A 55611-nucleotide genomic window follows, 5' to 3' on the forward strand; every position below is an offset into this window, starting at 1 on the left:
CATCGGGCGAGCGGCCTCAGAGAGCGCTTCTTTGCGGGTCAGTCCGAGGTCCGCGAGACGGGCGTCATCCAGACGGGCAAGGGCACGGCGCTGGCGGGAGACGGCCATAGCCATCCGCAGGCGTGCCACGAGGGAACGAGAAGGCTGTGCGCCGGTGGTCCGGGGCAAGCCGTGAAGCGGTGCAAAAATCGAGGAGGACATCGGCGTTCCTTTCTATATCGTTGTGTGAGTCGCTTTAGTAATCATTTTTCTTGATCCTTATTGCGCGAGATGGGTAATAAGTGAAATGAATGATTGTTCGAAAAAACATCAAGGATGGTGATGTGGCTAGAAATCTTGACCTGACGGCCCTGCGCTCTTTCGTCACTGTCGCTGATACAGGCGGTGTGACCCGTGCCGCAGGCGCGCTGAACCTGACACAGTCCGCGGTGTCGATGCAGTTGAAGCGTCTGGAAGAGAGTCTGGACACCAAGCTCCTTGACCGGAGCGCCCGAAAGATCGCGCTCACTGCCGCAGGGGAACAACTTTTGTCCTATGCGCGGCGGATGCTGGAGTTGAATGACGAGGTCTACAATCGCCTGACCGCCACGGAATACGAGGGCGAGATCGTGCTCGGCGTGCCTCATGACATTGTCTACCCGTCGATTCCTCTGGTGCTGCAACATTTCCACGCCGACTATCCGCGTATGCGGGTGAACCTTGTGTCCTCCTTCACGACGCAGCTCAAGGAGCAATTCGCGCGCGGTGAGTGTGATATGATCCTGACCACCGAGGATGATCTGGATCCGGCAGGGGAAACATTGATCGAACTGCCGCTGGTCTGGATCGGCGCGCCCAACGGGGTGGCGTGGCGTCAGCGTCCGCTGCGGCTGGCTTTCGAGCATCGCTGCATCTTCCGCAAAGGTGTGCAACAGGCGCTTGATCGGGTCGGTATCCCGTGGGAGGTCTCCGTTGAAAGCGACCAGACCCGCACCATCGAGGCCTCGGTCTCGGCCGACCTGGCGGTGCATGTGATGCTGGAAGACACGGCGCCACCTTACTCGGAGCCGATCCAGCACGGCGGTGCCCTTCCCGAACTCGCGAGCAAGAGGATCAATCTCTATTGCTCAGATATGGTTAAGGGCGAAGCTGCCGAGCGCCTGCGCGATCTTCTGCGTCAATCCTACCGCAGCCATAAAGGCTCCCGCATGGCGGCCCAGTAGGGCTGCAAAACGGCTGCGATGACCTGATCTCCGGCCAGATTTCAGACCGGAGTGCCGCCAGCCTCCGGCGGTGAGCCTCACGTGGCCTCTGTCGGGCAGGCGCGTGTGGTGCTGAATATCTGTTTACTTTCCATGCAAACTTGCCGATCATTCCGGCGATGGTTCTCTGCCGCCCCGCGCGTCAGAGATGAAATGGGAACACGGTCCGGCTTTTCCGAAAGCTTATTCCGTGGCTGCCCCCGCAACTGTAGGTGGTTGCCGTTTTCGAGATACCACTGGCCTCGGGCTGGGAAGGTGAAAACGGGTAAATGCCACGAGCCAGGATACCTGCCATCATCACCGGTGAAAGCCACTATAGCTAACGGCGCACGGCGGGTGCGCAAAGGAGTGCAAATATGCATATTGAACACGGCGTCGTGGATGGCGCAAAAATCGTCCTGAGCTACGCAACAGCGGTCGGGGGCTTCGGTCTCGCGGGCAAAATGGCCCTTGATACGGTGCGGGGCGACGGTGGCGTGGCGGCTCTTGCCTTGCGCAGCGCGATTGCCACGGCGCTTGTCTTTTGTTTCTTCGAGGTTCTGCCGCATTATCCGGTTGGCGTCTCCGAGGTTCATTTTATCCTCGGCTCGACGCTTTATCTTTTGTTCGGGGGCGGGGCTGCGTCGATCGGACTGGCCTTGGGGCTTCTTGTGCAGGGGCTGTTTTTCGCGCCCTTCGATCTGCCGCAATACGGTATGAATGTCACAACGCTTCTGGTTCCGCTCTGGGGCATCGGTCAGCTGGCGAAGCGGATTATTCCGGCGAAAACCGCTTATGTCGATCTGAAATACACGCAGGCGCTTGCGCTTTCGACCGCTTATCAGGGCGGTGTTGTGGCGTGGGTCGCGTTTTGGGCGTTCTACGGGCAAGGGTTCGGTGCCGAGAATCTGAACTCCGTGTTCACTTTCGGGGCCGCCTATATGTTGGTGGTTCTGCTTGAGCCGATTGCGGATCTGTTGGTTTTGGGCGCGGCCAAGGCGCTCAAGGCGTCTTCTGGCACGCCGTTGCTTTATAATCGGCTGTTTGAGGCGACTGTTTAACTGGATAGCCCGGCTCGTAATAGAGCCGGGCTTTTTCGCGTCTTCTATGTTGGCTTTGCGACGAATGCCATGCGCAGGTCGGTCAGGGTTCCAATATCACCTTCCCAGTGGCCTTGCGCGTCCGCAAAAGATCCAGCCCCTCTTCGAACTGCTCTAGGGGCAGACGATGCGAGATATGCGGTTTGATTTTCCCCTCGGCGGCCCAGTCAAACAGTGTCGCCAGAGATGCGCGCAGCGGGGCAGGGTTGAACTTGAGGTAGGCCCCCCAATAAAATCCGATCGCGGTGATGTTTTTCACCAGCATATGGTTGGGTTTCAGGTTTGGCAGGTTGCCTCCCGCAAAGCCGATCAGAAGGATGCGCCCGTCTGGGTTGGTGGCGCGAAAGCAGGCTTCGAACAAAGGCTCGCCCACGGCATCGTAGACCACATCCGCCCCACCGAGAGACTTGATCCGCTCACGGATGTCGGGGGCACTGGCGTCGATCAGGTGGTCTGCGCCAGCTTTTTGGGCGATGGCGAGTTTCTCGTCGCCCCGCGCAATCGCGATGACTTCTGCCCCCATGAGCTTGCCGATTTCTACTGCCGTGAGGCCGACACCGCCCGCAGCGCCCGTCACCACAAGTCGTTCGCCCGCTTGCAGCCGTGCCTTATAGGAGAGTGCCAGATGTGATGTGCCGTAAGCGATTTGTAGCGCGGCGGCCTCGGCATATCCCAATCCGTCCGGGATCGGGATGCAGCGGCTGGTGGGGAAGTTCCCACCACTGGCCAGTCCACCTTGGCCCGCAAAAACAGCAACCCTCTGGCCTCTGCTTAGTCCAGTGACATTCGGCCCCAATGCGGTGATCTGGCCTGCCAGTTCCAGCCCCAATGTAAAGGGAGGCTTCGGCGTGTCCTGATATTTGCCCGTGCACATGAGCGTGTCCGCGAAATTGAGCGCGCCCGCGTGGATGGCGACAGCAACCTCGCCCTCTTCGGGGGAGGGCAGAGAGAGGTCTTCAAGCGTGGCAGGGCTGTCAAAGGCATGAACACGGCAGGCGCGAATTTTTCGGGCGAGTGTATGTGGGGCGTTCGAAGGAGATGTGTGTGTCATGCCGGAAATTGTGGCGGCTTGTCTTCGTTCTGTCTATGTGGAAACGTATCTTTCCAGAAGCAAAGCGTGCAGAATCGTCGATCATTTGTTGCGGTTCGGAGCGAATGTTTAAGTGCGTTGAGGGGCAAATAGTCCTTGAGGTTGAGTTCTGAATTTTTGCAAAATGCAACAAATGATCAAAAAACGCGCTTACAGTTAGCGCTAACCATGGAGGAGGGTGAAGTTTTTTGGCATAATTTTGCCAAAATTTTAACGAATTGTTGATTGAATACATGGATTTATAAAATCTAGCTTAATCCCTGCCAAAAAAGACAGGTTGAGGGATAATGCCTAAATAGGAACTGTGCTATGCACGCATAGGTTATTGTGCAGTAAGATTACGAAGGAGCGGCCATTATTATGAAGCATCCAGTGGATGTCCACGTCGGTAAGCGTATCCGTCACCGGCGGTGGATGGTTGGCATGACGCAGCAGCAACTTGCAGAAAAAGTCGGGATCAAGTTTCAGCAAATCCAGAAATACGAAACCGGCATGAACCGGGTTTCCGCGTCCCGTCTTTGGGACATCGCTGAATCGCTCTCCGTGCCTGTTGCGTTTTTCTTCGAAGGGATGGAGCCGTCTGTCTCCGATCACATGGTTACGCAATCCGAAGGCGGCAATGTGCCCGCAGATATTCTGGCGGATAAAGAGGCTCTGGAACTTGTGCGGTCCTATTATGCGATCCCCGAGAACCAGCGCCGCCGTCTGTTTGAACTGGCCCGCGTATTGTCCGACGCAGCTTGACCTCTCGCGTCACCGGTAAGGTGGCGAGATTGCGTATGGATAGATATGAAATATGTGTGACCCCTGTGCCCATGGCGCAGGGGTTTCTTTATGGGCGCTGCGGGAAAATACAGCGGGGATAGGGGGCTATCCTTGACCTCGTCTGGGGAAGGGGCTACCGCGAAAGAGAAGCCTTTGCGTGTTTCGCGAAACATATGCCTCGCAGGTTTTCGCGCGATGCCATGCAACCTATTGACGACGTGAGTTTTTCGCAATCAATCTGTGTCTCAAGGCCCTCGCGCACCTACCGCGCACCTTTCTGGCCTCGAGACGCTCAACAGGAGCCCGCCCATGAATCCCGCTATGAATTCAGAATCCGCAAACGGCCTCTCCGATCAGGACCGTGCCTCGATCATCGCCACGGCTGAGGCCGCAGCGCAGGCTGCGCGGGAGATCACTCTGCGCTATTTTCGCGGCCTTGCGCTCGACACAGAATCCAAACGGGATGCGGATTTCGATCCGGTGACGGTCGCGGATCGCGGCTCTGAACAGGCGATGCGGCAGGTGATTTCGGAAATGCGCCCGCAGGATGCGATCCAAGGCGAGGAATTTCCTCCGAAATCCGGCACATCCGGTCTGACATGGGTTCTGGACCCGATTGACGGCACGCGCGGGTTTATCTCCGGCACGCCGACATGGGGGGTGCTGATTGCCCTGCGTGACGAGACTTCGGCGCTCTACGGTATCATTGACCAGCCCTATATCGGGGAGCGTTTCACCGGAGGTCTGGGCACAGCACAATTGAGCGGCCCACATGGCGAGAGGGCGCTTGCGGTGCGTAGCGGCGTGGCACTTGAAGATGCGGTGATCTTTTCGACCTTCCCTGAGGTTGGCTCCGATGTCGAGGGCAAGGCGTTTCACGATCTTGCCGCACGGTGCAAGCTCACCCGCTACGGCATGGATTGCTACGCCTATGCGCTTTTGGCAGCAGGGCAGATTGATCTGGTGGTTGAAGCGGGGTTGCAGGGCTATGACGTTCTCGCCCCCATCGCCGTGATCGAAGCGGCTGGCGGGATCGTCACGGATTGGCAAGGCGGTCCGGTGCTCGACGGCGGTCGTGTGCTCGCGGCAGCCAGCAAAGAGTTGCATCAGGCGGCATTGGCGATACTCTCGCAGTATTGAACCTGCCGGGGTGTTCCGGTCGGATGAGCCTGAGGACGCCCCCATGCACCGTTGTTTCCTGATCCGAAATGCCGATGTGATCCTGACGATGGATGACGACCGTCAGGAAATCAAAAGCGGCGACATACTGGTTCGTAACGGGGTGATCACAGCGGTTGGGCAGGGGCTGTATGATGACGATGCGCAGATCGTTGATGCGCAAGGCTGTCTTGTGACGCCGAGCCTCGTTAATACGCATCATCACCTCTATCAGACACTCACCCGCGCCGTGCCGGGTGCGCAGGATGCGCTGTTGTTCGGTTGGCTCAAGACACTGTATCCGATCTGGGCCGGTTTCGGGCCGGAGCATATGCGCATCTCGGCGCTAGTGGGCTTGGCTGAACTGGCCCTGTCGGGCTGTTCGACCACTTCGGACCATCTCTATCTCTACCCGAATGGTGCGCGGCTCGACGACACAATCGAGGCGGCGCAGGCCATCGGGATGCGGCTTCACGCGACGCGCGGATCCATGTCCATCGGAGAAAGCGCGGGAGGCTTGCCGCCCGACAGTCTTGTGGAGCGCGAGGAGGATATTCTCAACGATTGCATCCGTGTGATTGACGCTTTCCACGATTCGAACCCCGGCGCGATGATCCGCGTGGGCGTTGCGCCATGTTCGCCGTTTTCCGTCTCCCGCGAGTTGATGCGCGACTCAGCGATCCTTGCCCGCGACAAGGGCGTGATGATGCACACCCATCTGGCGGAGAATGACGAGGATATTGCCTATAGTCTCGAAAAATTCGGGATGCGGCCCGGTCAGTATGCCGAAGAACTTGGCTGGACTGGTCCAGATGTCTGGCACGCTCATTGCGTGAAGCTCGACGTGGATGAGGTGGCGCTGTTCGCCAGAACCGGCACGGGTGTGGCCCATTGCCCCTGTTCCAATTGCCGACTCGGTTCGGGCATCGCGCCAGTGCGGGGAATGCGCGATGCGGGCGTCCATGTGGGGCTCGGCGTGGATGGCTCTGCCTCTAATGACACCGGAAATCTGGTCGTTGAGGCGCGCACGGCGCTGCTGTTGCAGCGTGTCTCCTTGGGGGCTGATAAAATGAGCCCGCGCGAAATGTTGGAAATCGCGACGCGCGGCGGCGCTGAGGTGCTGGGGCGCGATGACATCGGTCGTCTGGAGGCTGGAAAACGTGCGGATATTGCGCTTTGGGACATGTCGGATATTGAGGCCGCCGGGAGCTGGGATCCGGCGGCGCTTTTGCTGGCCGGCCCGACGCGCGTCAGGGATTTGTTCATTGAAGGACGTCATGTGGTGGCCGACAGTCGGGTGACGACCATAGATATGGGAATGACGATCGAAACGCAGACACGCCTTGCCAAAGCCTTGATTGAGAAGGTCTGAGCACATGGGAAATATTGGAGGCAGAATGCGGATGCGAAATCTTGTGAGTGTGGCGGCGCTCTTGGCCCTTGGGGCATGCGCACCGGAAACCGGCGTCGGGTTTGGCGAGTTGAGCCCCGTGACCACGGCTGCGACAGCCGCCCCCACAGCGATGGAGGAAGAGGCGCAAATCATCGCGTTGATCAATGCAGAACGTGCAAAGCAGGGCCTTATGGCGTTGAGCTACAATGGCAAACTTGCGACTGCGGCACAGCGCCATGCGGATGATATGGCGGCGAAAGGGTATTTCTCGCACACAAGCAAGTCGGGCGCGACGGTCGGGGATCGCGTGCGTGCGGCGGGGTATCCCTATTGTTTCGTCTCCGAAAATCTCTCGGGCGGCTATCCGGTGGCGCAGCAAGCGGTGCAAGGCTGGATGGCCTCTTCAGGGCATCGCAAGAATATCCTCTCCACAAAGGTCAGTGACATCGGTGTGGGCGTTGCGTCCGGCGGTTTGCGTGTCGCTGTCTTTGCCAGCCCTTGCCGGTAAGGCGTTGATGGGCGGCCCTCAAGATCCGGCGCGCTCTCCCATCACATAAGAGGTGATCACCGCCCGATCGTCGCCCATCATGATGGTCGGGAAAATCTCTTCCCAGACTGTCTCCGCCGTGATTGCGCGCTGGGCGATGGCGGGGGTCGAGGCCAGATCAATTACGGCGAAGTCCGCCTCCATTCCCGCTGCAATGCTGCCGATCCTGTCTTCCATCCGCAAGGCCTCTGCCGAGCCACGAGTGGCCAGCCACAAAAGCTGTGCGGGATGCAGTGCTGTGTGACGCAACTGGCCGATCTCGTAGGCGGCGGCCATCGTGCGCAGCATCGAGAAACTCGACCCGCCGCCGGTGTCCGTGGCCAGTCCCACGCGCAGGGCATCGGCTTTGCGCGGCCCCATGTCGAACAACCCCGACCCGATGAATGTGTTGGAGGTCGGGCAATGGATGAGCGAACAGTCATTGGCCTGTAGATGCGCGATCTCGCGCGGCTCCAGATGGATCGCATGGCCGAATAGTGCCCCTTCGCGCACAAGGCCGAAACGTTCGTAAGTGTCGAGATAGTCCCGTGCGTCAGGGTAGAGCCCTTTGACCCACTCGATCTCGTCGGTCTGCTCCGAGAGATGCGTTTGCATAAGACAGGTTGGATACTCGCTCCAAAGCTGTCCCAAAGCGTCGAGCTGTTCCGGTGTGGAGGTCGGTGAAAAGCGCGGCGTGATCGCATAGGTGGCGCGCCCCGTGCCATGCCAGCGCTCGATCAGAGCCTTGCTCTCGTCATAGGCGGCTTTGGCCGTGTCGCGCAAAAAGTCGGGTGTGGTCTCTGGGCGGTCCATACAGGTCTTGCCTGCAACAATACGCATGTTCCGCTGTGCGGCGGCCTCGAACAGCGCCTCCACAGAACCGGGGTGGATGGTGCAAAAGGAAGTGACTGTGGTGGTGCCATTGGCCAGCAAAAGGTCGAGATAGCGCCCTGCAATCTCGTCGGCATAGGCGCGGTTCGCGAATTTGGCCTCTTCTGGGAAGGTATAGGTGTTGAGCCAGTCGATCAGCCGCTTGCCCCAACTCGCGATCATTGCGGTCTGGGGATAATGGGCATGAGCGTCGATAAAACCGGGCAGAATCAGCGCAGACCCGTGATCAATGAGCGTCGCCTCGGGATGTTTGGCGCGCAGTGTGTCACGCGGGCCGACAGAGACAACCTTGCCGTCGCGCACAAGAATCGCGGCCTGCGGGAGGACTTGCACGGCTTCCTCGGCGGGAATGTCGAAAGGATCTCCCTGATAGGTTACGACCTGTCCTGCAATCAGCTTGTCCATTTGAATCCTTTTGGTAAACGCTTGGGCGCAATGTCAGTTTAGGCGCGGTTTCGGAGGAGGTAAATCAATCTTGCCCCTGTTTCTCGCGGAGAAGCTGACATATGGTTTCGGGAAACACGAACGGGCAAAATATGGTCGAAGACGATACGCATATCGAGGACGGTGCCGATCACGATGACGGCTATGCGTTGAGTGCAAAAGCGCTCAGCGCCATTCTTTATGCGGTCGACACCGGAGATCGGGACAAGCTCATCGAGCTGATGGAACCGCTGCATGCGGCAGACATCGCCGATTTGCTCGAACAGGTGAATGCCTTTGACCGGCGGCGGCTGATTCTTCTGTATGGCGAAGAGTTCGACGGCGAGATTCTCTCGGAGCTGGACGAAGGCATCCGCGAAGAGGTCATCCATGTGATCCGGCCCGATGTTCTGGCCGATGCTGTGCGCGACATGGAATCCGACGATGTGGTCGATCTGGTCGAGGACCTTGAAGACGACGCGCAGGAGGCGATTCTTGCCTCTCTGGAAGATGCGGATCGTGTCGCGGTCGAGAAATCGCTGTCCTATCCGGAGTTCTCTGCCGGTCGTTTGATGCAGCGCGAAGTGGTGATGGGGCCGGAACACTGGACGGTGGGACAGGCGATTGACTACATGCGCAAATCCGAAACCTTGCCGGATGATTTCTACCACATGGTGTTGATCGACCCGAAAATGCGGGCTGTGGGCCATGTGACCTTGGGCAAAATCCTCGGTGCGCCGCGCAAGCAACCGCTTGTCGAACTTCTGGAACCGGGGTTTCGCACCTTTCGCGTGGACGAGAGCGAGGCGGATGTCGCCTATGCGTTTAACCAGTATCACATGATCTCCGCGCCTGTGGTGGATGAAAACGACCGTGTCGTCGGGGTGATCACCATTGATGACGCGATGAACGTGTTGGACGAGGAACACGAAGAGGACATCATGCGCCTTGCCGGTGTGGGCGAAGGCTCTCTGGCCGACCGTGTGTCGGATACGGTCCGGCAGCGGTTCCCGTGGTTGGCGGTGAACCTTGTGACTGCCATTCTCGCCTCTCTGGTGATCGCGCAATTCGAAGACACGATTGCGCAATTTGTGGCTCTGGCCGTGTTGATGCCCATCGTGGCCTCGATGGGCGGCAATGCAGGCACTCAGGCGCTGACCGTGGCCGTGCGCGCCATTGCCACACGCGATTTGACGGGGGCGAACGTCTGGCGGGTGATCCGGCGGGAGATTTTGGTGGGGCTGGCCAACGGGCTGGTCTTTGCCGTGATCATGGGCGCTGTTGGCGTGCTCTGGTTCAGTTCCCCGGCGCTGGGCGTGGTGATCGGGGCCTCTATGGTGATCAATCTGGTGATCGCGGGACTAGCGGGCATCGGCATCCCTGTGGTGCTGGACCGGCTGGGCGTCGATCCGGCTCTGGCCTCCGGCGCCTTTGTCACGACCGTGACCGATGTTGTCGGCTTTTTTGCCTTTCTGGCCCTTGCGGGCGTGGTGCTCCTGTGAACGGGGCGGTCCTGTCCAAAACGGCGCTGCGGGCACAGGCCAAGGTCGCACGCGAAGAAGCCCATGCGCAAAGTCTGGCGCAAGGCGGGGCGGCGGCCCGTCAGGCGGTGCAGCTTTTGCTGGGGTTCTTGCAGCCCCATGTGGGGCAGGTGATCGCGGGCTATATGCCTTTGGGCAGCGAGCTTGATCCCCGTCCGGCCATGACAGAGTTGAGCATGCACGGTCCGGTTGCGGTGCCGGTGGTCGAGGCCAAGGCGCAGCCGCTGCGGTTCGATCTGTGGTCCCCTGAGGCGGAGATGAAACCCGGTGCCTTCGGAGCCGCCATTCCGAAAATCTCCCAACCTGTCGTGCCGGAGGTGGTGATCGTGCCCATGCTGGCTTTCAACCGTGTGGGGCACCGGCTTGGTTATGGTGGCGGGTTTTATGACCGCACATTGGCCAAGCTGCGCGCTGGCGGGCCGGTGTTTGCCGTAGGCTTGGCCTATGCGGGGCAGGAAGCGCATGATGAGCTGCCGGTGGAGCCGACCGATGCGCCGCTGGATGCTATTGTTACCGAACGCGAAGTGCTGACCTTCTGAACAGAACATCGCGTTTTGCGGCTCTGGCCATCGGTTCAGGCGGCAATCCTCCGGATTTTCGAGTATTTGGGGCACAAAGGAAACAGGCCGACTTGCGTGCGGGCGTGAGCGGCCCTATGGCTATGCCCCATGAAAATTCTGTTTCTCGGAGATATTGTCGGTAGCGCCGGGCGCAAGGCCGTCATGGAGCGCATACCGAAGTTGCGCAAGGACTGGGGCCTCGATTTTGTCGTGGTCAATGGTGAAAATGCGACCAATGGCATGGGGCTTTCGGCCGATCATGCCAAGGCGCTGCTGGAGGCGGAGGTCGATTGTCTGACGCTGGGGGATCATTCCTTTGACCAGCGGGACATGATGCAGTTCTGTGAGCGCGACATCCGGATCATCCGCCCGATCAACTTTGCCAAGACCGCACCGGGCCGTGGTGTGCGGATCTTCGAAGACGCACGCGGGCGGCGTATTCTTGTGGCGCAGGTTCTGGGGCAGGTGTTTATGAAACGCGCCTTTGATGACCCGTTCTCGGCGTTGGATCAGGTCTTTATGACCCACAAGCTCGGCGGGGCCATTCAGGCGGCCTTGATCGACGTGCATTGCGAGGCCACTTCGGAGAAAATGGCGATGGGTCATTTCTGTGATGGCAAGGCCTCCGTCGTCGTCGGCACTCATACCCATGTCTGCACGGGGGATGCGCAAATCCTGCCGGGAGGTACGGCCTATCTCACGGATGCGGGGATGTGCGGCGATTACAATTCGGTCATTGGCATGAATAAGGCCGAACCCTTGCGCCGCTTTGTGACAGGGATGGCCAGTGGCCGGTTTGAACCCGCGAAAGGCGAGGTGACGCTTTCGGGGGTTTATGTCGAGACCGATGACAAGACCGGTCTGGCGGCGCGGGTGAAACAGATCCGTGTGGGCGGGCGGCTTGAGCAAAGCACGCCCTGACAGCCGACTTTGACTATATTTTGAACAGTTGCACAGAAGCCTTTGGGACTCAGGGCATTTTGCGGCTTGTTCTCCCTATGGCTGACAGTTCATATTGCCTGTGACCGAAACTACAACGTGAGGCACGATGGAACTTTTTCAGTTCAGCCCGATGACCGAGGCGGTGATCGCTCTGGTGGTCGTTGGGTTTATGTTCGTGCTTTTTATGCGGGAGGTTTTCCCGACCGAAGTCGTCGCCATCACCGGTGCTGCCTTGATGATGGTTCTGGGCATTCTGCCCTATGATGCCGCACTTTCCGTTCTGTCTAATCCGGCCCCATGGACCATTGCAGCCATGTTCATTGTCATGGGCGCGATGGTGCGCACTGGCGGGCTTGAGTGGTTCACGCGACAAGCGGGAAGCTATGCCGAGACACATCCTTCGGTCGCCATCGGGATGCTGCTTTTGGTGGTGGTGGTGCTTTCGGCCTTCGTGGCGAATACGCCGGTGGTTGTGGTGATGATCCCCGTGTTCATACAGCTTTCGGGAAAACTTGGAGTATCGCCTTCCAAGCTGCTGATTCCCCTGAGCTATTCGGCCATCATGGGGGGCACGATCACGCTTTTGGGCACCTCCACAAACCTCTTGGTTGACGGGGTGGCCCGTGCGCAGGGGCTGGAACCGTTCTCGATTTTCGAGGTCTCCCTTCTGGGCCTTGCGGTGACGGCTTGGGGCATGATTTATCTGCTGATCTTCGGGCGTCATCTCCTGCCGGAGCGTGACAGTCTGGCGGCGATGCTCTCTTCAGGGCGCTCGAAAATGAAGTTTTTCACCGAAGCCGTGATCCCGCCGGAAAGCAACCTGATCGGGCGCGAAGTCACGGGGGTGCAGCTTTTCAAACGGGACGGTGTGCGGCTTATCGACGTGATCCGCGGCGATAAATCCTACCGGCACGAGCTTGAAGGGCTGACGCTGGAGGTGGGGGACCGGATTGTTCTGCGTTCGAAAATCACCGAACTTCTCAGTTTGCAGCGGGATAAATCCCTCAAGCGGGTCGATCAGGTGTCGACGGTCGAGACCACGACGATGGAGGTTCTGATCACGCCGGGCTGCAAGATGGTCGGGCGCTCGCTCGCCTCCATGCGTCTGCGCCGTCGTTACGGGGTCTATGTTCTGGCCGTCCATCGCCGCAACCAGAACCTCGGTCACAAGATGCAGGATCTCGTGGTGCGTGTGGGTGATACGCTTTTGCTGGAAGGGGCGCCCGCAGATATTCAGCGCCTCGCAGCCGATATGGATATGGGCGATGTGTCCAAGCCCACCGAGCGCGCCTATCATCGCTCCCATGCGCCGATTGCGCTGGTCGCGATGTTCTCCATCGTGGTGCTGGCAGCCTTGGGGGTTGCGCCCATCCTGATGCTTTCGGTGATCTCTGTGGCAGTTGTCCTCGTCACGCGCTGTATCGACGCGGAGGAAGCCTTTTCCTTTGTGGAAGGGCGGTTGCTGGCGCTGATTTTTGCCATGTTGGCTGTGGGGGCGGCCCTGGATGCCTCCGGGGCGGTCGAGCTGATCGTGACGGCGGTTGCACCTGTGTTGGATGGTTTGCCGGTGTTTTTCGTGGTCTGGGCGATTTTTCTGATGACCTCGATCCTGACCGAGCTTGTCTCGAACAATGCGGTGGCGGTGGTGATCACACCGATTGCCATTGGACTGGCCGAGACGATGGGGTTGGACCCGCGCGGGTTGGTCGTGGCCGTGATGATTGCGGCATCTGCGTCTTTCGCGACTCCTATCGGCTATCAGACCAACACGATGGTTTATGGTCCCGGCGGCTATAAATTCACCGATTATATGAAAATCGGTATTCCGTTGAACCTGTCCATCGGGCTGTTGTCCGCGGCGCTGATCCCGATTTTGTGGCCGATGTGAGGGCGTTTGAGGTCGAAATGAGTATTTGGACCATCAGAAAGACGCTTGCAAAGATGCGTGGCAGCCTTGCAGGTCAGGGGCACGCTGCTTTATAGAGACCCGACAGCACAGATTATCGTATTTTCGGAGGCGCCACACATGGCAGGCCATTCTAAATGGGCAAATATCCAGCACCGCAAAGGGCGTCAGGACGCCGTGCGCTCGAAGCTCTTTTCGAAACTCGCCAAGGAGATCACCGTGGCGGCGAAAATGGGCGACCCGGATCCTGAGAAAAACCCGCGTCTGCGTTTGGCCGTGAAAACGGCAAAGACGCAATCCGTGCCCAAGGACGTGATTGATCGCGCGATCAAGAAGGCACTTGGCGGGGATGCGGAGAATTATGACGAAATCCGCTACGAAGGCTACGGTCCTGAAGGGATCGCCTTTATCGTGGAAACCATGACCGACAATGTGAACCGGACGGCGTCCAACGTGCGTTCGCTTTTCACGAAGGCGGGCGGCAATCTGGGGACTTCCGGCTCCGTGTCGTTCATGTTCGATCGCGTGGGCGAGATTACTTATGATGCCTCTGTTGGCGATGCGGATACGGTGATGATGGCCGCGATTGAGGCCGGTGCCGAGGATGTCGAAAGCGACGAAGAGGGGCACTGGATCTATTGCGCCGATACCGATCTGGCGGCTGTGTCCGATGCTCTTGAGGCGGAATTGGGTGAGTCCAAGGAAAGCAAGCTGATCTGGAAGCCGCAGAACCGCACCGAGGTTGATCTTGAGACCGCGCAAAAGCTGATGCGTCTGGTTGAGGCTCTGGAAGATGACGATGATGTGCAAAGCGTCACCGCCAATTTTGATGTTCCAGAAGATGTGGCGGCCCAGCTTTAAGTCTTCCGTAGTGTGATTTTGAGAAACCCGCCTTTTGGGCGGGTTTTTTATTGGATAAGGTAGGCTTTGGCTGCCTCTTTCACGGCTTCGGTCACATCTGCGAGATGTGCGGCGCTGAGGCGTGAGACATGCCAGTATAGCGGGATGTCCAGAGGATCGGGGGAGAGGGGGACAAGCCGTCCGGCGCTCAGGTGGGGTTCTAGTAGCCTGTGCGGATTGAGCCCCCAGCCCAGCCCGGCCAAAGCGGCGTCGACGAAACCATGTGTCGAAGGGATACGATGGGTCGGCAGGGGCACGCGTTGTTCCGTGCGGGCGGTGATCCAGATGTCCGGCAATCGGTCCTTTTCATCATAAATCATCGAGGGCGCGCAGGAGAGGGCATCTGGGGTCAACCCATCAGGGAAATGCCGCGCGACGAAGGCAGGGGTGGCGACCGCGAGATAGCGGAGCTTGCCGAGCGGGTGCAGGTCACAGCCTGAAACCGGCGTGTCACGCGAGGAGACCGCCGCCATTACTTTTCCGCGTTTCAGCCAGTTGGCGGAATGGTCCTGATCGTCGATCTGAAGCTGGAACAACAGGCCCTCAATCGGGGCCATGGCGGCACAGAACCATGTGGCGAGACTGTCGGCATTCACCGCCAGAGGGACATGTATGGGGGCGGCCTTGTCACTCTGACCAAGGTCTTGCGCGAGCTGACGTTCCATCAGGCCGATCTCTTCCATATGGCGTGCGAGTCGCCGACCGGTTTCGGTGCCAGTGCAAGGTGTGCCGCGCAGCACCAAGACCGTGCCGAGACGATCTTCAAGTCCTTTGATCCGCTGCGATACGGCGGAAGGCGTGACCGAGAGCCGGTTTGCGGCGGCTTCGAACGAGCCAGCGTGCAGCACGGCGGCAAGGGCAGTGAGGGCCGGATAGTCTGAAGAGTTAAGCATATCTAATCTAGTCATAGAAAGATTAATTTGTCTAATCATCTTGTTGGCGATAGCTCGGGGGCAACGCAAAGGAGAGACGTATGACCATGCCCCCCGACATGACGCAGGCCGCACTCACCGGATTTTTCACCGGTCTGAGCCTGATTGTTGCCATCGGCGCACAGAACGCCTTTGTGCTGCGGCAAGGGATCAGGCGTGCGCATGTCCTACCTGTGGTGCTGATTTGCGCGGTATCGGATGCGGTGCTGATCGCGACGGGCGTCTTTGCCTCTGCGCGTGTGTCTGCAGCCTTCCCGCCGATCCTGCCGTTGATGCGCTGGGGCGGGGCGGCGTTTCTTTTGGTCTATGGAGCGAAGGCGGCGCTTTCGGCGTGGCGCGGTGGCGGGCATCTGGAGGCGGCGCAAGGGCAGGAGCAGCGATTGCTTCCTGTGATGGGGCTGACGCTGGCGCTGACATGGCTCAACCCGCATGTTTACCTTGATACAGTGGTCCTGTTGGGCGCAGTGTCTGCCCGTTTTCCCGAGGCACAAACCGAGTTTGCTCTGGGAGCCATGTGTGCTTCCACGATCTTCTTTTTCTCACTGGGCTTCGGGGCACGGTTTCTGGGGCCGCTCTTTGCCCGTGAACTGTCCTGGCGGGTGCTCGACGCAGGGATCGCAGTGGTGATGTGGTCCATCGCGCTAAGCCTCTTGGGAGCATTTTGACGCTTCAGGCGGGTTTCTTGCGGGTTTCGCGCCATGTGATGAACGAGATCGCACCGATGATCATCGCGCCGCCCAGCATGACGAAGGGATCAATGGCCTCCCCGAAAAGCAGGTAGCCGAAGGTCACCGACCAGATCAACTGAACGAAGACCACAGGTTGCACCACGGATTGCGGAGCGCAGGCAAAGGCGCGGGTCATGGAATAATGGCCCAGTGTCGCAAAGGCGGCGGTGAGAAAGAGCAGAAGCAGTTCATGGAGTGTCGGTGTCTCCCAGTGCAAAAGCGCGAAGGGCGCGATCACTATGGGCACGCTCACGGACATGAGGAACACGACAACGGAGGCCGGAAGCTCTTTCACCAGCCGGTTGGCGATGAGATAGGACCCGGCGAAAGCCATCGCCGAGAGCACCATGGCGAGATGGCCGGGGTCAATCTCCCGAAATCCGGGGCGCAAGATCACCAGCCCGCCGAAAAAGGCCACGACCAGCGCGGAAATGCGGGGTAGGGCGATTTTCTCTCCAAACAGGATCACCGCGCCGATGGTGATGTAGATCGGGTTCATGAAGTTGAGCGATGTCACCTCGCCCATCGGAATACGGGTCATGGCGAAGAACCAGCAGGTCATGGCCACGGAATGGAAAACGGCACGCCCGAAGGTCAGTTTCCAGATGCGCGGGGTGAAGCGGACCTGACGCAGGGCTCCGAGAGCAGGGATGAGGAACACCAGCCCGAGCGCGAATCGCAGGAAAGCGCTTTGCAGGACGGGAAGACCGGTGCCGACATATTTAACCAGCACGTTGACCATGACGAAACAGAGCGTCATGAACAGCATCCAAAGGATGCCTTTCACCGGATTTATCAGGGGTTTGTCCTGAGGTTTTGAGGGCTGTGGTGTGCGCATGGCGGGAGACTGTCCGTTCTTTTGAGGATTGGCAATGCGTGCAAAGCGCATGCCGCTACCCGCAATTTTGCACTTGGCCGACAGGGGCAATTTTTCTGGCATGGTTTTGCCTAAAAACTGATCATATTTGATCCTCGTCAAAGCGGGTGCAAGGGGTCTCCGTCCAGACTAAGTGACGAAAAAAAGACGCATAAGAGGAGACACGCAATGACCAACACACCGCACCAAGTGGCCGCCGATTTTCCGGAGCTTGCTGACAAAATTAGTGAGCTGAAAAACTCCGACCCGCATTTTGCGCGTCTTCTGGAAAAATATGACGACGTGAACGATGAGGTGCATGTCGCCGAAACCGATGTGAAGCCGATGGACGATCTTGCAGTTGCCGAATTGCGCAAGAAACGGATGCTGCTAAAAGACGAGATTTATGCCGCTTTGACGGCCGCTGCCTCATAGGGGTTTGTCACATATCATGACCGGGAGGGCGCGTTAACCGATGGTTACGCGCCCTCTTGCGTTGTGAGAACAAATCATGCACATAAAGTGTGTGAGGTTGGGTAAAATACCATATGTTGCGGCGCTTTGGGTCGTAATCGGGGCTGGGGTGGCTCTGTATCCGTTTCAGACGGCGGAGGCCGTGCATAAAGGGCACGCGGATTCTGTGCATCTGTTGGAGCTTGCGCCGATTGCCCAGAAACCCGATCTGAAAGCCAAACCACAAAGCGGGGCCATTGTGGCCGGACGAGACGGGGCGCTTCGAATCGTGGATGGGGATACGCTGGCTATTGGCGAGGTGAAGATTCGTCTCCACGGCATCGATGCGCCGGAAATGTCGCAAAGCTGTAGTGATATGCGTGGCAAAAGCTGGGCCTGTGGCGCGTGGTCGAAAGCCGTTCTGGAGCGTCTGGCTGCGGGAGACATCGCTTGCGACCCCAAGGATCGCGACCGCTATGGCCGTGTGGTCGCGGTCTGCCATGGGGCTTCGGGCGATCTCAATGCTGAAATGGTGCGCGTGGGTGCGGCCTATGCCTATGAGACATACGCCCTTGATTATGTCCTGCAAGAAGAGGAGGCGCGCGCTGGCGGGCGTGGCCTGTGGCGGGCAGGGAGCCAGTCCCCGTCAGAATTCCGCACCGACCATCGCACAACGCTCGCGCCGGAAACCCCGCCCTCGGACTGTGCGATCAAGGGCAACATCTCCAGTTCCGGCAAGATTTATCACCTTCCGGGCGGGCTGTGGTATACGCGCACACGGATCAATGTAGGATCGGGCGAGCGCTGGTTCTGCTCCGAAGACGAGGCCCGCGCCGCCGGTTGGCGCAAAGCGCAGGGATAATTTTGCAAAGCCTCTTGCAAGGCCGAAATTTTTCCCCTAAATGAGCCAGACCGGGTCGTTAGCTCAGTTGGTAGAGCGCTTCGTTTACACCGAAGATGTCGGGAGTTCGAGCCTCTCACGACCCACCATTTTTCCTTACGATTAAATTTTATTGTGATTTGTGTCTGGTTAGATATTCGACCCCGTGCACTGGTCATTGAAGGCAACCGTGAGCGGTATGGATGAGATTTCTTATTTTGCCTTAATCTCTGCATAGCTCGCTATATCTTCGGCATAAAGCTCTTTGATGAGGTTGCGTTCAAGGTCGCTAATGTCAAGCACGCGCTTGCGTGCGTCCGTGCTGTGGGCTTGTTCATTTTGTAGTCCCTGATAGCGGCCGAATGCCTTGTGACATACTTTTGCGAGAAACGGCTCCAATTGATCGACTGTGCCCACATCATACTCTGAAAGAGGACCCGGGATCATATCCATTTGAGGCAAATAATGCGCGTTTTTATAAAAGTCATTATTCCGCAATCCTGTGAGGAATTGTTCAAGGGTTGGGACCGTGGTCTCGTCGCCAGCATAGCGATGCTTTTGAATAAACGCAGGATGGTGGCCTTTGTCTCTCCATGCGGAAACGACACGCTCAACCGGATCCCGCAAGACAACAAACTTATAGGACTGTTCGAACTCCCGTGTACTAGGCAGGCGATTGAAGAGTGTTTTGAGCCAAGCTGTGCTTACATTCTCAAGCCCGTTGGTGCTGGAGTTTGCTAAAGTGCGAACGATTGTAGTGTTGGCACATTTGGGCAGGCGCGCATAATAGAGGTTATACTTGGGAAAGTAGCAAATCCTTGAGAGCATGGCCTTGCGCGCACGTGGTGGCATAAGTTTGGTGACGGGATAGGCGTCGAGTGAACGATAGCGTGCTTTAATCGCAAGGTTACGGAGGTTTCGCTTTGCCATCTCTTTGAATGGCGGCTTCCCTTGAGGATTGGAATGCGTTTGCTCCACGGTCGTCTCCTATCTGATGTCGTCGTCCTTGTGCCGTGAGCGGTCTTCGGGGTCAAGCTGGGCAGCGTGTCACGTTAAAGTCATCTCGGTAGTCAGGAAATATGTTTCGTGAACTACATTCAGCGGCCCCGCACAACGCTTTGGCAAACGTGCTAACCCAAGTCAGATTTCAACACTCACGCGCTCTGACAAGTTGCGGCGGGAGGTTTCGGCCAGAAGCGCGATTGTGAGTAGCGCAATCGTCCCGACAAGCGGCAGTATCCAGGCCATCCAAACGGCATCCGGCTGCGCGATCATGAGTGCCTGACAGGCGAGGGCGAGGACCGTGCCCGCCGCGAAGATCAGAAGTCCATGCCGGCCGATAATCCGTAATGGTGCGGTGTAGCGATGTGCCGAAAACTGCATGACAACAGCAAGCTGTGACAAAACATAACCCAGCGCGAGGATATGCAGGAAGCGCGGCGCGGCCAGAAAGGTTTTGTCATGAGAGGTGATGTTGAACGGCACGCCGGCCTGCGCCAGATGATGCATCTGGAGGTTCAGAAATGTCCCCAGACCGGGAATATATTTCCAAGCAAGGACAAGGAGCAGGAAAGCGACAGACGCCCAGAAGAGCGGGCGCGATTGCGGGAAGAAAGGCTTGCCCTGACGCTGGCCGAGCCCGACCAGCAGGCCGCAGACAAAGATCGCCTGCCAGGCGAAAGGATTGAAGAACCAACCACCCGGGTTGGGGTAGTTCGGCAGGTTCAGGCGGAAAATGCCCGTCAACATCCAAAGCGTGAGAGACAGCAGGAATAAAAGGCGCGGTCGGCGCAGGCCCAGATAGATTGCGGCAGGGGCGCAGAACAGCAGCACCGAATAGGCGGGCAGAATGTTAACATAGCCGAATTGATGCGTGAGCAGCGGCACGCCGATCAGCCCTTCTGTCGGGTTATGAAACACCTGCCGCATGTTGATGCGGGTTAGAAGCTCCGTGCGTCCTGTCAGCCGGTAGGCCGCTGCAAAGATGCCCAGAGCGCAGGCGGAGAGGGTGATCTGCACGACATAGAGCGACCAGGCGCGTTTCCACAAAGGCGCAATGGCCCGCCAAAGTCCGCGTTTGTTACGCTGGGCCTGCATGAAACGCGGGGTGTAGGCGAGACCTGCGGCGATGCCGGACATCAGGAAAAAGGCCTCTGCCGCATCGGAGAACCCCAGATTGCGGATCGTCAGATATTCATAGGGGTTGCCCGGCACATGGTTGATGAAGATCATCACAAGCGCCAAGCCGCGAAAGACGTCGATACGCGGATCGCGCGGGGATTTGGGCGTGATCGCGGGACTGTTTGGCACCGGAAAGGGATCGGTCTTGGCCCTATGCTGGAGCATGGGTTTCTCCGGTCGGGTGAGGCTCTGTTGGCGCGGTGTCTTCCACCCAAGTCCGTCGCCAAGAGTCTGCTATGGCGCGGTAGGAGGCGACCACCGGCGAAAGTGTGGTGTCTTGCGGCACGGTAAAGACTGCGTGGGTCAGCGGGCGGGAGGTCCATGCGATGAGGACAGGGGCCGCAAGCATGGGCAGCGCGACCGGCAGTAGCCAGATCGTCAGGTTCGGGGCCATCCATTCCACGGCGGCCAGCGAGGCGATGCCGATGCCGATGATCCAGCGTCCGGCCTGCCATCCGTCGGACAGCGACAGGATGCCTTCGTTGCGTTGATTGGCGGGCCAGCCGCCGTCCTGTCCGGAGAGCACCTGTAGCACAGCGCGGCTGTGATAGAGCAGCATCAACGGGGCCAGCAGGGTGGTGAGCAAAATTTCGGCCAGAACGGAGAAAGCCACCCGCATCGCGCCGCCGAACCCTTTGGCGCGCCCCGAGCGGATGGCGCCGATCAGGATGAGCAGTTTCGGGACCAGCAGCAGCCCCACGACCCCGACCGCCAGCATGGTGATCTCCCGCGTGCTGGTGTTGGGGAAGACGGGGAAAAGCTGATACGGGTCGGGGAAATATTTGGGCGGTGGTGCGGTGACCGTGCCGATGAGAGAGGCGATAAGAAAGGCGGCCCACAAGAGCGAGACGACATAGGCGGCCACGTTTTGCACAAAGATGAAACGGCTCCAGCGTGCCAGTCCGGGGGCGAAAATCAACCGCGCATGTTGCAAGTTGCCTTGGCACCAGCGGCGTTCCCGGCGGGCGAAAGAAAGCACGTTTTCCGGCCCTTCCTCGAATGACCCACCGAGCGTCTGGTCCACTTGGACCTTCCAGCCCGCACGCGCCAGCAAGGCGGCTTCAACATAGTCATGGCTCAGGATATGCCCGCCCAGTGGCGGTTTCCCCGACAGTTCGGGCAGGCCGCAACTTTGGGCAAAGGCCCGAACGCGGACAATAGCGTTGTGCCCCCAGAACGGGCCGGTCGCGCCCTGCATCCGCGCCAGCCCGCGGGTGAAGACGGGGCCGTGGAAACAGGAGGCAAACTGGAGCGCGCGGCCAAAGAAGGAGCGCGCTCCGATGATCTGGGGCAGGGTTTGCAGCAGGCCAAGTTTCGGGTCGGCCTGCATCCGCGCAATCATCGTGCGGATCGTTTCGCCTTCCATGAGGCTGTCGGCATCGAGAATGACGGCAAATTCATAGGCCCCGCCGGAGGTGCGGATGAACTCTTCGATATTGCCCGCCTTGCGTCCCGCATTGTCTTGACGGCGGCGATAGAACATCCGGCCTGCGCCGTTGGCGTCCCGCAGGAGCCGCGCAAAGGCCAGTTGTTCTTTTCGGGCAAGCTCTGCATCGCGCGTGTCGGAGAGCACGACGAAATCTGCGTTCACTCCGGCATCGATCACGGAGCGGTCAATCGCGGCGATACGGGCGAAGGTGGTAAGAGGGTCTTCGTCGCAGATCGGCACCGCGATCACGGTGCGCGGTTGAGGCTGTGACAGCTCGATGTGAGTGCCCGCCCGCTGCCGTCCGGGTAGCCCGACAAGCGCCAGAGACGCCCCCCACGCAAGCCATGCAGTTGTGACAAAGACCAGTCCTGCCCGAATGGCGTCCCATGCGCCAAACCCGTCTTGGGCCGCTGCCTCGGCCATCAGGCTGGAGGCCGTGATTGCAGACACAAGCGAGAGAGCCAGTGCAAAGGCACGGCACCAGCGTGTGCGGGTGTCGGGGGCAAGGTGTTCATGCATGGCGTTGTGCCGTGTCATTTCGAGCTACGTCTTGCGCCGCAAAAAGAGCATACGGGCGACATCCGTCAAGGCAGGCCGGTGTGTCTGGGGTTCCAGCACCTGTTTCGGCATCGCAAGCGGTGCCGCAGGCGGCGTCCAGTTTTGCGTCTCCACCACCACCACCGGCTCTTGCGGGTGGGCGGGAGTTGTCTTGTTCAGGCTTACGCGTTGATCCATTGGTACATCCATGTCTCGCTCAGTGTGCGCTCGTATCCAGATATGCCTGCCTTCAGCTCGACGATGGCATCGGGTTCGGCCCGAACTTCCAGAACAAGCCGCCATTCATTGCGCCCGTTCACAGGGCTGAGCACAGCTTCGACAATTTCGCCATTGCTCGCACTGGTGACGGCTTCCAGTTGTGCATTCTCCGGCAGATGGTCCAGTAGGCCGCCTGCGAAATCGATCACAAATTTTCGTGTGCCGGTGTCGGTCTGCACGCCTGCCACACCGCCTTCGCCGGTGCGCATCCGCGTGACATTGGCAAGCCGTTCCGGAGCAGCACCTTGCGGTGACATGCCCCAATGCATTCGATAGGTATACTCAAGCGCGTCGCCCGCGTTTGTGTCCTGATCTGGAATCCAGAAGGCGACGATATTGTCGTTGACCTCAAGATCGGAGGGAATCTCGACAAGCCGGACTGCGCCCTTGCCCCAGTCTCCGAGCGGCTCGATCATCAGCGAAGGCCGACGCTCGTAATGTGCTTGGGCATCCAGATAGTGCTCGAAGTCGCGGTTGCGCTGCACTAGCCCGAAAGAGCGGGGGCTGAGGGCGCCGAAATAGGAACTGGCCAGACGCGGCGGGTTGTTCAGGTGGCGGAAATAGGTCTCGCCCGCCTGCGTGTTGAGCACAAGCGCCTCGCTGTCATGCACCGCCGGACGGTAGTCGTCGAACGGTCCTGCGTCAGCCCCGTTGAACAGGAACATCGACGTGAGCGGCGCGATGCCCAGTTGCTTGATGTCCTTGCGCAGGAACAGACGCGCGGTCACATCGACCGTGGTGGTCGCGCCCGGAGTGATGTCGAACTGATAGGCCCCTGTCACCGAGGGGCTGTCGAGCGCGGCGAATACGGTTACGGTCTCTTCGCCCGGTTGCGGCCGATGCAGCCAGACTTCGGAGAAGCGCGGAAATTCCTCGCCTTCCGGCAGGCCGGTGTTGACCGCCAGCCCGCGTGCGCTGAGGCCGTAGGAATTGCCTTTGCCGAGGGCACGGAAATAGCTCGCGCCCTGAAACACGATCAACTCGTCAAAAATGTCCGCACGGTTCAACGGCGCGTGCAGGCGAAAGCCCGCAACGCCGGGCATCTCCGCGTCTGGCGGGATGGATTGCGCTAACTCTTCGTCATCATATTCGAAGTCGGCCGTGGTGAAGGCCATCGGATGCACGCTGGTGCCAACGACCTCGTTGATTTTCACGGGCTCTTTGAAAAGCCATCCCGGATGGAAAGCATGCAGCCGGAAGGTCACGCCTTTTTCCTGCCAGCGGGCCTGCTCGGGGCGGAACCGGATGCGTTGGTAGGCATCATAGTCCAGATCTGCCAGAAACCCGTGCACAGGTTCCGGCGCCGCGTAGGGATGGCCCGCCAGATCTTTCATCCGCTCGGTCAGCATGTCGAAGGAAAACGTGGGTGCTTCCTCTTCTTGTGCCCAAAGATGCGCGGGAGCCAAGGCCGACGCGAAAGATGCGGCTGCGGCGGTCAGAAACTGGCGCCGTTCCCAGAATTCCGGCGCTATCGCTTTCTGTTGTGTGCAGTTGGAAATCGTCAAGAGTATACCCCCGGTAAGACACGGTTTTGACGTGCTAGTTTGTTGTTATTTAACTCTTTCTGCGGTACTTGAAATGGCTATTTCACCGTTTCGGCAAATTTCCGCGAGGGGCTGCAGGAAACCGCCGATGGCAAGGGCGCTGTTTTAATGTTTTTTGCACCTTTTGGATGGATATTGTCTGGAATTCAGGGTCTGGAGTGAGGTTTTCGGGATGATATTTCGGATTTTCCGTGCGTGTCGCCATAAAATAAGCAGGCGCAGAATGCGATGTGGTGCTCTTGGCTGAGTCGTTTTCAGAAGGGGTAGGGCGTGGCGCTACGTCGCATTGCGGTCGCGTCCGGTTGCTCCCTTCGGCTTTCAGGTTCTGGACATAAACTGTCTCACTTTCGAAACAGAATCTCATCACTTTTTTCGCGCGGCGACTGCTTTGCCTGTGACTTCCTGTCGATATGCCCTAGGTGGTCGGACACGCCAATAATGCGCAACTCCTTTAAGGGGGCTCGCGCCAGCTAACCGATCAAAAGGTTAAAAACATATGATCAAACGCATACTTACCGGCGGTGCCGCACTCGCAGTGCTGGGCATCGGCGGCTTCGCCATCTACGCTTGGCATCCTGCAATCGACGAGATTGCACCGCCCTCGGCAGACAGCTTTCCAGAAGCGCAGATCGAAAAGGGACGGCAGCTTGCATCCGCAGGCTATTGTGCCTCCTGTCATACAAGTGCCGATGGTGCGGCCTATGCCGGCAACTATCCGATGGAAACCGATTTCGGGACCATCTACTCGACGAACATCACACCGGACCCCGAAACAGGGATCGGGACGTGGTCTCTCGCCGCGTTCGAACGTGCGATGCGTGAAGGGATCGACCGCGACGGGGCGCATCTGTTCCCGGCGTTCCCCTTTGACCATTTCGCGAAAATGACCGACGAGGACATCGCCGCGCTCTATGCCTATCTCATGAGTTCGGTTGAGCCTGTGAAGGCGACCCATACTGAAAACGACCTGCCGTTCCCGCTCAACCAGCGGTTTTTGCAGGCCGGTTGGAAAATGCTCTATTTTGATAAAGGGCAGTATGAGCCGGAGACGGACCAGTCGGAAGCATGGAACCGTGGCGCATATCTGGTCGAGGGTGTGACACACTGTGGTGCATGTCACACGCCGCGCAACGCGTTCGGAGCGGAAATCGCCACGCAGCAATTTGCAGGCGCCGCGATTGACAACTGGATCGCGCCCGCTCTGACCTCGGACAACCCGTCTGCGGTGGCGTGGAACAAAGATGCTTTCTTCCAGTATATGAAGACCGGCACCACCACCTATCAAGGCTCTGCTGCGGGCCCGATGGCCCCTGTGGTCCATGCCGGACTCAAGGATTTGCCGGACGAGGATCTTCTCGCGATTGCGACCTATCTGGGCGATCAGGTTGGCGCGGACGATATGGCTCCGATGAGCAATCCGGCGGTGGAGAAATCTCTGGCCGCAGGTGCGCCGCAAGCCGATTACCGCAAGGAAGAGGGCGAGCGACTTTATGCAACCGCCTGTGCGGCCTGCCACTATAACTCTGTGCAAATCGCCGAAGGACGTCCCGATCTGGGCATCAACTCGGCCGTGCGTCTGGATGACCCTACCAACCTCGTTCATGTGATCCTTGATGGCGTTCATGCCGATCAGGGCATGGAAGGCGTTGTGATGCCGGGCTACCGCTCTGCGCTGGACGATCAGCAGATCGCGTCCATTGCCGCCTATCTGCGTGACAGCCGGACGGACAAGGCCCCGTGGGTGGATTTGGAACAGACAGTAACCGAGATCCGTGCCCAAGGCGCTCTGGCGCATTGACGGGATCAGGAGAGATAGAATGACAAGTTTTACAATAAACGGCAAAGTGATCGAGGTGGATGTCGAAGACGACACGCCGCTTCTGTGGGTGATCCGCGATGAAATCGGCCTGCAAGGGACGAAATTCGGCTGCGGCATCGGGATGTGCGGGGCTTGCACCGTACATGTCGGGGGACGTGCGACGCGCTCTTGTGTGACGCCGGTTTCCGCTGTCGCAGGGGCCGAGATCACCACGATCGAAGGGCTTGATCCTGAAGGCGCGCATCCCGTGCAAACCGCATGGCGCGAACTGCGTGTTCCGCAATGTGGCTATTGCCAGTCGGGACAGATCATGCAGGCCGCAGCGCTTTTGCAGGATATTCCCGAGCCGACGGATGATGACATCGACGCGGTGATGACTGGCAACCTGTGCCGCTGCATGACCTACACCCGTATTCGCGAAGCTGTCCGTGACGCGGCAACCGCTATGAAGGAGGCCGCATCCAATGGCTAAGCTCAAACTCCCGCCGCGTGGTGAAGCCACAGCCGAGATGACCCGTCGCGGGTTTCTTGTGTCCATGACCGCAGCCGGTGCCGCTTTCGGTTTTCCGCGTGCCGGTCTGGCCGCGATGGACCCGGCAGCGCCCGATGGCGTGCCCGCGACTCCAGCAGGTGCCGTATATGAACCCTCGCTCTGGTATGCGATTGATGCCGAGGGCAAGGTGAACGTCAACATCATCCGCGCCGAAATGGGGCAGCATGTCGGGACCGCTATTGCCCGTATTCTGGCCGACGAGCTGGATGTGGCGTGGGAAGATGTTTCCATCACCCATGTCGACAGTGCCGCCAAATGGGGCCTGATGGTCACGGGCGGAAGCTGGTCTGTGTGGCAAAGCTGGCCTGTCTATCGTCAGGCGGGCGCGGCAGGGCGCATGGCCCTGATCGAAGCGGCTGCGGCCAAATGGGGTGTGGCCCCGTCCGAATGCACGACACAGGACAGCCGCGTGATTTCTGGCGACCGCTCCGTCAGCTATGCCGAGCTTGTCTCCGAAGGCATCACCCGCAGCTTTACCGAAGACGAACTCAAGGCGCTGCCGCTCAAGCCCGCCTCCGAATTGCGTCTGGTGGGCAAGGACGTCACCGCGCTCGATATTGCCAACAAAACCACGGGCAAGACCGTTTACGGCATTGATGCAAAGATCGACGGCATGGTCTATGCCGCACCGCTTCTGCCTCCGACGCGGATCGGCTCCACGGTGGCCTCGGTGGATGACAGCGCGGCGAAATCCGTGAAAGGTTATCTCCAGACGCTGACGCTGGACGATCCGTCCGGCACGGTGCCCGGTTGGGTGATGGTCATTGGCGAAACCTTTATGGCGGCACAACGGGCCGCTGATAAGGTCAAAGTCACATGGAAGGCCGGACCCACGGCCACTGTGGACGAGGCGCAAATTCAGGACCACGGGCGGGCCCTGATTGCCGATGAGAGCAAAGGCTCGATTCTGGACACGGGCAACAGCGATACCGCGCCGGTTTTCGAGGCGGCGGCCGACCAGATTTCGGCGGAATACACCACCGCCACCGTGCTGCACTTCCAACTTGAGCCGCTCAACGCCACGGCGTTTCAAAACGAGGACGGGGTCTGGGAAATCCACACGGGCAACCAGTGGCAATCCTTGATCCTGCCGAGTTTGCAAGCGGCGCTTGGTGTGTCTGCGGACGAGATCGTCATGCGCACCTATATGCTGGGCGGTGGCTTCGGTCGGCGTCTGAACGGGGATTACGCCGTGCCTGTGGCGCTTGCGTCCAAAGCATTGGGTGGCAAACCCGTCAAAATGGTGATGATGCGCCCCGAAGACGTGTTGTTTGACAGCCCGCGCTCTTCGTCGGTGCAGGCTTTGAAAATGGCCTTTGATGCGGATAACACCGTGATCGGGATGGAACATCACGCCACGGCGGGTTGGCCGACCGAGGTGATGGTGCCCTCCTTCATGCCGAAGGGGACCAATGGTGAACCCTACGATCCCTTTGCCATCGCCGGTGCGGATCACTGGTATTCGGTTGGTGCGCAAAAGGTGCGGGCGATTTCCAATGATCTGGCGAACACGACCTTCCGTCCCGGTTGGTTGCGCTCGGTCGGACCGGGCTGGACCAACTGGGCGCTGGAAAGCTTCATGGATGAAGCGGCGCACAAGCTGGGCCGTGATCCGCTGGACTTCCGTCTGAGCCTGTTGACCGCAGAAGGTCGCAATGCGGGCTCTGCGCCCAACGCGGTCGGTGGCGCAAAGCGTCAGGCCGCTGTGCTGCAACGTGCGGCAGAGCTGGCGGGCTGGGGGAGCGACCTTCCGGCGGACACCGGCATCGGGCTTGCGACCAGCTTCGGTCAGGAGCGCGACATGCCCACTTGGGGAGCCTGTGCCGCGCGGGTCAAAGTGGATCGCGCAACCGGACAGGTCACGGTCGAAAAGCTTCACCTCGTGGTGGACGCAGGCATCATCGTCGATCCGGACGGTGCCTTGGCGCAAACACAGGGGGCCGCACTTTGGGGCCTCTCTATGGCGCTCTACGAAGGCACGGAAATCGAGGCCGGAAACGTGCGTGACCGCAACCTCGATACCTATACGCCGCTGCGCATGATCGACACGCCGGATATGGATGTGGAGTTCATCGAAAGCAGCGAAGTGCCTGTCGGGCTCGGGGAGCCGGCCACGACCGTGGTCGCGCCTGCAATCGGCAATGCGATCTACAACGCTGTTGGTGTGCGCCTGCGTCACCTGCCGATCACGCCCGAGGCCGTTCTGGCCGGTCTCAAGGCGTAAACGACTTTCCCGAAGGGACGCGCGCTGCGTCTCTTCGGGTTGCTCCGGTTTTGAGCGGAGCGTATACGTGCAGTTTCAAAACGTGCAGTGATATTGCCGGATTTATGGCATCAAGTTTTACATTAAGATTGCTGCGCAACGCATTATTTAAGCGTTGTTTTTGGGGGTTTCGCTTCCCGATCAACCCTCTCCAGATCAGCCGCGGTGTCGATGTCCAGAAAGGCCTGTGCAGGCAAAGTCAGGATTTGCGGCTCGGGCAATGCTTGGATCACACGCCCTGCGCCCTGATCACCGGTCAGGGCCAAAAGCTCTGCAAAGCGGGATGCGGAAAATACCGCTGGTGGCAATCTTTGCCTGTCAAAGCTGCTCGCCGCCGCGTCATGTCCTGCCATGTCGAACAGATCGGCCATGTGTGATGCGGGCACAAAGGGCATGTCCGCGAGCGTGACAAGCACCTGCGTTGCGCCACAGTCCTGTGCCGCCTTCAGCCCCCTGCGCAGGCTGTCGCTCTGTTGCGGCTGACCCTCCACGCGCAGCACCTCCAGACCCGCCGCCTGAGCACGCTCCGCGACCGCATCGGTCCGCACACAGGCAAAGCGCCGATCCAGATCAAGCGAGGCGACGGTCTCGAAAGCATGGGAACACAAGGGCCGTCCATGCAGGGGGGCCAGTAGCTTGTCCTCCGCCCCGAAGCGCCGCGACTGTCCGGCAGCGAGAACAAGCCCGACCCGCATCAGCTCTGCCCTTGTGGGGATTCACAAGACAGGACTTCGGCCAGCACCGACACGGCCAAGGTGCGCGGGTCGCGGGTCGAGCGGATCAGACCGATGGGCCCTTTGATCCGCGCCAGTTCGGCCTCACCCACACCCGCCGCGCGCAGCGTTTCGATCCGTGCATTTGCTGTACGTAAACTGCCCTGTGCGCCGATGTAGAATGCCGGTGAGGCAAGGATGTTCAACAGAATATCCGGCTCCCAGCTATGGTTGTGAAAAAACAGCGTCACCGCCGTATGCGCATCAATCGCAATGTCGGCGGGCAGGGTGGCTTGGGTGATGTGGCGCGTGTGCAGGGTCGGAATGGAGTGCCGCGCCGCGTCCAGTGTGTCGCTGTCGGGGGAGACCAGAACCGCATCATATCCGGCGGAGGTCGCCATAGCGGCAAAGGCGGAGGCTTCCGTGCCTGCGCCCAGAACGACGAAACGGGTGTCCGGCAGGACATGCAGCGCAACACTTTGATCTTCTGCGCTTTCTGCGATTGCAACCCCGCCGCGCTCCATATCGAGGAACAGTGTGACGGCCTGCCGCTCTGAGATGTTTTGTGACACGGTGCGCAAGCGGGTGATGTCGTCTATGGGCACGAGGAAAATATCCAGTGACCCGCCGCAGGGCAGTTGAATATCCATAAAGGGAGATCCCTGACCGTAACGCAGTTTGCGCGGCTTTCGGTCCTTGAGCACCTGCGCCGCATGATGCGCGACATCCCCGTCGATACAGCCGGACGACAGCCCGCCGAAACAGGTGCCATCCTCCATGATGAACATGCTCGCCCCGACCGGACGAAAGGACGGTCCGGCCGCGCCCCCGATCATGGCCAGCACACAGGCGGGCTTGTCTGACTGGGGGCTGCTCATGGCGTGTGCGAGGGCTTGCGAGAGCGGGAAGTCGAATGCGCGAATGGTAATCATGAGACGGGTTTAACGCGCCTGTGTTCGGGGGCAAGAGTTGGGTGGCATAATTGTCTGTGAACCGGCAGAAAACCCGAGACCTCGTGGCCGAGAATGCCCGAGTTTGCGGCAGTTGGAGAGGCGATTTCTTCACGCTTGCACAAGAAATCCCTTTGAACACAGGGGATGGCCGCATATGTCGGCCCTCGTGCGCCTGTCGTCTGCGATCTTGTGAGCGCGGCGGGGGCGAAACCAAATGAGCAGGCGAGTTGAGCGGGGCGAGCGCGGATGATTGATACGGATTGGGCATTTCACCGGTATGAAAGCGTTCGCGCGGTCTTGCCGGAGGCGGAGTTTGCCCCGCAATCGCGTGCGGGGCACAGTCTGGCCGATACGGTGGAGGATTTCGACGCCTATATTCTGGATGCTTTCGGGGTGCTCAATTGCGGTGAAACGGCTATAGCCGGTGCGGTCGAGCGCATGGCCGATCTACGGGCGGCGGGCAAGCGGCTTGTGGTTCTCACCAACGCGGCCAGCTACACCCGTCAGGCGGTCTTGGCCAAATATCATCGGTTGGGCTTTGACTTTTCCGCCTCTGAGGTGGTGTCGAGCCGTGACGTGGCTTTCGCGGCTCTGCCGCAGTTGGCGGGCGGAAAGGTCTGGGCCGCCGCCGCCGCTGAAGGTGACGATTTCAACGATGCGGATGACGCGGCGCGGATCGAGCATCTGGCGGAGCATCCGGAGCTTTTGCACAGCGCAGGGGGATTTCTCCTGCTGTCCAGTGCGCGCTGGTCCCAATCGGATACGGAGGCTTTGACACAGGCGCTTCTGGCGCGGCCAAGGCCGTTGGTTGTGGCCAATCCCGATCTTGTCGCCCCGCGTGAGGAGGGCTTGTCCTTCGAACCGGGGTTGGTTGCCCATGATGTCACCGAGCGGACCGGTCAAAAGGCGGCGTTTTTTGGCAAGCCCTTCGGCAATGCGTTTGAAACGGCTTTAGCGCGGCTCAAGGACGTGCCCCGTCACCGTATCGCGATGGTTGGCGATACGTTGCACACGGATGTTCTGGGCGGGGCAAGTGCGGGGATCGGCACGATTCTCATCACGGACCACGGGTTGTTCCGTGGTCATGACGTGGTGCCCTATATTTCCCGAAGCGGTATCCGACCCGACTGGATCGTTGCGACGACCTGAGGCCTGTTGCGATGATGAGGTGGGGGAGGTTGTTTGACTTCTACGACAAAGGGGCACCCGAAAGGATGCCCCGTTGCTTTGGTTCCGGATCAGATCAGCCTGCGATCGACGCGGCGTGGATGCTGTCCACGGCGGCTTGCAGGGTGGCGTCAAATTCCGCGTCTGACTGTTTGGCGTTCAGCCCTTCGGACAGTGCGCGGGAGAAAGAGGCGATGATGCCGGTGTTTTTCGACAAAAGCGCATTGGCTTCATCGCGGCTGTAGCCACCGGACAGGGCCACGACTTTCAACACGCGCGGGTGATCGACCAGCGGTTTGTAGAAATTCGGCTCGCTCGGCAAGGAGAGCTTCAGCATCACCTGTTTGCTGTCGTCCATCGCATCGAGATGTTTGAGAATCTCGTCGCGCAGGATGGCTTCGGCCTCGGCCTTGTCCTCGATGGTGATGGTCACTTCCGGCTCGAGGATCGGCATGAGACCGGCCTTGATCACCTGTTCACCGATTTCGAATTGCTGGTCCACAATGGCTTTGATGCCTTGCGCATTGGCGGCATTGATGACCGAGCGTTCTTTGGTGCCGAAGACCTTGAGCTTGGCGGCACGGGCTAGAAGATCGTCGAGACCGGGGATCGGTTTCATCAGCTGAACGCCATTGGCTTCGGCATCCAGACCTTTGTCGATTTTGAGAAACGGCACGACGCCTTTTTCTTCCCACAAGAACAGGGAGGTCGGCTTGCCGCCCACTTCGCGGTCCATGGTCATCTCAAAAAGGATTGCGCCAATGACCTTGTCGCCGGTGAAGGCGGGCGACTGCATGATGCGCGAGCGCATGGCGTGGACCATGTCGAACATTTCGGCCTCGCCCGAATATTCGCTCTCATCCACGCCGTAGAGTTTGAGCGCCTTGGGCGTCGAGCCGCCCGATTGGTCTAGTGCTGCGATAAAGCCTTGGCCTTCGCCCATTTTGGCGGTCATTTCCTGAATAGACATCTCATTCCTCTTTTGGCTCAAATCGTCCCTCGGCAGCGAGGGCTTAGGGGATTTCACAACCGAGTTACCTTGCTCGGCGCGTGCTCGCAATCTTGGTAGCGCTCACGGGTTGCAATGAGTTCAGATTACGCGACTTATGCAGGCAAAGGATTGATCCAGAGCAAGAGGGCCGCGCATATCCGGTATACGCGACATGGGGGCATGTCGGCGGCACAAACGTGTGGGCGGCAAAGAAAAGACCCGCCGGAGAGGCGGGCCTGTGAATGTTTGCCTGTGCGTTGAACCGCACGTGCGAAAGGCGTTAGCCGAGAGCGACCACGCCGGGCAATTCCTTGCCTTCCATCCATTCGAGGAAGGCACCGCCCGCCGTCGAGATATAGGTGAAATCCTTGGCATGGCCGGAGGCATTGATTGCCGAGACCGTATCGCCACCGCCTGCGACCGAGACCAAAGCGCCTGCATTGGTCTGTTCCGCGATTTTTTCGAGCATGGCAAAGGTGCCCGCGCCGAAAGGTTCCAGTTCGAAGACCCCCAAAGGTCCGTTCATGATGACGGTTTTGGCGTCGTCCAGAATCTCGTTGATCCGCGCCACGGATTTCGGGCCGGCATCAAAGATCATCGCATCTTCGGGACATTCGGTCACCGGAAGGACTTCATTGGCAGCATTGGCTTTGAATTCGCGCGCCACGATCACATCGACGGGCAGAACGATCTCGCAACCGGCCTCGTCGGCTTTCTTGATGATCTCGCGTGCCGTGTCGGCCAGATCGTGTTCGCACAGAGATTTGCCCACATCCACGCCCTCTGCGGCGAGGAATGTATTGGCCATGCCGCCACCGATGACAAGGTAATCGACCTTGCGCACGAGATTGCCCAGCAGATCAAGCTTGGTCGAGACTTTCGCACCGCCCACAACGGCCACGACCGGACGGGTGGGGGTGGAAAGCGCAGCTTCAAGCGCGGAAAGCTCGGCCTGCATCAAACGCCCAGCACAGGAGGGCAGGAGCTTGGCCACGCCCTCGGTCGAGCCGTGGGCACGGTGCGCGGCGGAGAAGGCGTCATTGACATAGACATCGCCAAGTGCAGCCAGTGAGGCGGCGAATTGCCCGTCATTGTCGGTCTCGCCCTTGTGGAAACGGGTGTTTTCCAAAAGCAGAACCTCGCCCGGTTGCAAAGCTGCCACGGCCTCTTTCGCGGGGCTGCCGATACAATCGGTCGCAAATTTGACCGGCACGCCCAAAACCTCGGCCACGGTGTCCTTGATCAGTCCGAGGCTCATCTCCGGCACAACCTGTCCCTTGGGACGCCCGAAATGCGCCAGAAGAACCGGCTTGCCACCTTTGGCAAGAATGTCGTCGATCGTGGGCTTGATCCGTTCGATCCGGGTGGCGTCGGTCACTTTGCCATCGGCCATGGGCACGTTGATGTCCACGCGGGTCAGCACCACTTTGCCGGAGAGCTCCATATCATCGAGGGTTTTCCAAGCCATAGCAATCGGTCCTTTCAGGGAGGGTTTGGCATATTACCCTTGTTTGACCGCTCCTCACCGCTTCGTCAACAGGCGTGAGGACGCATCAGGGCCAATCCGCGCGGATGCTGCGAGATCGCCCTTTCCCTCACCGGTGGGGCACATTAAACTGGGCAAAATTTCGACCCCTTTTATGACCCCGAGGAGGCAGTCATGGCCGACATCAAAGATCCCGAAAACACAATCATCCTCACGCTGGAAAGCGGTGAAGTTGTGATCGAACTCATGCCCGACATCGCGCCGAAACATTGCGAGCGGATGAAGGAACTGGCCCGTGCCGGTGCCTATGACGGGGTTGTGTTCCACCGCGTGATCGAGGGTTTTATGGCGCAGACCGGTGACGTGAAATTCGGCAACCAGAACAAGGACTTCGAATTGCGTCGTGCGGGCACGGGCGGTTCCGACCTGCCGAATGTTCCGGCGGAATTTTCCGGCATCCCGCATGATCGTGGCACCATTGGTGCAGCGCGGTCGCAAAACCCCGATTCCGCCAATTCGCAGTTTTTCATCAACTTCTCCGACAACCATTTCCTGAACCGCCAGTATACGGTCTACGGGCGCGTGATCTCTGGTATGGAGCATGTGGACAAGATCACCCGCGGTGAACCGCCGATGTATCCTGATGCGATGATCTCCATGAAGGTGGCTGCCGATGTTGCGTAAAACGCTGACACTGATCGCCACGCTGGCGGCGGCTCCGGCCTTTGCCACGGGGCTTGATATCGAGGTCAAAGGCGAGGCCAATGGCACCGTGCATATCGACCTTTTCGAGGACGTGGCCCCCGGCCATGTTGCGCAGATCACGAAGCTCGCAAGCGAAGGCGCTTATGACAATGTCGTTTTTCACCGTGTGATCGACGGGTTCATGGCCCAGACGGGCGATGTGCAATATGGCAAGATGGGCGCGACGGAGTTCTCCATGCAGATGGCCGGACGCGGCGGTTCTTCCGAGCCGGACCTGAAAGCCGAGTTTTCCGATCAACCCTTTGATGCCGGTGTTGTCGGCATGGCGCGGAGCCAGAACCCGAATTCGGCCAACAGCCAGTTTTTCATCATGTTTGCCCCCGCACCGCATCTGAACGGCCAGTATACGGTCGTTGGTAAGGTCACCGAGGGCATGGATGTGGTCAATGAGATCAAGCGCGGCACGGGGCCCAATGGTGCTGTGATCGGCGAACCGGATGTGATGGTGAAAGTCTCTGTCACGGACTGATCTTCGCACAAGGCTTGAGGTTACTCATAAAGAAAGGGCGCTTTTGGGCGCCCTTTTTGCTGTTCGCCTAAGGCCTTGAGCGCGTTTCAGAATTCAAAGCGCAGCGCGGCGGAGGCCAGCCCGTCCCCTGCGCCATATCCGCCGGAGACATCCAGAGAGGTCTCCCCGCGCAGATAGATATTCGCCCCCACAAGGGCCAGCCCGTCTTCCGGTTCCTCGAAGGGCACGGAGACCAGCTCTGTCATGGAAATCGTATTCGTGAGCGGATGGCGATAGGCCAGTTCCATCGCGGCAGGGGCGTCATTGGCCTCGTTGTAAGACAGGGTGCCGGACATTTCGCCGGACCCGAGCATGTAACGGCCTTGCAGCTTGGCATTGGCATCTGAACTGTCACCATCGACATACTCAAGAGCGGCCTCTACGCGCCAGTCTCCCATGTGCCAACCGCCTCCAAGCCCCAGAATCGCCGTGTTATAGTCATCGACGTAATGGAGAGACGCGGCCATGTCGCTGCGTTGATAGCTGGCACCTGCGGGCAGGTAATTGTTCTGTGTGATGGTCCCGTCGGTCAGTCGGCTGTAACCGGTATCGGTGCGCTGCAAGGCTTCGGTCAGCATCACATCGGAGAGGAGCGGACGCGCGAACTGGTCGTAGGCGGGGCGGGGGTTGCCGATTTCATAGCGTGTGGAGCCAAGGCTGTAGCTCAGTGCGGCATAGGTTTCATGCTCTCGCCCCAAGGTTCCGAAAGCCCCGAAGCTGAGGCCCAACCCGTCCCAGTTGGTCCGCCATGTGCCGTCTCCACCAAACCAGAGATCTTCGTCCTCGACCGTCGAAGTGCCAAGCGCAATCCATCCGTCGCCGGTGAGCCATGGCTCGGCGTGTAGGGCGGGGGCGGTTCCTGTCAGAAGGAGTGTGAGGAGGGCGAGTCGTTTCATATCTGGGTATTTTGCCGAAAAATCAGGAAAAAATCCATGATGCAAAGATCACAAAGCCGCGCTTTAAAGCGCGGCTTTATTTCATTTCAGATAGGGATCAGTCTTTGCAGACGACCAAGGCGTGACGTTTTTTGCCCGCCGAGAGCTTCATCGGCTCTTTGAGCATCTCCGCCGTGACCAGCAGGCCCGCGTCCTTGTGATCCGCGTCATTCACCTTGGCCCCGCCATCGGCAAAGAGGCGTTTCGCCGCCTTGCCGCTGTCAGCGAGACCGGATTTGACGAACAGCTGAACGATAGAGATGCCGTCGCCAATGTCGGAGGCGGAGAGTTCAACGGTCGGAAGGTCATCGCCCACGCCGCCTTTCTCAAAGACCTCACGGGCCGTGGCTTCGGCGGCTTTGGCGGCTTCGGCCCCGTGCAGCAGCGTGGTGACTTCATTGGCGAGGATGATCTTGGCTTCGTTGATCTCGGAGCCTTCAAGCGCGCCCAGACGGTCGCATTCTTCCACCGGAAGCTCTGTGTAGAGCTTGAGGAAACGGCCTGTGTCGGCATCCGTGGTGTTACGCCAGAACTGCCAGAACTCGTAGGGGCTCAGCATCTCCGCGTTGAGCCAGATGGCTCCGCCTTGGCTTTTGCCCATTTTGCGCCCGTCCGAGGTGGTCAGCAGCGGCGTGGTGAGCCCGTAGATTTCATTGTCCAGAACGCGGCGCGTCAGGTCGATCCCGTTGACGATATTGCCCCACTGGTCCGAACCGCCCATCTGCAACAGACAGCCGTAGCGGCGGTTCAGTTCAAGGAAGTCATAGGCCTGAAGAATCATGTAGTTGAATTCGAGGAAGGACAGCGATTGCTCGCGATCCAGTCGCGATTTCACGGATTCAAAGGACAGCATCCGGTTGACGGAGAAATGCCGTCCGATGTCGCGCAGGAAATCGAGGTAGTTCAACTCGTCGAGCCATTCGGCATTGTTGCGCATCAACGCGCCGTTGGCATCGTCCTTGTAGTCGAGGTATCGGGCAAAGACCCTTTGCATCCCGTCAATATTGTCGTCGATTTGTGCGGGCGACAAAAGCGGGCGCTCGTCGGAGCGGAAGGACGGATCGCCCACTTTCGTGGTGCCGCCGCCCATGAGGGTGATCGGTTTGTTGCCGGTTTTCTGGAACCAGCGCAGCAGCATGATGTTGAGCAAATGCCCGACATGAAGGGATTTTGCCGTGGCATCATAGCCGATATAGGCGGTGACCATCCCTTTGTTCAGGGCTTCGTCGAGCTCTTGCAGATTGGTGCAATCCGCAAGGAAACCGCGTTCGATGATCACGCGGAGAAAGTCCGATTTGGGATGGTATGTCATCTGTCACATTTTCCGTTCAAAGGGTCAGCGCGGCCTGATATATCGGGGTGAGCACCAAAGGGAAAGAGTGTGATGAGCGGTAAGAGTAAGACAGCGCCGATTTGGGTCGCAGGATGTATGTCCGGAACATCTCTGGACGGGGTGGATGTGGCGTTGTTGAAAACCGATGGCGTGAGTGTTTGCGGTTTTGGCGACTCGGCGTTTCGGGCCTATAGCGAGGCGGAACAGGCCATGTTTCGTGCCGAACTTGGGACATGGCAGGCCTCCGAGGCTTTGACGGAGCTCATAGAGACCGCCCATGCCGAGGCCTTGTCGGAACTGGACGGGTTCGAGTTGATCGGCTTTCACGGTCAGACACTGGCCCATGCGCCGCATGAGCGACGGACCTATCAGGCCGGAGACGGGGCGGTTCTTGCCGAAGTGACCTCTGTGCCTGTGGTCTGGGACTTCCGCTCGACGGATGTGGAGATGGGCGGGCAGGGGGCGCCCTTGGCACCTTTCTATCACCATGCGCTTGCGCGTTATATCGGTGCTGCGGGGCCCGTGGCCTTTCTCAACCTCGGTGGTGTGGGCAATCTCACATGGGTGGACCCGCGTGTTGCCGACCCTGCCGCGCCGGATGCCTTGCTGGCCTTCGATACGGGGCCTGCCAATGCGCCGGTCAATGACCTGACGCGCGCACGGCGAGGAGAGAGTTATGATCGGGATGGCGCTCTGGCCGCCGCAGGTCAGCCCGATATGGAGGTCGTCGCCAAGGGGCTGGAACATTCCTTTTTCTACAAGATGCCACCCAAGTCACTGGACAGGAACGATTTCCATGACGTTCTGGACGCGGTGTCAGACTTGTCCGACGCCGATGCCGCCGCGACGCTGACCGCTTTTGCCGCGGCTTCGGTGGCGCGTGCGATGGAGCATTGCCCGACCGCGCCCGTTGCGCTCTATGTCACAGGGGGCGGGCGGCATAATGCAACGCTCATGGCGATGATTGCGGCAGGTGTGGATTGTCCTGTTGCGCCGGTCGAAGAGGTGGGGCTGGATGGAGATATGCTGGAGGCGCAGGCCTTTGCCTATCTCGCTGTGCGTGTCCTGCGAGGGCTGCCGACCTCGTCTCCGTCCACCACTGGCGTGCGTGCGGCGATAGGAGGTGGGCGTGTGTCGCGCCCGGCGGCTTGAAACCTGTTTTGCCATCTGTGGCAAACAGCCTGCCCGGTAAGGTTGTAGGCAGTTCGCGCGGGACGCTTGGGTGTTAAGGCAAAGGGCTGGTCAACAGTCGACTGGACAAAGTGGGAGAGGAACCGAAACCGGGAGAATGCGCAAAGCAGGACCCCCGGTCTCTTCTCACTCGGTAAAACGGGAACATATGCTGACAGCATTCCCCCCCCGATACTGATTAACACCTCCAGCTTAACCTAACGTAAGTTTTGCGCTAGTGCGGAAAACCTTACCATTGGCCCTGTTTTACGGGGAAAGGCGTGCAATTTTTCCCCGTAAATGCGCCAGAACGGGGCGTTTTTTAGCATTTGGGGCGAAATATCAGACGTCAGACGGGATCTCGAACTCTGCTGGGGCCAGTTCGAATCCCTCGAAACGAAACCCCGGAGACACGGTGCAGCCGACCAAAGTCCAGTCTCCGGTGCTGCGGGCCGCCTGCCAATGGCCTGTGGGGACAATCGCTTGCGGTGTCTCTCCTGCTTGCAGATCCGGCCCGAGGGTCACGGCGCGGGCAGGCCCCTTGTCTGTTGCGGCAATGGAAAGCACCAGCGGCGCGCCAGCGTAATAGTGCCAGATTTCAGCCGCATCGACACGATGCCAATGGCTGCGCTCTCCGGCTTTGAGCAGGAAAAAGATGCAGGTGCCCGCAGGACGTTGGTCGCCGGAGGCGTCTGCCACCCATGTCTGGCGGTAATGCCCGCCTTCGGGGTGGGGTGCGAGGTTCAGATGAGCGATGATCTCGTCTGCGGTCATATCGGTCATGAGGTCTCCTTTTCGCGCGAGGTCACAATCCACATGGCACAGAGCGCCCCCGCCGCGTTGAACACCAGATCAAGACCGGTGTTGATATAGCCGCCGACATTCGTGTCAGGGAGCATCAGCACGGCGGTGAATTCGATGATTTCGTTGAGCGCACCCAAGCCCATCGCGCCCAGAACCGGCAGGACAAAGGCGGTTTTCGTGCCTTTAAGGACGGGAAAGCTGTGGGTCATGATGTGCCACAACAGCCATGCCGAGACGCCGAAGCCGTAGAAATGCACCACTTGGTCGTATTTCAGCAGGCTCATCTCCCCGTCGCTGAGGATCGGGACCAGTTGCAATGTGTAGAGCACCGACCCGTTCACAGGCACGCCGCCGCCCGCCATATGCATCAGCCCCCACAGCGAGAGCGCCCACAACAGGCGCGGCGGGTAATCCGCTTTGCGCAGGCTAATGGCGATGAGACCCACCAGAACGAGCAGGGTTACGACATAGAAGATAAATTCGAAATTCCCGATGGCAAAGAACCACAGGGCAAATCCGATGACATAGGCGGCGGTGAAAAGGCCGACACGTTGCTCTGCGGGGGTGATCCGGCTCATCATGGTCTCCTCTTTTGCGCGACGGTCATGCGGGCGGGCGATTAGTCGATCAACGGGATATGCGGCGCGGCGCTCTCGGGGAGGGCACCGGCCACGCGCGGATCATTCATCACCTCGATGGCGCGCCCGTAGGGGGTGAAACCCGACCGGATATAGAAAGGCAGCGCCTGCGGACTGTCCAGCGTGCAGGTGTGTACGAACAGGCGTTTGATGTCATGCGCAAAGGCTCTGTCCAGCGCCTGTTCCATCAACCACCGCCCGGTGCCGCCGCCGATCAGGCTCTCATGCAGCCCGAAAAACGCCAGTTCCGTGTTCTCGGCATCGCGGAAATCCAGTTCCAGAATCCCGAGATCAACACCGCCTTTGCGCACCGAATAGACCTCCACATCCGGATGGGTGAGGATCGCGGCAAGATCGGCCTCCTCCATGTAGAGCCGCGAAAACCAGAGCCAGTCCTCGCCTACACGACGATAGAGCGCCCGATACCAGTCGAGATCAGGGGCCTCGTGACGCACCAGCGTCAACTCCGGCTGCTCCGGCGCAGGGCGCGGAGCGGGGCGGTTGAACATTTCGAGATAGGTGACAACAGCGGCGAGCTTGCCCGCAGGCAGCTCATGGATGCCGTCAGGAAGCGGCGCGGGGAGGGGCGTGGTGTTGGTCATGGGGAGGTTAAAGCAAGTTGGCGAGGAATGCGCAATGGATTGAACACATCACTAGACTACACATGGGCTGAAGCGTCCGTACGTCCAGTTAGGTGTCGCCCTCATCGCTATTTTTCTTCTAAAATGAGGCTTTATCCGAGGAGCAGTCGGCTCGTTTCCATAGGGCTTTATTTTTCTGCTCAACGATTTGGTATCCGCCAAAACCGGCGCGCTTTTGTCTAACTTTCATACTCTTTCCAACGATATTCTGGAGTGTGCTGGCACATATTGTCGGGGTGGCTCCGACATAGATCTGATTTAATGTCAGGGTGTTTCCCCAAGCGAAAAAGTAGCTCTCACCCTTCAGTTTCATGTCTTTCAGGTCGACAATCAGACGATATTCGTTCTCGTAGGACCAACGGCTTTGTTTCGTCGCAAAACACCTTTGAAGCTCAGCATAGTCGAGCTTAAGAATATCGTTCTCAGGGAGGCTGTCTGTCTCTTCAGGAGAAATTTCGTCCCGTATTTCCTTATAATTCACCTGTATAAGCTTCCCCGCTGATGTTTGCGAGTGATAGTCAAACACCAAGCATGCCCCGCGATTGCGATCCGCATAGTGTGCCCACATGAGTGGGGAATAGTGATCTTTTGAGAAACAAATAAGCCCGTACGCTTTGTCCATCCGGTCAGCCCAACGTCTCAGAGGTTTACGGGCCTGCTGGCGTTCCGACAATTTCGAGTGGTAAGGGATACAGAAATTCCCAAGCTCGAATATGTCATTGCATTCGCTGAAACGGGAGACCTTGAGATGCTTGTTTTCTAGTGTCGAGATCAGGTGCTCCGAAGAAGTGTAATAGCAAATCTGCATTTCAATCTCCTCAAAACAAAAAGCCCCGCCAAAATGGCAGGGCTTTCCAACTTCGGTCAAGCGGGCAGAGCTGCCGCCGGTTTTACTTTTTCAGGATCGACGTTCCGGCATATTCTGCTGTGGCACCCAGTTGTTCCTCGATGCGGATCAGCTGGTTGTATTTTGCCATACGATCAGAGCGCGACATGGAGCCGGTTTTGATCTGGCCGCAGTTGGTGGCAACTGCAAGATCGGCAATTGTGGCGTCTTCGGTTTCGCCGGAGCGGTGCGACATCACGTTGGTGTAGCGTGCGCGGTGGGCCATATCGACGGCTTTGAGGGTCTCGGAGAGCGAACCGATCTGGTTCACCTTGACGAGCATGGAGTTGGCCACGCCTTGCTCGATGCCGGAGGCCAGACGCTCGGGGTTGGTCACGAAGAGGTCGTCGCCCACAAGCTGGACCTTGTCGCCGAGTTTCTCGGTCAGGAGTTTCCAACCGGCCCAGTCGTCTTCGGCCATGCCGTCCTCGATCGAGATGATCGGGTAGTCGTTGCACAGGGCGACGAGGTAGTCGGCGTTTTCCTCGGAGGTGAGCGATTTGCCTTCGCCCTTCATCTCGTATTTGCCGCCTTCGAAATATTCGGTCGAGGCGCAGTCGAGTGCGAGGAAGATGTCTTCGCCCGGTTTGTAGCCGGCTTTCTCGATGGATTTCAGCACGAAGTCCAGCGCCTCGCGGGTGGAGGAGATGTTCGGGGCAAAGCCGCCTTCGTCACCGATGCCGGTGTTGTAGCCTGCGGCGGAGAGTTCTTTTTTCAGCGTATGGAAGACTTCGGAGCCCATACGGATCGCTTCTTTCACATTCGATGCCGAGACCGGCATGATCATGAATTCCTGAAAGTCGATCGGGTTGTCGGCATGTTCGCCGCCGTTGATGATGTTCATCATCGGCACGGGGAGAATGCGGGCGCTGGAGCCGCCGACATAGCGGTAAAGCGGCAGGGCGGAGTAATCGGCAGCGGCTTTGGCAGCGGCCAGCGATACGCCGAGGATGGCATTGGCACCAAGGCGGCCCTTGTTGGGTGTGCCGTCGAGTTCGATCATCACGGCGTCGAGGGCTTCCTGCTCAGTGGCGTCCATGCCGACGAGGGCCTCGCAGATTTCACCGTTCACGGCGGCGACGGCTTCGAGCACGCCTTTGCCCATGTAGCGGGATTTGTCCCCGTCACGCTTTTCGACGGCTTCATGTGCGCCGGTGGACGCGCCGGAGGGCACGGCCGCGCGGCCCATGGTGCCGTCTTCCAGTATGACGTCCACTTCCACGGTCGGATTGCCGCGGCTGTCGAGAATTTCACGGCCGATGATGTCGATGATGGTGCTCATGGCTTTACGTCCCTTTGCAAAGTTAGATTGGCGGGCCAGTCAAAGGCTTGATACCAGCCGGGGCGGTCAGGTCAACAACCCATACGCTAACAGTGCGCAGAACAGTTGTTTCAGCCCCGGACCGATTGCCGCGCCAGCTTGCGTTCGCGCAAAAACGTGTAAAGGCCGGAGGCAATGATGACGGCCGAGCCGAGATAGGTCATCAGGTCGGGCCGCTCGTCAAAGACCAGCATACCGCCGATCATGGTAAAGACGAGGCGGGTGTAGCGGAACGGGGTGACCGCAGACGCATCCCCCAGACGCATTCCGGCCACGATGAGCGTATAGCCCAGCACACCGGAGGCGATGGCCATGGCGGTCATGGCCAGTAGCGGCAAGGTGAAGGGCAGAGGGCTGCTGTCGGAGAGCCAGAGCGCCAGAGCGGCGGCGGGGATTATGGCAAGGAAGGCCTGAAACGAGACGACAGAGGAGGGCACCGCCGCATCCATGACCCGTGTCATCAGGTCACGGGTGGCCACGGCGGCGACAGTGACCAAAACCCAGAGCACTTGCGGATCAAATGCCGAGAGACCGGGCCGGATGATCATCAGAACACCGACAAACCCTACGGCAATCGCGCTCCAGCGACGCCAGCCGACACGTTCGCCCAGAAAGAGGGCCGCTCCCAGCGTGACGACGAGAGGCATGGACTGGAACACCGCGCCGACCGTGGAAATATCAACCAGCGAGAGCGCGGTGACAAAAGAGATCGAGGCCACCGCTTCGGTCGAGGCGCGCAGCAGGATCACGGGCCGCCAGTTGCGCGGCACAAGGATTGCATCCCGCCGCACAAGTGCCCAGACCAGAAAGGTCAGAGTGCCGCCGATGGCAATCGCCAGAAGCACCTGAGAGACCGGCAGGAAGTTGGAGAGATATTTGACGAACATATCCTCCACGGTGAAAAATGCCATGGAGCCGATGATCATGAAAATGGCGCGCAAATTGTACATGGGTTGTCCGCAGTGTTTTTTAGCAGACCTATCCCCGCCCGCCGTGGTCCGGCAAGCCTTGTGACAAGAGCAAAGACGCAGACGGGGGAGCGCGAAAGCACTCAGCTTTTTTTACGCACCCCGTAGAGTTCAAGCCGGTGACCTTTCAGATCAAACCCCAGACGCTCCGCGATCTTTTCCTGAAGTGCTTCGATCTCGGGGTCGACAAATTCGATCACGCGGCCCGTGTCTATGTCGATCAGGTGGTCGTGATGCTCCCTGTCTGCAGCCTCGTAGCGCGCTCGTCCGTCGCCGAATTCAAGCTTTTCGAGAATGCCACGCTCTTTAAAGAGCTTCACCGTGCGATAGACCGTTGCCAGCGAGATGTTGGGGTCCTTGGCCGAGGCGCGGGCATATAGTTCTTCGGCGTCAGGATGATCCATAGCCTCTTCGAGAACAGAGGCAATAATCCGCCGTTGTTCGGTCAGGCGCAGGCCCTTGGCCTCGCAGCGCGATAGGATCGTATCAGTCATAAGGGCTCCGGGCCGTCGTGTTCGGCCTCAAGGTAGAAAAACGCACCGGATTGGTCCAGCCTGCTTTTGCGAACAACTCGCAAATGTGTTCGCGAGGGTATTAGATGTTGAGTTGACCTTCCATCATGCGAATGGCTTGGCCGCCGATGCTCACGCCGTGAGAACCGGCCTTCACAGATATTCGCGAGGGGCGTCCCATGTCGTCGCCCTGATGAATTGTCAGCCAGACATCATCACCTTGTTCCTGCTGCAATATCCGACCGAGAGCGGCCGCCGCCGAACCGGTGGCCGGATCTTCGGGAATATTGTCCAAAGGCGCGAACATCCGCATATGGATCGTGTTGCCGTCACGCCAATAGGGGGCTTGAGCAAAGTCGAGGCCCATCGGATAGCGTGCATGACCGTTGCGAAAGGCGCTTACATCACATGAAATGTTCGAAAGCGCGGCGCGCGTGGTGAGTTCCGTGAAGGTGAAGGCCAATCCCATCCCTGCCATGACGGGAGCGGTGGCCATATCGTTTATATGAAGCCCCAGCGCTTGCGCCACCAGCGTGGGGTCGGGATGGTCGATCGTTTCAAGCGGTTGTGTGGCGGTGAATGAGGCTTTGCGCCCCACTGCATTGGCGGTGATTAGCCCGACCGGAAGTTCGAGACGCATTTCGGGTCCGTGCCCGAGTTCCGAGAGCGCAACAGCCGCCCCGATGGTGGGATGGCCCGCGAAGGGGACTTCCATTGTCGGTGTGAAAATGCGGAGCCGCGCGGTGTTGCAGATCTCTTCGGGCGGGTAGAGGAAAACGGTTTCCGAATAGTTGAATTCGCGGGCGATGTCTTGCAGATGCGCTTCCGGCAGGGCGCTGGCATCGGGAATGACAGCCAGAGGGTTGCCGCCAAATGGCCGGTCGGTGAAAACGTCATAAGTCAGATAGCGCGCCATACATCAAGCCCCGGTTCGCGCCCGACACGTTTGGCCAGAGGGGCAACCGTGAGACCTTGCACGATGATCGAGAAGACCACAACGATATATGTCGCGGTCAGGATCAGCGGCTTCCATTCGCTATCGGGCAGGGAGAGTGCCAGCGCCACGGAGATCCCGCCCTTGAGGCCACCCCATGTCATGATCGGGATGGTGCCCTTGCTGAAATTGCGGAAGGGGCGCAGCATCAATACAGGAATCGCAACGGCGGTGAGGCGTGCGATCAGTGCGAGCACGATGGCCATGAGACCGGCGATGATGGAGGAGGTATCAAAGGCGACGGCAAAGACCTCGAACCCGATCATCAGGAAGAGGATGGCGTTGAGAATCTCGTCGATCATCTTCCAGAAGGCATCGACATAGCGGCGGGTTTCTTCGGACATGCCGTATTTCGACCCGACATCACCGATCAGAAGTCCTGCGCAGACGGCCATGATCGGGGCCGAGACATGAAGCGCCACGGCCAGTTCATAGCCGCCGAAGGCCAGCCCCAAGGTGATGAGCACTTCGAGCGCATAGTCGTCAATCAGCCGCATCACGCGGAAGGTCAGCCACCCGAGTACAATGCCAAGAGCCGCGCCTCCCAAAGCCTCCTGCGCAAAGAGCATCAGCGCACTTTCTACGGTGCTTGTGGCGCCATGGGCTTCTGCCATATCGCCATGCCCGCCTGAGGAAAATGCCAGTCCGACGAGCACGAGATAGACCACATAGCCGACCCCGTCATTGAAGAGGCTTTCGCCTGCGATCTTGGTTTCGAGGCTCTTGGGCAAAGAGGCTTGTCGCAACACGCCCAGGACAGCGACCGGATCGGTAGGGGAGATGAGCGCTCCGAAGGTCAGCGCGATCATCAGGGGCATACCCGTCATCCAGCTGAACCCCGTGCCGACAACTGCGGTGGAGAGTGCCACGCCGAGGGTGGCCATAAGAAACACAGGCCGCCATTCGGCCTTCAGATCGGAAACCTTCACATGCAAGGCTCCCGCGAAGAGCAGCAATCCCAACATGCCCTCCAGAAGCGCATCGGAGAAATCAATCGCGAGGACTTCGGCGCGGATTGTTTCTTCGACCTGAGAGGCGGGGTAGATGGCGTCCAGTCCGATCACGAAGAGCGAGGCTATGAGCGCGACAACAAGAATGCCGATGGAGGAGGGCAGGCGGAGAAACAGGTAATTGATTGCTCCGAACGCGCCAGCCAGAACGATCAGAAGCGAGGTGATCTGTAGAAGTGTCATGGGGAGCCCTTACATGTGGTCTTGCCACGGGTTTACTCAGGCTCGGAGGCGTATCCTAGAGGAAATTTCGTCAGGAGGAGCGTTTTGCAAGCAACAGGTCGGCCCAGATCGGCAAATGGTCGGAGGCCCGCCGCGAAAGTTCCGTCTCAACCACGCCCGCATCGCGCAGGGCAAGGGCTTGGGTGAAGGCGATCCGGTCCAGCGCGGCAATCGGGCGCGAGGCGTGAAAGGACCGGCCCGGCGCGTGAATGTCGAAAGCGTCTTTAAGCGGATCAAGTCCTTGCCGGCGGGACCATTCGTTGAAATCTCCGAGGATCACCGTGGGCCGGTCGTCGAGACCTGCAAGGTGCTGGCGAATGGCGTGAAGCTGTTTTTGTCGCGAGGCGCGCAACAGGCCAAGATGCACGCCGACCACACGCAGCTGGGGCAGGTCCACGGCCACCGCTCCGCGTGGCTCCAGTCCCGGCAGGTCGAAACGATAACTCGCCTCGACGGTTGCGCTTTTGCGCACAAGGATGGCATTGCCGTGCCAGCCGACAGAGACGGGTGAGGTGTTGACGGGCAGGGCGGTGAAATCTGTATGCGCCTCGATCATCCGTCCGGGCAGCGCGGCTGGCCGTGGCCCCAGCCGCAGATCGGCTTCTTGCAATGCGACCACATCGGCCTCAAGGCTGTTGATCACGTCAATGACACGTCCGGGCGCGCGCTGCCCGTCGGTGCCTTTACATTTGCGCAGATTATATGAGGCCAGACGCAACGCGTCTCTTTCCACTTTCGGTAACATACGATTAACATAAGGTCGCAATGACAGGATTTCACCCATGCCGCTGAAAGATACCCTGCGATATTGGCTCGTCAAAGCCCGCAAGCAACCTTTGGTGATGAAGCTTGTCTGGGTGGCGCTTTTGGGGGAGTTTGTCGCGGGTCTTGTGACGGCGCGCTATACCTCGTCCTTCATCGCGCTGGGCACATTCGGCCTGACCTTGATGCCGATTCTGTTCGCGCGGCGGTTTCACATCTATATCCCGCGGTCCTTCATGGCGGGGATCGTTCTGTTCATCTTCGCCACGCTGTTTCTGGGCGAGGTGGGGGATTTCTACAACCGCTACTGGTGGTGGGACGTGGTGCTGCATGGCGGCTCGGCTGTTGGGTTCGGCCTCGTGGGGTTTGTTGCGATTTTCATGCTGTTCCAAGGCGACCGCTATGCCGCGCCTCCTTGGGCTATGGGGTTGTTTGCCTTTGCCTTTGCCATGTCGATCGGCGCGATTTGGGAGATATTCGAATATTCAATGGACCAGATCTTTGGTACGAATATGCAGAAATCCGGTCTTCAGGACACGATGTGGGATTTGATCGTCGATGCCGGCGGCGGGCTTGTGGGCGCGATCTCCGGTGCGATCTATGTGCGCTGGGGGCGTGCGCCTTTTGCGGGGCTCTTGCGCGACTTCATCACCCGCAATAGCCGCCTGTTCGGGAAATATCGCTCGAAGTGAGGTGTTGTTCTGTCTGGGTTGCCCACGCGGGACGGCTTTGTGAGGGCTGGGGTGAGCGACAATCGCGATGTTTCACGCAGTGAAGCGGAGAAGGCGACGACTGTCGCCCGGGCTGTGCCCGCCCACGCGGAGCCGCCCCGTCAGGGGCTGGCGTGAGCGATATCTATGTCCCGCAGAAGGTCTGATGCACCACTTCGTCCTCACGCGGCGGATGCGTCAAATCCCGATCCTCCTCGGCCAGATCAAAGGGCCGCGTCAACACCCGCGCCAAACGCTTTGCCTTGCTGTCATCCCCTGCCAGAGAGGCTTGGATCGCTTCTTCAATCCGGTGGGTGCGCGGGATCACGGCGGGGCTGGCCTTGGCGATGATCTCCTGCCAATCCGGCGCGCGGCGGGCCTGCCAGTGCTCGGCCCAGAGATCAAATCCCGCACGATCCAGCACCCAGTACCGCGCGGTGCCATCCAGCAAGCCTCGGAATGTGTTGGTGAAATCCGCCCCGTCCTTGGCCATCAACCCGAGAAGCTCCTGTATCAACGCTACATCCGCGTCCTGCGGGTCGGCAATGCCGAGCTTTGCGCCAAAGACCGCGCGCCACTGGGCCTGATACAGATCGGGGAAACTGTTCAAAATCTCGGTGAGCGCCTCAATCGCCTGTTGCTGCCCGCCCAGTTCCGCTTCCATTTGCGGCACGAAGCAGGATCCGAGCTGCGCCAGATTCCAATGCGCCATGGAGGGCTGTTGCTCATAGGCATAGCGCCCCGCACGGTCGATGGAGCTATATACCGCCTTCGGGGAATAGCCGTCGATAAAGGCACAAGGGCCGTAGTCGATAGTTTCGCCGGAGACCGCCATGTTGTCCGTGTTCATCACCCCGTGCACAAAGCCAAGCCCCATCCATCCGGCGATCAGACGCGCCTGCGCCTTGACGATTTCTGCATAAAGCTCAAGCGTGCTGCCCGCTTGCGGAAAATGCCGTGCGCGAACATGCTCTGTCAGCAACCTGACGGCTTCTTCATCGCCCTGAGCAGTGAAATACTGGAATGTGCCCACCCGAATGTGAGAGGCAGCAACGCGGGTTAGAATGGCGCCGGGGTAAGCCCGCTCGCGCTGCACCCGCCCGCCGGTGCGCACCGCAGCCAGCGCGCGCGTGGTGGGAATACCTGCGGCATGCATGAATTCGCTGACGATGAATTCGCGCAGAACCGGCCCGATCCACGCCCGACCGTCGCCATTGCGCGAATAGGGCGTGCGCCCCGCGCCTTTGAGATGGATGTCGAACCGGCCCTGATCCGTGACAACTTCGCCCAGAAGAACCGCCCGCCCGTCGCCCAGTTGCGGTGACCAGCCGCCAAACTGATGCCCCGCATAGACCTGCGCCAGAGGGTCGGCCCCGTCGGGGATCACATTGCCTGCACAGATTTCGGCATCCCAATCGGCAACGCCCAGAGCCTCGGCCAGCCCCTCGTTCCATAAAACCATTTCGGGCGCGGGAGACATCTCCGGCGCGATTTTGGTGTGAAACCGCTTGGGCAGGCGGGCGTAGCTGTTATCGAAATGTGTCATGACAGGAATGTAGGGCCGTTTCCCTTGCTGTCCAAATACTCAATCGACAGCATACCTCTAGGCCAGACGCCGGACACGTTCGGTCAAAAGCTCGAAGAACCCGTCCGCATCCACATCTCCCATAAAGGTCGCGTTCTTCGCACGATCTGTCACGCCCCACCAATCGGCAACTGTCATGCCGCGGGTGAGTTTCGATTGGGTCTCGATCTCCACATTAATGAACCGGCCGGAGAACAGCTCGGGTTTAATGAGATAGGCGATGACGGTCGGGTCGTGCAGCGGGCCACCAAGGGAGCCGTATTTTTCAACATCAAACCGCTCGAAGAAATCGAGCCACCCTGCGACCACCTCGCCCAGATGATTGCCGAAGTCGTGGAAGGCCTGAAGGCGCGGCGCGGTGACCAGCGCCTTATGCGTCACATCAAGCGGCATCACTGTGATTTTGGTGCCGGATTTAAAAACAATATCAGCGGCTTCTGGATCGACGTAAATGTTAAATTCTGCAGCGGGGGTGATGTTGCCGACCTCGAAATAGGCCCCGCCCATGAGGACAACCTCCTGCACGCGCTCGACAATTTCCGGCGCTTTTTCAAAGGCCGTGGCGATATTGGTCAAAGGCCCCATCGGGCACAGCGTCACCGTGCCGGCGGGTTCGCGTTTCAGCGTGTCGATGATGAAGTCGACCCCGTGCTGCTCCTGCAAAGGCATGGTCGGTGCGGGCAATTCAATGCCGTCGAGACCGGTTTTGCCGTGGATATGTTCGGCCGTCACAAGCGTGTGGGCCATCGGGCGGTCACAGCCGGCAAAGACCTTCACATCGGGGCGCTTGGCCACTTCACAGACCTTGCGGGCGTTCTCAGCCGTGCGTTCGATCGGCACATTGCCCGCAACGGCGGTGATGCCCAGAACGTCAATCTCTTCGGGCGAGCCAAGCGCCAGAAGGATGGCCATGGCGTCATCCTGCCCCGGATCCGTGTCGATGATGATTTTGCGTGGGAAATCCGACATGTGCGTGCCTTTCAACAATCTTCAGACGCACAAGATGGTCCTGAAGGGCACGGATGTAAAGCGGTTCAGCGCCGGACTTGTCGCGCGCCGTCCGCGCCTTTGACGATGACGGTGCGAATGCCTGAAATCTCGGCATTCGACAGGGATTTCGCCGCTGTGATCTTGCGTTGCGCCGGTGTGCCTGCGGGAGCTGCCTTCGTGGGTGCGCGCAGACGGAATTCGAACACGAGCGTATCGGCGCTGCCGGAGGGGACAGCGACCAGTTCGGCGTCATAATATCCGGTGGAGGGCAGGGACGCCGTGGCGGTCACAATGGCACCGGAGGCGGATTTGACCATCTGCATCTCGCTGATCGTCGGGGCAAGCGCACGGGTGTCGACGAACACCGGATAGCCCTTGCGCGGGGCGAGGGTTTTACGCACCTGCACGGGTTGTCCGGCCTGTGCGGCTGCAACCGGTTCGGAGGAGCCAAACCAGTTCATCGGGTTGAACCGCGACTCGCGCACAGAGGCACAGCCGGCCACAAGCGACAAAACCAGCCCTGAAATGATCACCTGACGCCGCATCGGACACCCCTTTGTTCTCGGCCCTGAAACTTTCGTGATGAAAGGGCTACCCGAAAAGCCCCGCCTTGAAAAGCCCAGCCGTGCAAAGCGGGGGTGCAAAAGGACGGCTGTCTCGCGGGCATCTGGACCTTTGACGGGGGAGGGCGTAAGAAATCGTCAACTGCCCCACAGGCCAAGGAATGGATCATGGCGACTGAGAATTTCGAAGAGATTGTCGAAACCTTTGAGTTTCTGGACGATTGGGAGGATCGCTACCGCCATGTGATCGAGTTGGGCAAGGCCTTCCCGCCGCTGGACGAGGCGTTCAAAGTGCCCGCCACCAAGGTGGAGGGCTGTGCCTCTCAGGTCTGGCTGGTGCCGACAATCGAGGCGGGGCGTTTCGAATTTCAGGGCGCCTCGGATGCGATGATCGTGCAGGGGCTGATCGCCATTTTGCACGAGCTATACGCAGGGCTGACCGTGCAGGAGGTTCTGGCTGTGGATGCGCCTGCGGAACTGGCGCGGCTCGGGCTTGACGAACATTTGTCCTCGCAGCGGTCCAATGGCTTGCGCGCTATGGTCGAACGCATCCGCGAGACCGCACAAAAGGCGGCGTAAGAAGGTATTTCCATCGGTTGATCTGTCTGTGTGCAGATAGGCTCTTGGCAAATGTTCTTATTTTGTTCTAGTTTTGCGGCATGAGCCGCGAATCCACTTTCTTTTCCGAAACCCTGCCGCTTGGCCTCGTGCCCAAAGCGCGGGGGAGCACGTCCAATGCTGCGGGCCGGTTCGAGCGTCTGGCGCGCGAAACCTTTATCGACGGTTGGGACAGTGAGGTGGAGCAGCGTGTCGCAGGCACCACCACAGTGGACGAACGCCCACGTAAGATCATCACCCGCAACGACAGTCCCGATGTGCCGTTCGACCGCTCCATCAATCCCTATCGAGGTTGCGAACACGGGTGCTCCTATTGTTTCGCCCGCCCAAGCCATGCCTATCTCGGCCTGTCGCCGGGGCTGGATTTCGAGACCCGCCTGACCCGTAAACTGGGCGCGGCAGAGGTCTTGGGCCGTGAACTTGCGGCCAAAAGCTACGATGTGGCTCCGATTGCACTGGGCACCAACACGGATCCCTATCAGCCGATCGAGGCGCGAGACCGGATCATGCGCAGTATTCTGGAGGTGCTTTCTGCCCATAACCATCCGGTGACCATCGTGACCAAGGGCACGCTGATTGAGCGGGACATCGATATTTTGCGCCCGATGGCGGCCAAGGGCTTGGTGCAGGTGGGAGTTTCCGTCACCACGCTCGGCTCTCGGCTTTCTCGTCAGCTGGAGCCACGCGCACCTGTGCCTGCGCGGCGGTTGAAAACCATGCGGGCGCTCAGTGACGCGGGTATCCCCGTGCGTGTCATGGTTGCGCCGGTGATTCCCGCGCTCACAGATCACGAGCTTGAGGCGATCCTGTCGGCGGCGGCCAGCCACGGGGCCAGAGCTGCTTCCTATATTATGCTGCGCTTGCCTCTGGAGGTCGCGTCTCTGTTCGAGGATTGGCTTGAAACCCATGTGCCGGAGCGTGCGGCGCGTGTGATGAACCGTGTGCGCGAACTGCGTGGCGGCAAGGCCAATGACAGCAACTTCGGCACGCGGATGCAGGGTGAGGGTGAATGGGCGGAGCTTATGGCCAAGCGCTTCGACATTGCCCTGAACCGCACGGGACTATCTCGCTCAGGGCCTCGGCTGCGTTGCGACCTGTTTGCGGTGCCGCCCAAGGTTGGGGACCAGTTGAGTCTGTTCTGAGCCGCTTGGCGCGAGGGCGGGGCTCAGTCGTCTTCTTCAGGAGAGAAAGATCCGAGGGCGGCAACCACCTGTTCCAGTGTCGGGCGAGGACCGGGTGGTCGGGTTTCCAGCGCGGATTTCATGGCTTTGAGATGCGCAGGCGTCGTGCCGCAGCAGCCGCCGATAATCCGCGCCCCCGCGTCGCGGGCAAGGCAGGCGTATTCAGCCATCATGGCTGGGGTGAGAAGGTAGCGCAGTTGCCCGTCAACCTCTTGCGGCAGACCGGCGCTGGCCTTGGCAATGATGGGGCGATCCAGACCCTGAGCGGCAAAGTCGAGCACACTGCGCACCATTTCGGCGGCTCCGACACCGCAGTTCGCGCCGTAGGCCAGCGGCGGGTGGACCATGCCCTCGACCTTGTGGGCCAGTTGGGACGGGGTGATCCCCATCATCGTACGCCCCGCCGACTCGAAACTCATGGTGCCGACCCAAGGCAGACCGGTCTGAACTGCGGCTTCAGCGGCGGCGGTGTATTCCTCGAAAGAGGACATGGTTTCGATCCAGACGAGATCGACCCCGCCCGATTTAAGGCCTTGCGCCTGTTCCAGAAACATCCCGAAGGCATCGTCATAGGACAGCCGCCCAATCGGTTGCAGGATTTCGCCGGTAGGCCCCATTGCCCCTGCGACCACCACCGGACGACCTGCGGCGTCAGCGACCTGACGTGCGATGCGTGCGGCGGCGTGGTTGAGTTCGAAGACGCGATCATCGGCATCGCAGAGTTTGAGCCGTGCGGATGTTCCTCCGAAACTGTTGGTGAGGAAAATATCACAACCGGCTTCAATGGCGTTTTGATAGAGGCTGGCGATTTTGTCGGGCTGATCGGTGTTCCAGAGTTCGGGCGCGGTGCCGGGTTCCAGCCCCATCTTGAAGAGTTCTGTCCCTGTGGCCCCGTCGGCCAAAAGCCAGTCACGGGAGGAGAGCAAGTCGCTCAGGATGTTGTCATGAGAGCGGAGTTTCATCTGTGACCTCCCTGTGTTCTGGTCTTTCGCTCCGGTAGCCCAGAGCGCTGTGCGAGCACATCGGGTAGGGCGGCATCGGGGCATCCGTCCTGAAAAGAAGGCCCGCACAGGATATGCGGGCCTTATGACTGTGTTCTGTGTGGCAATCCGTCAGAGCAGGGCTTTGGTCAAACCATTGCCGGACGACCGGCCAAAAAACGCCTTAGCTTTCGGCCAGTTCAGCTTTCGCCTCGCTCAGAAAGCCTGTGTAAAGTTCGCGCAGTTGCGCAAGGCTTACAGAGTCACCCAGATCGTCGGAGACTTTGGCAAGCACGTCTTCAAAGCCGGCCTCTTTCATGTCGGCCCGCATGACGTCCTTGATGTAGTCGTCCAGCTCGCCCGTGGATTTGCCGAGTTTGTCGGCAGCCCAGATGGCGAGTTTTTTGTTGGCGCGGGCTTCCATGCGGAACTGAGCCTCGGCGTCATGAGCGTATTTGTTTTCAAACGCGGATTCACGTTCGTCGAAGGTGGTCATGGCAGGCTCCTCCTACTTAAAAAACCTTTGTGCGGATTATGCCCGCCAGACATGGGGGGGACAAGGATGTAAATCAATATTTCGGTCAAAAATCCGCAGTTTCCGCAGCTATTTCGCAGGTATGTCGCACAAGCGGCCTTATGAGAGAGGCTCTGAACTTGCGGGCGTGGCGCGCATGCCCTAAAGAGCGGGTCTGAAGTGGCCGGTCGTGTTGATTCCCGGCCCCATTAGCTTTTGGAGGCCCTATGGCGCGCCGCAAGAAAATCTACGAAGGTAAGGCGAAGACACTTTACGAGGGCCCCGAACCGGGCACTTTGGTGCAATATTTCAAAGATGACGCCACCGCGTTCAACGCCGAGAAACGGGATGTGATCGAAGGCAAGGGTGTTCTGAACAACCGGCTTTCCGAATTTTTCATGACGGGTCTCACCTCTCTGGGTATTCCGAACCACTTCATCAAACGCCTCAACATGCGCGAGCAGTTGATCCGCCAGTGCGAGATCGTGCCGCTTGAAGTGATCGTGCGCAATTACGCCGCAGGTTCCATGGCGAAACGTCTGGGACTTGAGGAAGGGCTGCGCCTGCCGCGTCCGATCATCGAGTTCTCCTACAAGGACGACGCCCTCGGTGATCCGCTGGTGCCTGAAGAATATATCATCGCTTTCGGCTGGGCTTCCCAGCAGGATCTCGATGACATCGTGGCGCTGGCGCTGCGGGTGAACGACTATATGTCTGGTGTGATGTATGGCGTCGGGATCAAGCTCATCGACTTCAAAATCGAGATTGGCCGTGTCTGGGACGGTGATTTCATGCGGCTGATCGTGGCCGACGAAATCAGCC

Annotated in this window: 56 protein-coding genes, 1 tRNA gene and 1 riboswitch (2 of these 58 running past the window's edge); of the genes, 26 read left to right on the plus strand and 31 right to left on the minus strand. The window is 59.3% G+C overall.

Annotation, left to right across the window (positions count from 1 at the left end):
• Positions 1-201, minus strand: partial view of a DUF1127 domain-containing protein gene (locus tag BM152_RS12325; RefSeq protein ID WP_066604898.1) — the 5' portion only. Its footprint begins 30 nt before the window's first position; the window shows 201 of its 231 coding nt (coding positions 1-201); the start codon lies at positions 199-201; its stop codon lies beyond the left edge, outside the window.
• Positions 202-323: 122 nt separating this feature from the next.
• Between BM152_RS12325 and BM152_RS12330 the strand changes: the two genes are divergently transcribed.
• A complete protein-coding gene (locus BM152_RS12330) occupies positions 324-1202 on the plus strand; it encodes a LysR family transcriptional regulator (protein ID WP_074914265.1) in 879 nt (292 codons plus the stop codon).
• Between the two features lie 142 nt (positions 1203-1344).
• A riboswitch (cobalamin riboswitch) is annotated at positions 1345-1551 on the plus strand.
• Between the two features lie 46 nt (positions 1552-1597).
• Positions 1598-2281: an energy-coupling factor ABC transporter permease gene (locus tag BM152_RS12335; RefSeq protein WP_066604894.1), complete on the plus strand. Its 684-nt coding sequence runs from the start codon at positions 1598-1600 to the stop codon at positions 2279-2281.
• Between the two features lie 82 nt (positions 2282-2363).
• On the opposite strand, the gene BM152_RS12340 is transcribed toward BM152_RS12335, so the two are convergent.
• Positions 2364-3323 carry an NADPH:quinone oxidoreductase family protein gene (locus tag BM152_RS12340; RefSeq protein WP_066605068.1) on the minus strand — a complete coding sequence of 320 codons (960 nt, stop codon included), beginning with the start codon at positions 3321-3323 and terminating at the stop codon, positions 2364-2366.
• Positions 3324-3770: 447 nt separating this feature from the next.
• Here BM152_RS12340 and BM152_RS12345 point away from each other — a divergent pair, with 447 nt between their 5' ends.
• The 4 genes from BM152_RS12345 (at position 3771) to BM152_RS12360 (ending at position 7234) form a co-directional block, all read left to right on the plus strand.
• Positions 3771-4154: a helix-turn-helix domain-containing protein gene (locus tag BM152_RS12345; RefSeq protein WP_066604887.1), complete on the plus strand. Its 384-nt coding sequence runs from the start codon at positions 3771-3773 to the stop codon at positions 4152-4154.
• Positions 4155-4484: 330 nt separating this feature from the next.
• Positions 4485-5315: an inositol monophosphatase family protein gene (locus tag BM152_RS12350; RefSeq protein WP_082715396.1), complete on the plus strand. Its 831-nt coding sequence runs from the start codon at positions 4485-4487 to the stop codon at positions 5313-5315.
• Positions 5316-5358: 43 nt separating this feature from the next.
• On the plus strand, positions 5359-6705 hold the full coding sequence (locus tag BM152_RS12355; RefSeq protein WP_066604885.1) for an 8-oxoguanine deaminase: 1347 nt from the start codon (positions 5359-5361) through the stop codon (positions 6703-6705).
• 31 nt (positions 6706-6736) lie between these two features.
• Positions 6737-7234 (plus strand): CAP domain-containing protein, encoded by a 498-nt coding sequence (locus BM152_RS12360; protein WP_066604882.1) that lies wholly within the window; start codon positions 6737-6739, stop codon positions 7232-7234.
• Between the two features lie 18 nt (positions 7235-7252).
• Here the strand turns inward: BM152_RS12360 and guaD are convergent, their stop codons facing one another.
• Positions 7253-8548 (minus strand): guanine deaminase, encoded by a 1296-nt coding sequence (guaD, locus tag BM152_RS12365; protein WP_066604880.1) that lies wholly within the window; start codon positions 8546-8548, stop codon positions 7253-7255.
• A gap of 131 nt (positions 8549-8679) precedes the next feature.
• Here guaD and mgtE point away from each other — a divergent pair, with 131 nt between their 5' ends.
• The 5 genes from mgtE to BM152_RS12390 all read left to right on the plus strand — a co-directional run bounded on the left by mgtE (position 8680) and on the right by BM152_RS12390 (position 14376).
• Positions 8680-10068: a magnesium transporter gene (gene mgtE, locus BM152_RS12370; protein ID WP_066605055.1), complete on the plus strand. Its 1389-nt coding sequence runs from the start codon at positions 8680-8682 to the stop codon at positions 10066-10068.
• Positions 10065-10646 (plus strand): 5-formyltetrahydrofolate cyclo-ligase, encoded by a 582-nt coding sequence (locus tag BM152_RS12375; RefSeq protein WP_066604877.1) that lies wholly within the window; start codon positions 10065-10067, stop codon positions 10644-10646. The genes mgtE and BM152_RS12375 overlap by 4 nt, the downstream gene beginning before the upstream one ends.
• A 129-nt stretch (positions 10647-10775) precedes the next feature.
• Positions 10776-11588, plus strand: coding sequence for a TIGR00282 family metallophosphoesterase (locus BM152_RS12380; protein ID WP_066604875.1), 813 nt, complete (start codon positions 10776-10778; stop codon positions 11586-11588).
• Between the two features lie 127 nt (positions 11589-11715).
• Complete coding sequence (locus BM152_RS12385) at positions 11716-13497, plus strand: SLC13 family permease (protein ID WP_066604872.1); 1782 nt, start codon at positions 11716-11718, stop codon at positions 13495-13497.
• Between the two features lie 138 nt (positions 13498-13635).
• On the plus strand, positions 13636-14376 hold the full coding sequence (locus BM152_RS12390) for a YebC/PmpR family DNA-binding transcriptional regulator (RefSeq protein WP_066604869.1): 741 nt from the start codon (positions 13636-13638) through the stop codon (positions 14374-14376).
• Between the two features lie 47 nt (positions 14377-14423).
• On the opposite strand, the gene BM152_RS12395 is transcribed toward BM152_RS12390, so the two are convergent.
• Positions 14424-15308 (minus strand): LysR family transcriptional regulator ArgP, encoded by an 885-nt coding sequence (locus BM152_RS12395; RefSeq protein WP_066604866.1) that lies wholly within the window; start codon positions 15306-15308, stop codon positions 14424-14426.
• A gap of 86 nt (positions 15309-15394) precedes the next feature.
• On the opposite strand from BM152_RS12395, the gene BM152_RS12400 reads away from it, so the two are divergent.
• Positions 15395-16012: a LysE/ArgO family amino acid transporter gene (locus tag BM152_RS12400; protein ID WP_197418783.1), complete on the plus strand. Its 618-nt coding sequence runs from the start codon at positions 15395-15397 to the stop codon at positions 16010-16012.
• A gap of 4 nt (positions 16013-16016) precedes the next feature.
• On the opposite strand, the gene BM152_RS12405 is transcribed toward BM152_RS12400, so the two are convergent.
• Entirely contained in the window at positions 16017-17015 is a 999-nt protein-coding gene (locus tag BM152_RS12405; RefSeq protein WP_269446560.1) for a DMT family transporter, read from the minus strand.
• A gap of 105 nt (positions 17016-17120) precedes the next feature.
• On the opposite strand from BM152_RS12405, the gene BM152_RS12410 reads away from it, so the two are divergent.
• The 3 genes from BM152_RS12410 to BM152_RS12420 all read left to right on the plus strand — a co-directional run bounded on the left by BM152_RS12410 (position 17121) and on the right by BM152_RS12420 (position 18374).
• The gene (locus BM152_RS12410; RefSeq protein ID WP_066604863.1) at positions 17121-17366 is read left to right on the plus strand and encodes an HP1242/YdcH family protein; all 246 of its coding nucleotides are present in this window, start codon (positions 17121-17123) and stop codon (positions 17364-17366) included.
• Between the two features lie 97 nt (positions 17367-17463).
• Positions 17464-18246, plus strand: coding sequence for a thermonuclease family protein (locus BM152_RS12415; RefSeq protein ID WP_231730537.1), 783 nt, complete (start codon positions 17464-17466; stop codon positions 18244-18246).
• Between the two features lie 52 nt (positions 18247-18298).
• Positions 18299-18374: transfer RNA gene (locus BM152_RS12420), tRNA-Val, on the plus strand.
• A gap of 103 nt (positions 18375-18477) precedes the next feature.
• Here the strand turns inward: BM152_RS12420 and BM152_RS12425 are convergent.
• From BM152_RS12425 to BM152_RS12445, 5 genes are all read right to left on the minus strand, one after another.
• Positions 18478-19242, minus strand: a complete 765-nt coding sequence (locus tag BM152_RS12425) for a sulfotransferase family 2 domain-containing protein (RefSeq protein ID WP_139222501.1) — start codon at positions 19240-19242, stop codon at positions 18478-18480.
• A gap of 162 nt (positions 19243-19404) precedes the next feature.
• Positions 19405-20610: an OpgC family protein gene (locus BM152_RS12430; protein WP_082715393.1), complete on the minus strand. Its 1206-nt coding sequence runs from the start codon at positions 20608-20610 to the stop codon at positions 19405-19407.
• Complete coding sequence (gene mdoH, locus BM152_RS12435; RefSeq protein WP_231730536.1) at positions 20597-22411, minus strand: glucans biosynthesis glucosyltransferase MdoH; 1815 nt, start codon at positions 22409-22411, stop codon at positions 20597-20599. The genes BM152_RS12430 and mdoH overlap by 14 nt, the downstream gene beginning before the upstream one ends.
• A gap of 6 nt (positions 22412-22417) precedes the next feature.
• Entirely contained in the window at positions 22418-22609 is a 192-nt protein-coding gene (locus BM152_RS12440; RefSeq protein ID WP_066604857.1) for a hypothetical protein, read from the minus strand.
• Complete coding sequence (locus BM152_RS12445) at positions 22594-24039, minus strand: OpgD/OpgG family glucan biosynthesis protein (RefSeq protein ID WP_231730540.1); 1446 nt, start codon at positions 24037-24039, stop codon at positions 22594-22596. The genes BM152_RS12440 and BM152_RS12445 overlap by 16 nt, the downstream gene beginning before the upstream one ends.
• A gap of 691 nt (positions 24040-24730) precedes the next feature.
• Between BM152_RS12445 and BM152_RS12450 the strand changes: the two genes are divergently transcribed.
• Genes BM152_RS12450 through BM152_RS12460 form a run of 3 tightly spaced genes read left to right on the plus strand, consistent with a single transcriptional unit; the run spans position 24731 to position 28830 of the window.
• Positions 24731-26032, plus strand: coding sequence for a cytochrome c (locus tag BM152_RS12450; protein ID WP_066604854.1), 1302 nt, complete (start codon positions 24731-24733; stop codon positions 26030-26032).
• 19 nt (positions 26033-26051) lie between these two features.
• The gene (locus tag BM152_RS12455) at positions 26052-26525 is read left to right on the plus strand and encodes a (2Fe-2S)-binding protein (RefSeq protein WP_066604851.1); all 474 of its coding nucleotides are present in this window, start codon (positions 26052-26054) and stop codon (positions 26523-26525) included.
• Entirely contained in the window at positions 26518-28830 is a 2313-nt protein-coding gene (locus BM152_RS12460) for a xanthine dehydrogenase family protein molybdopterin-binding subunit (protein WP_066604844.1), read from the plus strand. Before BM152_RS12455 ends, BM152_RS12460 begins: the two co-directional genes overlap by 8 nt.
• Before the next feature lie 143 nt (positions 28831-28973).
• Here the strand turns inward: BM152_RS12460 and BM152_RS12465 are convergent, their stop codons facing one another.
• Entirely contained in the window at positions 28974-29564 is a 591-nt protein-coding gene (locus BM152_RS12465; protein ID WP_066604841.1) for a nucleotidyltransferase family protein, read from the minus strand.
• The gene (locus BM152_RS12470; RefSeq protein WP_066604839.1) at positions 29564-30514 is read right to left on the minus strand and encodes an XdhC family protein; all 951 of its coding nucleotides are present in this window, start codon (positions 30512-30514) and stop codon (positions 29564-29566) included. The genes BM152_RS12465 and BM152_RS12470 overlap by 1 nt, the downstream gene beginning before the upstream one ends.
• Before the next feature lie 267 nt (positions 30515-30781).
• Between BM152_RS12470 and BM152_RS12475 the strand changes: the two genes are divergently transcribed.
• On the plus strand, positions 30782-31684 hold the full coding sequence (locus BM152_RS12475; RefSeq protein ID WP_066604836.1) for a TIGR01459 family HAD-type hydrolase: 903 nt from the start codon (positions 30782-30784) through the stop codon (positions 31682-31684).
• A gap of 94 nt (positions 31685-31778) precedes the next feature.
• Here BM152_RS12475 and BM152_RS12480 read toward each other — a convergent pair whose 3' ends face one another.
• Together BM152_RS12480 and BM152_RS12485 are read right to left on the minus strand one after the other, a co-directional pair.
• Complete coding sequence (locus tag BM152_RS12480; RefSeq protein ID WP_066604834.1) at positions 31779-32672, minus strand: fructose bisphosphate aldolase; 894 nt, start codon at positions 32670-32672, stop codon at positions 31779-31781.
• A 301-nt stretch (positions 32673-32973) separates the two neighbouring features.
• Complete coding sequence (locus tag BM152_RS12485; RefSeq protein ID WP_066604833.1) at positions 32974-34161, minus strand: phosphoglycerate kinase; 1188 nt, start codon at positions 34159-34161, stop codon at positions 32974-32976.
• A gap of 192 nt (positions 34162-34353) precedes the next feature.
• Between BM152_RS12485 and BM152_RS12490 the strand changes: the two genes are divergently transcribed.
• Positions 34354-34863 (plus strand): peptidylprolyl isomerase, encoded by a 510-nt coding sequence (locus BM152_RS12490; protein ID WP_066604832.1) that lies wholly within the window; start codon positions 34354-34356, stop codon positions 34861-34863.
• Positions 34853-35413 (plus strand): peptidylprolyl isomerase, encoded by a 561-nt coding sequence (locus tag BM152_RS12495; protein ID WP_170845875.1) that lies wholly within the window; start codon positions 34853-34855, stop codon positions 35411-35413. The genes BM152_RS12490 and BM152_RS12495 overlap by 11 nt, the downstream gene beginning before the upstream one ends.
• Before the next feature lie 86 nt (positions 35414-35499).
• On the opposite strand, the gene BM152_RS12500 is transcribed toward BM152_RS12495, so the two are convergent.
• The gene (locus tag BM152_RS12500) at positions 35500-36348 is read right to left on the minus strand and encodes a hypothetical protein (RefSeq protein ID WP_066604831.1); all 849 of its coding nucleotides are present in this window, start codon (positions 36346-36348) and stop codon (positions 35500-35502) included.
• Between the two features lie 97 nt (positions 36349-36445).
• Entirely contained in the window at positions 36446-37699 is a 1254-nt protein-coding gene (tyrS, locus tag BM152_RS12505; RefSeq protein WP_066604830.1) for a tyrosine--tRNA ligase, read from the minus strand.
• A gap of 72 nt (positions 37700-37771) precedes the next feature.
• Here tyrS and BM152_RS12510 point away from each other — a divergent pair, with 72 nt between their 5' ends.
• A complete protein-coding gene (locus BM152_RS12510; protein WP_066604828.1) occupies positions 37772-38872 on the plus strand; it encodes an anhydro-N-acetylmuramic acid kinase in 1101 nt (366 codons plus the stop codon).
• A gap of 360 nt (positions 38873-39232) precedes the next feature.
• Here BM152_RS12510 and BM152_RS12515 read toward each other — a convergent pair whose 3' ends face one another.
• From BM152_RS12515 to BM152_RS12560, 10 genes are all read right to left on the minus strand, one after another.
• Positions 39233-39664, minus strand: a complete 432-nt coding sequence (locus BM152_RS12515; RefSeq protein WP_066605035.1) for a cupin domain-containing protein — start codon at positions 39662-39664, stop codon at positions 39233-39235.
• A gap of 5 nt (positions 39665-39669) precedes the next feature.
• Complete coding sequence (locus tag BM152_RS12520; protein ID WP_074914253.1) at positions 39670-40275, minus strand: DUF2238 domain-containing protein; 606 nt, start codon at positions 40273-40275, stop codon at positions 39670-39672.
• Positions 40276-40313: 38 nt separating this feature from the next.
• Positions 40314-40934 (minus strand): GNAT family N-acetyltransferase, encoded by a 621-nt coding sequence (locus BM152_RS12525; protein WP_066604827.1) that lies wholly within the window; start codon positions 40932-40934, stop codon positions 40314-40316.
• 118 nt (positions 40935-41052) lie between these two features.
• Positions 41053-41841, minus strand: a complete 789-nt coding sequence (locus BM152_RS12530; protein WP_139222502.1) for a DUF2971 domain-containing protein — start codon at positions 41839-41841, stop codon at positions 41053-41055.
• Between the two features lie 22 nt (positions 41842-41863).
• On the minus strand, positions 41864-43141 hold the full coding sequence (eno, locus tag BM152_RS12535) for a phosphopyruvate hydratase (protein ID WP_066604821.1): 1278 nt from the start codon (positions 43139-43141) through the stop codon (positions 41864-41866).
• 110 nt (positions 43142-43251) lie between these two features.
• Positions 43252-44130, minus strand: coding sequence for a DMT family transporter (locus tag BM152_RS12540; RefSeq protein WP_066604818.1), 879 nt, complete (start codon positions 44128-44130; stop codon positions 43252-43254).
• Between the two features lie 101 nt (positions 44131-44231).
• Positions 44232-44642: a Fur family transcriptional regulator gene (locus BM152_RS12545; RefSeq protein WP_066604816.1), complete on the minus strand. Its 411-nt coding sequence runs from the start codon at positions 44640-44642 to the stop codon at positions 44232-44234.
• Positions 44643-44742: 100 nt separating this feature from the next.
• Positions 44743-45576 (minus strand): PhzF family phenazine biosynthesis protein, encoded by an 834-nt coding sequence (locus BM152_RS12550; protein ID WP_066604814.1) that lies wholly within the window; start codon positions 45574-45576, stop codon positions 44743-44745.
• Positions 45561-46847, minus strand: a complete 1287-nt coding sequence (locus BM152_RS12555; protein WP_066604805.1) for a cation:proton antiporter — start codon at positions 46845-46847, stop codon at positions 45561-45563. Before BM152_RS12555 ends, BM152_RS12550 begins: the two co-directional genes overlap by 16 nt.
• 70 nt (positions 46848-46917) lie before the next feature.
• Positions 46918-47604, minus strand: a complete 687-nt coding sequence (locus tag BM152_RS12560) for an endonuclease/exonuclease/phosphatase family protein (protein ID WP_231730535.1) — start codon at positions 47602-47604, stop codon at positions 46918-46920.
• Positions 47605-47668: 64 nt separating this feature from the next.
• Between BM152_RS12560 and BM152_RS12565 the strand changes: the two genes are divergently transcribed.
• Positions 47669-48340: a DUF2238 domain-containing protein gene (locus BM152_RS12565; protein WP_066604802.1), complete on the plus strand. Its 672-nt coding sequence runs from the start codon at positions 47669-47671 to the stop codon at positions 48338-48340.
• A gap of 163 nt (positions 48341-48503) precedes the next feature.
• On the opposite strand, the gene BM152_RS12570 is transcribed toward BM152_RS12565, so the two are convergent.
• The 3 genes from BM152_RS12570 to BM152_RS12580 form a co-directional block, all read right to left on the minus strand.
• Positions 48504-49904 carry a protein adenylyltransferase SelO gene (locus BM152_RS12570; RefSeq protein ID WP_066604801.1) on the minus strand — a complete coding sequence of 467 codons (1401 nt, stop codon included), beginning with the start codon at positions 49902-49904 and terminating at the stop codon, positions 48504-48506.
• Positions 49905-49961: 57 nt separating this feature from the next.
• Positions 49962-50912 (minus strand): nucleoside hydrolase, encoded by a 951-nt coding sequence (locus BM152_RS12575; RefSeq protein WP_066604800.1) that lies wholly within the window; start codon positions 50910-50912, stop codon positions 49962-49964.
• Positions 50913-50977: 65 nt separating this feature from the next.
• A complete protein-coding gene (locus BM152_RS12580; protein WP_066604799.1) occupies positions 50978-51478 on the minus strand; it encodes a hypothetical protein in 501 nt (166 codons plus the stop codon).
• 186 nt (positions 51479-51664) lie between these two features.
• Between BM152_RS12580 and BM152_RS12585 the strand changes: the two genes are divergently transcribed.
• Together BM152_RS12585 and BM152_RS12590 are read left to right on the plus strand one after the other, a co-directional pair.
• Positions 51665-52075 (plus strand): SufE family protein, encoded by a 411-nt coding sequence (locus BM152_RS12585; protein WP_066604798.1) that lies wholly within the window; start codon positions 51665-51667, stop codon positions 52073-52075.
• Positions 52076-52155: 80 nt separating this feature from the next.
• The gene (locus BM152_RS12590; protein WP_066604796.1) at positions 52156-53256 is read left to right on the plus strand and encodes a PA0069 family radical SAM protein; all 1101 of its coding nucleotides are present in this window, start codon (positions 52156-52158) and stop codon (positions 53254-53256) included.
• A 23-nt stretch (positions 53257-53279) separates the two neighbouring features.
• Here the strand turns inward: BM152_RS12590 and bmt are convergent, their stop codons facing one another.
• Together bmt and BM152_RS12600 are read right to left on the minus strand one after the other, a co-directional pair.
• Positions 53280-54257 carry a betaine--homocysteine S-methyltransferase gene (gene bmt, locus BM152_RS12595; protein WP_066604794.1) on the minus strand — a complete coding sequence of 326 codons (978 nt, stop codon included), beginning with the start codon at positions 54255-54257 and terminating at the stop codon, positions 53280-53282.
• 202 nt (positions 54258-54459) lie between these two features.
• Entirely contained in the window at positions 54460-54771 is a 312-nt protein-coding gene (locus BM152_RS12600; protein ID WP_066604791.1) for a DUF1476 domain-containing protein, read from the minus strand.
• A gap of 245 nt (positions 54772-55016) precedes the next feature.
• Here BM152_RS12600 and purC point away from each other — a divergent pair, with 245 nt between their 5' ends.
• Positions 55017-55611: the 5' portion of a phosphoribosylaminoimidazolesuccinocarboxamide synthase gene (gene purC, locus BM152_RS12605; protein ID WP_066604788.1), read on the plus strand. The gene runs 167 nt beyond the window's last position; only the first 595 of its 762 coding nucleotides appear in the window; its start codon is at positions 55017-55019; its stop codon lies off the right edge, out of view.

Source organism: Celeribacter halophilus, from assembly GCF_900114135.1.
In the GTDB taxonomy this organism is placed as follows: Bacteria; Pseudomonadota; Alphaproteobacteria; order Rhodobacterales; family Rhodobacteraceae; genus Celeribacter; species Celeribacter halophilus.

Bases quoted from the DNA above. Each gene is read 5' to 3' on its own strand.
- BM152_RS12335 (WP_066604894.1), top strand. From the start codon at position 1,598: ATGCATATTGAACACGGCGTCGTGGATGGCGCAAAAATCGTCCTGAGC.
- BM152_RS12345 (WP_066604887.1), top strand. From the start codon at position 3,771: ATGAAGCATCCAGTGGATGTCCACGTCGGTAAGCGTATCCGTCACCGG.
- BM152_RS12350 (WP_082715396.1), top strand. From the start codon at position 4,485: ATGAATCCCGCTATGAATTCAGAATCCGCAAACGGCCTCTCCGATCAG.
- BM152_RS12355 (WP_066604885.1), top strand. From the start codon at position 5,359: ATGCACCGTTGTTTCCTGATCCGAAATGCCGATGTGATCCTGACGATG.
- BM152_RS12360 (WP_066604882.1), top strand. From the start codon at position 6,737: ATGCGAAATCTTGTGAGTGTGGCGGCGCTCTTGGCCCTTGGGGCATGC.
- guaD (WP_066604880.1), bottom strand. From the start codon at position 8,548: ATGGACAAGCTGATTGCAGGACAGGTCGTAACCTATCAGGGAGATCCT.
- mgtE (WP_066605055.1), top strand. From the start codon at position 8,680: ATGGTCGAAGACGATACGCATATCGAGGACGGTGCCGATCACGATGAC.
- BM152_RS12380 (WP_066604875.1), top strand. From the start codon at position 10,776: ATGAAAATTCTGTTTCTCGGAGATATTGTCGGTAGCGCCGGGCGCAAG.
- BM152_RS12385 (WP_066604872.1), top strand. From the start codon at position 11,716: ATGGAACTTTTTCAGTTCAGCCCGATGACCGAGGCGGTGATCGCTCTG.
- BM152_RS12390 (WP_066604869.1), top strand. From the start codon at position 13,636: ATGGCAGGCCATTCTAAATGGGCAAATATCCAGCACCGCAAAGGGCGT.
- BM152_RS12395 (WP_066604866.1), bottom strand. From the start codon at position 15,308: ATGCTTAACTCTTCAGACTATCCGGCCCTCACTGCCCTTGCCGCCGTG.
- BM152_RS12400 (WP_197418783.1), top strand. From the start codon at position 15,395: ATGCCCCCCGACATGACGCAGGCCGCACTCACCGGATTTTTCACCGGT.
- BM152_RS12405 (WP_269446560.1), bottom strand. From the start codon at position 17,015: ATGCCAGAAAAATTGCCCCTGTCGGCCAAGTGCAAAATTGCGGGTAGC.
- BM152_RS12410 (WP_066604863.1), top strand. From the start codon at position 17,121: ATGACCAACACACCGCACCAAGTGGCCGCCGATTTTCCGGAGCTTGCT.
- BM152_RS12430 (WP_082715393.1), bottom strand. From the start codon at position 20,610: ATGCTCCAGCATAGGGCCAAGACCGATCCCTTTCCGGTGCCAAACAGT.
- mdoH (WP_231730536.1), bottom strand. From the start codon at position 22,411: ATGACACGGCACAACGCCATGCATGAACACCTTGCCCCCGACACCCGC.
- BM152_RS12440 (WP_066604857.1), bottom strand. From the start codon at position 22,609: ATGGATCAACGCGTAAGCCTGAACAAGACAACTCCCGCCCACCCGCAA.
- BM152_RS12445 (WP_231730540.1), bottom strand. From the start codon at position 24,039: ATGCTGACCGAGCGGATGAAAGATCTGGCGGGCCATCCCTACGCGGCG.
- BM152_RS12450 (WP_066604854.1), top strand. From the start codon at position 24,731: ATGATCAAACGCATACTTACCGGCGGTGCCGCACTCGCAGTGCTGGGC.
- BM152_RS12455 (WP_066604851.1), top strand. From the start codon at position 26,052: ATGACAAGTTTTACAATAAACGGCAAAGTGATCGAGGTGGATGTCGAA.
- BM152_RS12460 (WP_066604844.1), top strand. From the start codon at position 26,518: ATGGCTAAGCTCAAACTCCCGCCGCGTGGTGAAGCCACAGCCGAGATG.
- BM152_RS12465 (WP_066604841.1), bottom strand. From the start codon at position 29,564: ATGCGGGTCGGGCTTGTTCTCGCTGCCGGACAGTCGCGGCGCTTCGGG.
- BM152_RS12470 (WP_066604839.1), bottom strand. From the start codon at position 30,514: ATGATTACCATTCGCGCATTCGACTTCCCGCTCTCGCAAGCCCTCGCA.
- BM152_RS12475 (WP_066604836.1), top strand. From the start codon at position 30,782: ATGATTGATACGGATTGGGCATTTCACCGGTATGAAAGCGTTCGCGCG.
- BM152_RS12480 (WP_066604834.1), bottom strand. From the start codon at position 32,672: ATGTCTATTCAGGAAATGACCGCCAAAATGGGCGAAGGCCAAGGCTTT.
- BM152_RS12485 (WP_066604833.1), bottom strand. From the start codon at position 34,161: ATGGCTTGGAAAACCCTCGATGATATGGAGCTCTCCGGCAAAGTGGTG.
- BM152_RS12490 (WP_066604832.1), top strand. From the start codon at position 34,354: ATGGCCGACATCAAAGATCCCGAAAACACAATCATCCTCACGCTGGAA.
- BM152_RS12495 (WP_170845875.1), top strand. From the start codon at position 34,853: ATGTTGCGTAAAACGCTGACACTGATCGCCACGCTGGCGGCGGCTCCG.
- BM152_RS12500 (WP_066604831.1), bottom strand. From the start codon at position 36,348: ATGAAACGACTCGCCCTCCTCACACTCCTTCTGACAGGAACCGCCCCC.
- tyrS (WP_066604830.1), bottom strand. From the start codon at position 37,699: ATGACATACCATCCCAAATCGGACTTTCTCCGCGTGATCATCGAACGC.
- BM152_RS12510 (WP_066604828.1), top strand. From the start codon at position 37,772: ATGAGCGGTAAGAGTAAGACAGCGCCGATTTGGGTCGCAGGATGTATG.
- BM152_RS12515 (WP_066605035.1), bottom strand. From the start codon at position 39,664: ATGACCGCAGACGAGATCATCGCTCATCTGAACCTCGCACCCCACCCC.
- BM152_RS12520 (WP_074914253.1), bottom strand. From the start codon at position 40,275: ATGATGAGCCGGATCACCCCCGCAGAGCAACGTGTCGGCCTTTTCACC.
- BM152_RS12525 (WP_066604827.1), bottom strand. From the start codon at position 40,934: ATGACCAACACCACGCCCCTCCCCGCGCCGCTTCCTGACGGCATCCAT.
- eno (WP_066604821.1), bottom strand. From the start codon at position 43,141: ATGAGCACCATCATCGACATCATCGGCCGTGAAATTCTCGACAGCCGC.
- BM152_RS12540 (WP_066604818.1), bottom strand. From the start codon at position 44,130: ATGTACAATTTGCGCGCCATTTTCATGATCATCGGCTCCATGGCATTT.
- BM152_RS12545 (WP_066604816.1), bottom strand. From the start codon at position 44,642: ATGACTGATACGATCCTATCGCGCTGCGAGGCCAAGGGCCTGCGCCTG.
- BM152_RS12550 (WP_066604814.1), bottom strand. From the start codon at position 45,576: ATGGCGCGCTATCTGACTTATGACGTTTTCACCGACCGGCCATTTGGC.
- BM152_RS12555 (WP_066604805.1), bottom strand. From the start codon at position 46,847: ATGACACTTCTACAGATCACCTCGCTTCTGATCGTTCTGGCTGGCGCG.
- BM152_RS12565 (WP_066604802.1), top strand. From the start codon at position 47,669: ATGCCGCTGAAAGATACCCTGCGATATTGGCTCGTCAAAGCCCGCAAG.
- BM152_RS12570 (WP_066604801.1), bottom strand. From the start codon at position 49,904: ATGACACATTTCGATAACAGCTACGCCCGCCTGCCCAAGCGGTTTCAC.
- BM152_RS12575 (WP_066604800.1), bottom strand. From the start codon at position 50,912: ATGTCGGATTTCCCACGCAAAATCATCATCGACACGGATCCGGGGCAG.
- BM152_RS12580 (WP_066604799.1), bottom strand. From the start codon at position 51,478: ATGCGGCGTCAGGTGATCATTTCAGGGCTGGTTTTGTCGCTTGTGGCC.
- BM152_RS12585 (WP_066604798.1), top strand. From the start codon at position 51,665: ATGGCGACTGAGAATTTCGAAGAGATTGTCGAAACCTTTGAGTTTCTG.
- BM152_RS12590 (WP_066604796.1), top strand. From the start codon at position 52,156: ATGAGCCGCGAATCCACTTTCTTTTCCGAAACCCTGCCGCTTGGCCTC.
- bmt (WP_066604794.1), bottom strand. From the start codon at position 54,257: ATGAAACTCCGCTCTCATGACAACATCCTGAGCGACTTGCTCTCCTCC.
- BM152_RS12600 (WP_066604791.1), bottom strand. From the start codon at position 54,771: ATGACCACCTTCGACGAACGTGAATCCGCGTTTGAAAACAAATACGCT.